The sequence below is a fragment of the Winogradskyella sp. UBA3174 genome (assembly GCF_002364335.1).
Lineage (GTDB): Bacteria > Bacteroidota > Bacteroidia > Flavobacteriales > Flavobacteriaceae > Winogradskyella.
Map to the genome: position 1 here is coordinate 61811 of NZ_DEXW01000060.1, position 43789 is coordinate 105599.

Below are 43789 nucleotides of genomic sequence, written 5' to 3' on the forward strand. Positions count from 1 at the left end.
TTTCCGTTACCTTCATAATAGCGGTCTCTAATATCACTTTGACTTGCAAATTCTGCCCAAATCACTTCACCAAAATGGTCACCATCGTAATGACTAAAAGAACCACCAAAAACCATGTCTATAGTATTATCCTTATAATTGGCACTGGCATTAAATACGTAAAAATCATTATCTAACCAACGACGACGTACTAAATCAGTTGTATTTACTGTTTCACCATTGACCGTTAATTCTTCAAAACCATAAGTAGAGAAATCATCATCTTCTCGAAACTGCTCAAAATAACCACGACCATAAGTGTAATTTAAACCTATATTCGTCGACCAGTTATTATTATAACGCTGATTCCAGTGTAATTGGTAGTGATCTTGATTGTAGTTATCTACTTCGTTATCGTAGAATTGTGTAACGCCATTATCATCTGTGTATTCTCCCGATGTGTTAAAAGTTCTATCCGCTGCTAATTGGTCGGCATTAATACCATACCAAGCTTGGTAAGTCACTTCGCTTCCACCAAAAGTAATCGCTTTAATCAACGTATTATCATCGACATAAGAGCCTTGAAGAAAATACGATTTTAAATCTGCCGAAGCGCGATCAATATAACCATCGGAGGAAATATTAGACAGACGACCAGCAATTTCGAAGTGGTCGTTCATAAGACCTGTACTGAATTTTACGGTATGCTTCCTGGTATTAAAACTACCAAATGAATTAGAGATCTCTCCTGAGGCCTCTTTAGAAACTGCATCTGTTAGTATATTAATACTCGCACCAAAAGCACCAGAACCATTGGTCGATGTCCCAACGCCACGTTGTAATTGTAGACTTTCTACAGACGAGGCAAAATCCCCTAAGTTAACCCAAAACGTTCCTAAGGATTCCGCATCATTAAACGGAATGCCATTAATGGTAAGGTTTGTAGATTGTGCACTGACACCACGTATTCTAATCCCAGTATAACCGATACCTGCACCAGCATCTGATGTCGTAACTACCGAAGGTAAAAAGTTAAGCAACATCGGAATGTCTTGCCCTAAATTACGCTTTGCCAATTCTTCTTTTGTAATGTTGCTGTGGGTGATTGGTGATTTAGCATCTACACGAACTGCCTTTACTAAAACCTCATCTAGCTTTTCAACTTTTGTTGAATCTTGCTTTTTGTCTTGTCCATAAACTGAACAAATACTAATAAAAAAAATCAATAGTGTTAATCTCTGCCTACTTGTTTTTGAGAGATTTTTGAATAAAATTTTCATACGACTATAGTATTATAATCGAATAAAAAGAGGTAATTATTCTTGGTTAATAATTAGTTTTAAAAATTTACATAATGATACCTTTCGACTACGCTCAAGGTGACAGCAACGTAAATTTTAAATAATAGCGATTATCGCTTTCCTAAACAGCATTACCTGTTCTAGGTTCAATGGGTATGATCTCAGCCGATATTAGGCACCCCTTTAATGAGAACAGCACAAATGTATAATAGATTTCTGGATTATGAATTATGATTTTTATATTTTACACAGAAATTTTATAAAAAGAAACTTAGTTTAAAAATCTATTTCTCGTAAAGCCGTAAAGCGTGTTTCTGTACAACTCATCAATTCTTAGACTTTACGAACCTTAAATGAGTTTGAAATTTTAGAATTTACTCCAAAGTTGGTGGCTTTCTTTTTGCTTTCTTTTCTGAATTTATTCGTTTATTATTTAAGCGTTTCCGCTTTACAGATCGTGGTATTTTAGTAGGACGCCTTTTTTTCTGTTCTTTTAGGCCTTCTCCTATTAGATTGATAAATCGCTGAGTGACTATAGCCTTGTTTCTAAACTGACTTCTACTTTCATCACAAGTTATTACGACAACTCCATCTTTATTTAATCTATTATTAAAGAATTCAGATAGTTTTTCTTTTTGAACGTCATCAAATACGTTTGAATCTTCAAGATTAAAATACAATTCTGCTTTAGACGATACTTTATTAACGTGCTGCCCTCCGCTTCCAGAGCTTCGAACGTATTTATAGGTCAATTCAGATTTAAGTAAATGTACATCCACAATTACATTATTTGGTGAGGTGCTTTAAGCAAATCATTAACTGTCTTAACAGGATTAAATGTTATGATTGGTACTTCTACAAAAATCGTATTCCAAAAGGCCATACTACCATTCCATAGTCCTGGTAACTCTAAAGCTTTTAAATCTTTACCTACTTTAGTTTTCATTGTAATAAATGCTGTCTTATGGTCTACGTAATTTTCTAAATCAAACTTTTCACCTTTATAATTTTTAACTCCGCAAACCAAATCTACAGGGTTAAAGTGTGTGGCATTTTTGAGAATATCCTTTTGTATTTTGTCCTTTAAATTTATTTGAGCAGATTCAACTATTTGAAGGGATTGATTCCAACTTTGATCTTTTACCCAAAATGGCCCTCCACCTGGTTCTCCTTCATTTTTAACCATACCACAAACACGGATTGGTCTATTAAGCTTTTCTCTTAAATATTCTTTTTTATACTTATCTGAATATTTTTCGAACTCCATTGAAATCTTTACACTCAATTCTCGTGTTAAAAATTCGCCGATCGTAGTGAGTTCATCTTCAGAAATATCATCCTTATCGAGTTCATTAAGAAAATAGAATGTTTTTTCCTGTAATTTTAAAAGCATACCAGCTAAAGCCTTCTTATACTTAGCAACTTCTTCTTTATATTGTTTTACAACAACGTTATCTATATTCTTAACAAAAATGATATCTGCATCTAAAGCATTTAAATTCTTTAATAATGCACCATGACCAGAAGGTCTAAATAATAATGACCCATCATCTTCTCTAAACGGTTTGTTCTTTAAAGTTACCGCAATTGTATCTGTAGATTCGTGCTGATAGGAAAATGAAATATCGAATGATACACCTGTATTTTTTTCTACACACTCCTCGATACGCTTAAATTCTTTGTCAAACTTGTCTTTAAAACGCTCAGAAATTGTAAAGTGTAATTTGGCATTATTATTATCCGAAGCGTATAATGCTGCTTCATACAAATGTTCTTCAAAGGCCGTTGAAGTACAATCATTTTTATATTCATGAAAGGGCAATAGTCCTTTCGGTGAATTTCCAAAATTTAGCTGATTTTCGTCTAACATAGTGCTAACAAAATGCCAAGCCTTAGCACTAACAGATAATTTTTCATACTCAATATCATTAGCTCTAAGAGCTTCAATAACTTTTTTATAAAATGGAAATTTTTCTAAACCAACCAAAAACAATGACATGTCTTTGAGTTTATTTTTATTAATATATGAATTTACAGATTCCTTCTTTGGTTTATAATCCTTTAAAAATTTAAATAAAAACTTAAACATTCGCGTTGCTGCACCAGAAGCCGGAACAAACTTTAACAGTTTTAGATTATCTTTATGTTTATCAAAATAAGACACTAAACCTTCAGTTAATGTATCATCCAAAGTTATGATACCATCTTTGACTGTAGCTGCTTCAGCGATATTTGAAAAAGGAATTCCTGTTTTAAATAGTGAGATTTGATACTCAACGGCTTTAACCGTTAATCCTTTAGATTCTATTTGTTTTATATCTTTTTTTGTAAAACTCATGTCTTCTTTTGTAATAAATTATCAATATGCTCAATAGCCAATTTAAGACGTTCTTGTTTATTACCTTTTAACAAAATATAAGGTTTTTTATAAGTTTCTAGTGCTGTTTCAAAAGCCTTAAACATACGTTCTCGTTCATGTGGCTTATCTCTTAAATCGTCAGCTTCCCATGGGGTGTCAATATAAGTTAAAAAATAAAGGTCGTAAGAATTTTCTAGAGCATATGCTTCTAAAATCGGGTCACATGTTCCTGAATAATAAGCTTCACTGTATATTTTAGTTTCAAGTAAGTCTGTGTCACAAATCAAAACTGAGTTTGTTTTTTTAGCCAACTTATTCTCTAAATCCATTTGTCCTTTTGCAATTGGGAGTAAATCTTTTGGCTCACATGTTTTTCGTTCATTATTCCATTTATCTTGCAGATATTCGCGTGCATATTCTCGCACCCAAACAGAATTGTAATGCCTAGCTAACTGCCGAGATAAGGTTGTCTTACCTGTAGATTCGGGTCCAAACAGAACTACTTTTATGCAGTTTGAGGGTTGTTGTTTAAGTGCTTCTTCCATGCTAAATAACCAAAAATGGCAATAAATGTAAATCCTAAATATTGAAAACTTGTGAATGTAAATCCTTTATACAAATATAACGGTACAGATATAATATCTCCAATAATCCAAAATATCCAATTTTCTATTTTACGCTTAGCCATGAGCCACATACCTACAAAAAAGATAGCTGTTGTAATGGTGTCTACATAAGCCACCCAATTTGTCCATTTATCAAAAGCATTATAGACAACAAAGACAAATAAAAGCGTCGCAAAAAATATAACTACACTTATCTTTTTCTCTTTTAAGTTGGTTCTAGATATTGGTGTGGCGTGTGTATCATCTAATTTACGCGTCCATATGTACCAGCCATAAACACTCATTATAAAATAATAGGCATTAATCATCATATCACCTAACAATTCCCATTTTAACAATAAATACACATAGATAACTGTACTTATCATCCCTGTTGGAAATACCAAAATTTTATTCTGTTTAGAAAACCAAACCGATAAGAAACCGAATATAACCGCAACGATTTCTAGAACAATATCTGCTGTTTGGTAGTCTGAATACTGCCCAAAGAGAAAATCAAAAATTTGGCTCATAATTGCTTCTGTCTGTCTTTACAATCTTCATTTGTAATACTGAAATATCTACAGCATCAAATGAACGTTTAATTTCTTGCGTTAAAAATGGCATTAATTTATCATAATCCCCATAAATCTGTGTGCTTAAAGGGTTTTCTAATACGGTAAAGTCTGAAGCCCTAAGCTGTTTAATAAAATTGATAACATGCTTTTCATAATCATCTAGCAATGGTGATAAAGTTAAATCTACTGATATGTTCATCTTAGTTGCCGCAAAAACGGTATTCTTTTTAATTAGTATTCTATTCATAAACTGCTGAGAAAAAATTCAGCATAACAATTCACTTACTCAAATTGTCAAAAAACGTTACATCCTGCTCAAAAGCTGTTCCAATAACCACTAAATCTGCTCCTGCCTTGTAAGCAGATTCTAGTTCGGTTTTACTTCTTATACCACCACCAACAATTAACGGAATTTCTAAACCTTGTTTTACTTTAGAAATAATTTCGGATTCTATAGGATGTGTTGCTCCACTTCCTGCTTCGAGATACATAAGTTTCATGCCTAGTAATTCACCTGCTTTTGAGGTGTCTATTATGTATTGAAGCTGATTTCTTTTTATTGGTTTAGTTTGGCTAACACGTTCCACAGACGTTTCCTTTCCATTTTCAATTAACATATAGCCTGTTGGAATCACTTCTAATTTTGAATCTTTTAATCTTGAAACAGCTTCGACATGTTTACCAATTAAATAGTCAGGATTTCGACCTGAAATTAATGAAAGGAACAAAATGCCATCTGCTTTATCTGTAATCTGAATAACATCTCCAGGGAATAAAATAACTGGTAAATCAGTATACTTTTTAATTTCAATAACTAAAGATTCAGTGCAGCCTTCGTCAACCTCACTACCTCCAACAAAAATATGCGTTGCAATGGATTGATTCACTTTAGGAATAAAACCTGAAACAGCTTGAAGCTTCATCTTATCTGGATCGATTAAAACTGCCAATAACTTTTTATTTTTTGCCAATGCAGAAACTATATTTTTATAAATGCTATTCATTACGGAACTACATAAGCACATGTAAACCCTTCAAACTCTAAAAAGGCGGTTTTGTATCTGTGTTTTCTGTCTTCACAATCTATCCACGCTACAGTTTCTTTATCTTTGAGCATAAACGGAATCACTAAAAAATGTTCTTTAAATAACATACCTGGCGTAGCAAATAATTTGTAAAGCGATTCTTTAATTCCCCAAATCACGGTTAATTTCCGAATGTAATCTTCAGCATTAGTATCTAAATACTCAAATTCGTACTCTACAAATTTCTTAGCTATAATTCCGATTTTATCACGTTGCATTTCAATATCAATACCAACATCTTTATCGCTAATAATGACTCCAGAAAATGTAAATGAATGTGTTATTGAAATATGCTTACCACCCTTTAAGTGTGGTTTTCCGTTTTCATCGTAAAATAAATCTTGGTCTGTGTAACCAAATTCTCTCAATAAATGACGGACACTTAAAAACCCGCGCTGATGTAACTCGCTTTTCATATCTAAAACACGCTCTAAACTTTCAGGTTTTAAATCTAAAGGTTTCAACAACACTGGGTAAGACTCTTCAATCTTCCAGATTTTAACAGTAGTTTGTGAGTTTACAATAATGGATTTATAGAGTGGCATTTAATATTCTGAATGTTATTGATTATCTTTGCGCTGCCTAAGGCATATAATGCATTTTGATTAGCGAATTTAACCATTTTAAGTGCTAAATCCCAAAGGTGTTTCATTTTATAAGAATTAAGAAAAATAAAAGTATGAGTACTAAAACCGTTACTTACGTACCTAATAAGGTAAAAGATATGTCGCTTGCGGCTTGGGGAAGAAAAGAAATTAATTTAGCTGAAGCAGAAATGCCAGGCTTAATGAGTTTACGTGAAGAGTATAAAAATGAGCAACCTCTTAAAGGAGCTCGTATTGCTGGTTGTTTACACATGACGATTCAGACTGCAGTTTTAATTGAAACGCTACAAGCACTTGGTGCTGAAGTAACTTGGAGTTCTTGTAACATCTTTTCTACTCAGGATCAGGCTGCAGCCGCAATTGCTGAAGCAGGAACTGCTGTTTATGCTTGGAAAGATATGACCGAAGAAGAATTTGACTGGTGTATTGAGCAAACCTTATTTTTCGGTGAAGACAGACAACCTCTAAACATGATTTTAGATGATGGTGGTGATTTAACTAATATGGTTTTAGACCGTTTCCCAGAATTATCTGAAGGTATTAAAGGATTGTCTGAAGAAACGACAACAGGAGTACACAGATTATACGAGCGTGTTAAAAATGGTACATTAACAATGCCGGCAATTAATGTTAACGACTCTGTAACTAAATCGAAATTTGATAACAAATACGGTTGTAAAGAATCTGCAGTCGATGCAATTCGTCGTGCAACAGATACAATGTTAGCTGGTAAACGAGTAACTGTTTGTGGTTATGGTGATGTTGGTAAAGGTACTGCTGCTTCTTTTAAAGGTGCAGGAAGTATTGTAACAGTAACTGAAATTGATCCTATTTGTGCTTTACAAGCTGCAATGGATGGTTTTGAAGTAAAAAAATTAGAAACTGTAATTGGTAATAGCGATATCGTAATTACTACAACAGGAAATAAAGATATTGTCAGAGCTGAGCATTTCGAAGCAATGAAAGACAAAGTTATTGTTGCTAATATTGGTCATTTTGATAACGAAATTCAAGTAGGTTGGTTAAACGAGAAACATGGTCATACAAAAGACACTATTAAGCCACAAGTAGATAAGTATACCATTGATGGTAAAGATATCATTCTTTTAGCTGAAGGCCGTTTAGTAAACTTAGGTTGTGCAACCGGTCACCCAAGTTTTGTTATGAGTAACTCTTTTACAAACCAAACTTTAGCACAGATTGAACTTTGGAAAAACAGTGCGGCATATAAAAATGACGTATATATGCTACCGAAAATATTAGATGAGAAAGTAGCAAAATTACACCTAGAAAAAATTGGTGTTGAACTTACAGAGCTCATAGATTACCAAGCAGATTATATTGGTGTAACAGTTGAAGGTCCTTATAAGCCTGAGCATTACAGGTACTAATAAATTCTTGCGAAGGCAAGAATCTATTAGTAGAAATTGAAAATATTAAATCCCAAGCACTTGTGTTTGGGATTTAATATTTTCAATTACCTTTCAATAAACAAATTTAAATGAAAGCCTCAAACATTACAGTTTTACAAAATTCACTAAACCAAATCGAAGATTACATTCAGCATAGTGAAGCTACAAATATTACTATTTCTAAAGTTAATGTTGCTTGGCATTTAGATCACAGTTTAAAAGTTTTTAATGCCGTTGTAAGCAACATGCAGAAATCTGACCCAAGTACTTATGAAAATAATTTTTCATTTATAGGTCGCATTATTTTCGCTCTAAAGTATATTCCACGTGGTAAAGCAAAAGCACCAAAACATGTAATGCCATCTGAGATTATTCTCGTAGAGGACATTAAAACACAATTAGCCGAAGCCAGACAACATATAAAAACAATACCAACGTTAGATAAAAATGCTTACTTTAAACATCCTATGTTTGGTAATGTCAACACATCTAGAGTTGTTCGTTTTTTGGATGCGCATACAACACATCATTTAAAAATTGTTAGGAGTATCTTGAAGTAGTTCTCGACACAAAACTCTAAAAAGAATTTCACTCGAACTGATAAATAGGTATAAGGAATTCTATCGAGAAGTCTTTATCTTTACATTATGCAACACCAATCTAAACTACCAAACGTCGGTACCACAATTTTCACAGTAATGAGTGCTTTAGCAAACGAGCACAAAGCGCTAAACTTATCTCAAGGCTTTCCTAATTATCCGAGTTCTCAAAAGCTAAATGATTTTGTGAGTAGAGCCATGAATAATGGTTACAACCAATACGCACCAATGGCTGGGAATTTAGATTTGCGACTAGCAATTTCTAATAAATATCAGTTATTGTATAAAAGCACCTATCATACTGAAAAAGAAATTACAGTGACTGCTGGTGCAACGCAAGCTATTTATACCATTATTTCAGCATTTATAAGACAAAATGACGAAGTCATAATCTTTAAACCTGCTTACGACTGCTATGAGCCTTCTGTTAAAGTAAATGGCGGAACCGTAATCCCTATTCAGTTATCTGCACCAGATTATAAAGTCGAATGGGAAGACGTTGCTTCAAAGATAACTCCTAAGACCAAAATGATTATCATTAATTCACCTCATAATCCTAGCGGAACAATTTGGTCTAAAGACGCTATGTTGCAACTTCAAAAAATAACTAAAGACACAAATATTATAGTGTTAAGTGATGAAGTTTATGAGCATATTGTGTTTGATGGAGAGCAACATCAAAGCGCGTGCTTATTTGAAGATTTAAAACAACGCAGTTTCATAACTGCTTCCTTTGGCAAAACATTTCATAACACAGGTTGGAAAATTGGCTATTGTTGTGCGCCAGAACATTTAATGTCTGAGTTTAGAAAAGTGCATCAGTTTAATGTCTTTTCGGTACATCATCCATCACAAAAAGGGATTGCCGATTATATGCAAGATGCTGAAACTTATCTGAGTTTAAATTCCTTCTTTCAACAAAAACGTGATTTATTTTTAAGCCTGATTTCAGAATCTCGATTTAAATTTAAACCATCGCAAGGCAGTTATTTTCAGGTTTTAGATTATACAGCTATTACAGATGAGTACGATGTCGATTTTGCAAAACGATTAACGAAAGAGTTTGGCATTGCCTCTATTCCACTTTCTGTTTTTAATAAAAAGGGGAAAGACGATAACGTCCTTAGATTTTGTTTTGCAAAGACTGATGAAACTTTAGTTAAAGCTGCAGAAATATTATGTAAAATTTAAGTTACTTTTTGCACATTTCTGTGTCAAATAATAGAACTAAAATTTATATAACATGAAATATTATATTGTTCTTTTATTCTTGAGTTTATCATTAACATCATTTGCTTAAAAAGTTGAAAAAGAAAAAACGTAAATTATAAACAAATGAGTAATTCCCTAACGGTTGCCTTAGTTCAAACACATTTAATTTGGGAAAACCCAATAGAAAACAGACGCTTATTAAACGATAAAATCAGTGCTATTTCTGTTGGTGTTGATCTTATTATTTTACCAGAAATGTTTACATCTGGCTTTACAATGAATGCTATTGCTGTTGCAGAAAGCATGAATGGCCCAACCTTAATTTGGCTAAAGAAGAAAGCAGCAGAAAAGCAAGCAGCAATAATCGGGAGTTTAGTTATTACAGAGGACGACAAATATTATAATCGCTTAGTTTGTGCAGAACCATCCGGTAAAATTACGCAATATGACAAACGCCATACCTTTACTTTAGTTGGTGAACATAAGGTATATACCGCAGGAACAAAAAAAGTAGTTTTTGATTATAAGGGCTGGAAAATTTGTCCGCTCATTTGTTACGACCTTCGTTTCCCTGTTTGGGCAAGAAACGTCGAAGATTACGACCTTTTACTTTATGTTGCCAATTGGCCAAAAGCACGCATTACTGCTTGGGATGTACTTTTAAAATCACGCGCTATAGAAAACATGAGTTATTGTATTGGCGTAAACAGAGTTGGTTTAGATGGTAACAATTACGAATATTCTGGACATTCGGCTGCTTATGATGTTTTAGGACACAGGATAGACACAATTACAGAAAATAAAGAAGCTACAGAAATTGTTGTTTTAGAAAAAGAATTTATAAAAAAGTACAGAGAGAAATTAAATTTTCTTAACGATAGAGATCTGTTTAATCTAGAAGAATAAACTCAACAATCTGATCAAAATTAGACCTTACTTCATCCATCTCTTTTGCATAACTAACCCGCTCTGGCTGTAGGCCAAGCAGATAATTACCAGTATCATATTTACCATTTGCATTAGCATCAAAAACAACTCTTAATCTGTATAGTTTTGGAACCACATCTGTAAAATCTACAATAGGTGATTCTGTTGCATACCGCTCGTAATCAACACCACCATTTTTATTAATTAACTGCACTAACATCGGAAATTTAGCATTTCGTATATTAACTCTAACATTACCATATTCAGACTTTCGCTTTGTTCTAAATCCAAAATTTAAAGTATCCTTATTTTCAGTATCATAAAAATCGGTGAATGCACCAGGGAAAATTTTAAATGTATACTGCTGTGATTCTTCTTTCTTAACAGGAAACTTATAACGATTTGAGATAGAATCATACTCAACTTTATAGGGTATTCGTAAAGTATCGCTATCGGTTAGTTTTATTTTAGACGTGTCAATTTTCTTTAAAGGAATATTTGCTTCTAGCGTAAAATCTTCATCAAAATTTATAGAGCCTGAAACCACTTTACTTAATACTAATGAATCTGGCTTTATCTTTCTGTAACGGTGTTTTAGTGTATCACTGTATGCTTTATTTGTAACAACAAACAGCGTTGAGTCTGCCTCTAAATTTGGCCTGTACCAATAATTTAAAGTGTCCTTATCTTGCACCTTTGTAATTCTAAAGTTATAATCTTCAGGTGTATCACCTAAGATCTTAATTCGCATATCTTTATAATCACCTTCATAAGGAAAGATAATTTTAGTTTCACTTTCTTGTTTTGGCTTTATAGCTTTAAAGTTTACGTCTTCGCTAAACATTTTTAAACTATATGTGGTGTCTTTAGGAACTGTTATAAAACCTTCATTAAAAGCAATTTTATCATTTTTCTGATTAAACAGATAATTACTATTTTTATCTTTTAGAGCCAATAATTTATAGGTTCCGGCTTTAATATTATCTATACTAAAGGTTGTAAGACTATCTAATGTATTCGTTATATACCTTGGCTTATCCTTATAAACAATAGAATCTGAATATGTAGAATCTACCTCATACAACATTACAGAAACAAAGGTGTCTGGGTTTTGTTTTAAGGCATCTACAACAATTCCTTTAACAGATAGTGAATCTATAGTAGTGCCTGTAGAAAATACATATCGGAAATAGGAAAATGGATTCTCCTCATTATTGTCAACTATACTTTGTCCAAAATTAAACGCGTAGGTTGTGTTGGCTTCTAAAGTATCTTTTATTCTTATGGAGACATATTTACTTGCACCACCAGCAGGATAAATAACTGGAGCCGTATCCATTGGAGGAGAGATAATAAGTTGCTTTCTTATATCTTTAATTTTAATGTACTCATTAAAAATAATAATTATTTCTTCACCCTGAAAATTTGTCGAAAAATTCTCTGGAGTAGATTTTTCTATAAAAGGAGGTTCAATATCAATTTCTCCTCCAGAAGGTGTACCACGATTTGCACAACCTACTAGCGCGATTATGAAAATAAAAATACTTAAAGTTCGTATTGGAGATAAACGCATTTACTAAAAAATAATTTAACACAAAGAAACAATATAATTAACTATACGCAAAGCAAACGTATAAATCAATCGGCTATTGCCATAGTAGCAAAACTTAACTTAATATTATTAATCTTTAATAATTCTGTGGCACAGTTTTCTGCAGTGGCACCTGTTGTAATAATATCATCAACTAATAAAATATGTTTGCCTTTTAAGGATTCATTTTCTGCAATACTAAATAATGCTCCATCGTCATTCCATCTTTTTAAACGCCCTTTAAACACTTGCGTCTTCGTTGCTTTGTCTTTTACTAAAACGGTATCTATATAATCTGCATTTATTGAGTCTGCAATTTCTTTTCCAAACTTAGCAACTTGATTATAACCGCGTTTGCGAAGTCTAGACTTATAAAGCGGAACAGGAATAACAACATCTATAGATTTATAAGCCTTTATAGTACTTAATTCTGCCCCTAGCCATTTGCCAAAAAATTCACCAATATGTTCATGGCCTCTATATTTTAAATTGTGAAGTAACTCTTGTACAATTCCTTTTTTAGAAAAATGCAATAATGCTGTTGCATGTTCTAATTTAACACGTCCGTAAACCACATTTTTGACTGCTTCAGAATCATCAAAATGAAAATTAGTCACAGGCAGCTGATGTCTACAAAATGTGCATAAAATCAGTTCATTGTCAATCAACATATTACTGCATGCTTCACAAATCTTGGGAAAGAATAGATTCAACAAATTTTTTACCATTTAATCGAATAAAATAAGTTTAAAGATAGATTACCTCTAATTTCGTTACAAATTAAGAAATTAATTATGATAGTTAACCCTCAATTATTTAACTATAGATTAATTATAAGTTCATTGTTAATTGTATTAACTGTTTTAGGAATTTTTAGTTTTACTAATTATAAGTCCATTAAATCCTATGAGGAATTCTTAAAACAAGAAAAGTTTTTGATAGAAAAAGAGCTATCAGAAATGTTAACCAGTTACGACGATCTAAGCGAAGATTATAATCTTATAGCATCAGATTTGCAATTAGCAAAGTTAGAAACTAAAACAGTTTTAGATTCTCTAAGATTATTAAATAGTGATTTATCAATTATCACCAAGTTTAAAGATCAACTTATAATTTTAAAATCTAAGAGTAAGATTCTTCTTAGCGCAATAGATTCTCTGAATTTGGCAAATGCTAAGCTGAAAAAAGAAAAACGCTATGCACTCAATACAATAGAAAAAAAATCTCTAGCCATTGGTGCTTTAGAAGAAACCAATGATAGCTTAAACAAAACTATTGATAATGCTTCAATTTTAAAAATAAGTGGTGTTACAGCAGAAGCTTTTAAGATTAATAACAATAAAAGAAAAGCAACAACGCGAGCTAGAAAAGCTAATGCAATTGATGTTTGTATCGCTTTAGCTGAAAATCCTTTAACCGAAAAAGGAGATAAAGAGCTTTATATTCAAATTGTAAGTCCTAATAATAATATCATTTCAGATAAAGGAGAAATTTTCTTCGGAAATAGCTCTCTCATTTATAGCAAGAAAGAAGTCGTAAATTTTGACAACAATAATCTTAATATTTGTATAACTGTTGCTACTTACAAGGATGATAGACCACTTGCTAAAGGGCGTTATTTTATCACCGTTTTTCATAAAAATAGAAAACTGGGTAGTACCAGCATAGAATTAAAATAAACCTTTCCGTATAATTTTTTAAAAACCGCCCTGTTAATCAGAGCGGTTTTTTATTTTTGCATCATGGCAAATGACGATAAATTTAAAAAGGTAATCTCTCACGCAAAGGAGTATGGTTACGTGTTTCAGAGTAGTGAAATCTATGATGGCTTAAGTGCTGTTTATGATTACGCACAAAATGGAGCTGAACTAAAGAAAAACATACGTGACTATTGGTGGAAAGCCATGGTACAAATGCACGAAAATATTGTGGGTATAGATACTGCAATTTTTATGCATCCAACAACATGGAAAGCTTCTGGGCACGTAGATGCATTTAGCGATCCTTTAATTGATAATAAGGATTCTAAAAAGCGCTACAGAGCAGATGTTTTAGTCGAAGACTATTGCTTAAAAATTGAAGGTAAAATAAATAAAGAAGTTGCTAAAGCACAAAAACGCTTTGGTGACAGCTTTAATAAAGCCGAATTTGTTTCTACCAACGGACGCGTCCTTGGTTACCAAGAGAAAATAGACACTATTTTGAAGCGTTTAGGTCAATCTTTAGAAAAAGAAGATTTAGCTGATGTTAAAGCTTTAATTGAAGAACTTGAAATTGCAGACCCTTTAACAGGAAGTCGTAATTGGACAGACGTGAAGCAATTTAACCTTATGTTTGGCACTAAACTAGGTGCTTCTGCAGAATCTGCAATGGATTTATATTTAAGACCAGAAACAGCACAAGGTATATTCGTAAATTTCTTAAACGTTCAAAAGACTGGACGTATGAAGATTCCTTTTGGTATTGCGCAAACTGGTAAAGCGTTTAGAAATGAGATTGTCGCTAGACAATTTATTTTTAGAATGCGTGAGTTTGAACAAATGGAAATGCAATTTTTCATTAAACCAGGCACACAGAAAGAATGGTTTGAGTATTGGAAAGAGGCACGAATGAAATGGCACAATTCTCTAGGCTTAGGTAAAGACAATTACCGTTTTCACGATCATGAAAAATTAGCACATTATGCAGATGCTGCAACAGATATTGAGTTTAATTTCCCATTCGGGTTTAAAGAATTAGAAGGGATTCACTCGCGTACAGATTTCGATCTTAAGCAACATCAGGAATTTTCTGGTAAAAAACTACAGTATTTTGATCATGAAGAGAATGCTAGCTATACCCCTTATGTTTTAGAAACATCGATTGGTTTAGACCGTATGTTTTTGGCTGTATTCTCGAATTCTTTAGTTGAAGAAGAATTAGAAAACAATACAACACGCACCGTTTTAAAATTACCAGCTGTTTTAGCACCAACCAAAGCAGCCGTATTCCCACTTGTTAAAAAAGATGGTTTACCAGAAGTTGCAAAAGAAATTATAGAAGACTTAAAATGGGATTTTAATGTCTTTTATGACGAAAAAGATGCTGTTGGAAAACGCTACAGAAGACAAGATGCTAACGGTACTCCATTTTGCATTACCGTAGATCATGAAACATTAGAAAATAATACTGTTACCATTAGGCATAGAGACACAATGGAACAAAAACGTGTTAAAATTGAAGATTTAAAAGCAATTATTAAGGCTGAAGTTGATGTAAAGCATTGGTTAATGCGCATGCAATAATCAAATCTCTGAGCAATCAGAAATATTAGTAATAACAAAACGCCCAAACATTAAGTTTGGGCGTTTTGTTATTTAAAAAGCTGATTTAGAATCTATAACCTATATAGAAATCGCCTTTTATTATTACGTCAGAGTCCGCATTTCCTAATAAATTTCGACCAGCCCCAAATTTAATCTCAAAAACAAAACCAGAAGTATTTATCCATTTTTTACCTAATGAAAGACCAACTGATATATCAAAAACGTCTTCGTTATTATCTTCTCCAAAAAAAGAGTCTTCAATGTTAAAATCACTAGTGAAAAATGAGGTAAAACCCTCTACGAAAAAGCCTTTTGCGCCATAATCTTCATTTGTTTGAAAATACATTCTGTAGTATGGTGTTAAAGAGTATTTTTCAAACCAATCATTTCCAGAATCAAAATTAACTAAGACATAAGCACCAAACCCTTGGTTGCTGTCTAAAATATATTCATACGAGCCTTCAAAAATTCCGCCAGATAGAAGCTTAACAGCTCCAAGTCTTACCTCATGCTTTCTATCAAATATCCCTTTGGTTTCTTCATCGTTATCCTCTTGTGCATTGATAACAAATGTTATATTTAAAAGTATAACGGCTAAAATTAATTTTTTCATATTGGTTTTTTCTGATTGATTAATAGTTTCTACAAATAATTATAACATGTAGATGTAATATAAACCAAAAGGTTGCGTAAGAATTAACATAATTTTTAAAAATAAGCTTTCAACTGAACCGTCCCTGTATGAATGGTTTTAGAGGTTTCTGTCTTTCTTCCAAAATAATTGAGATTTAGATCTAAAAATTTTGTTAATTTTTTTTGTGCCAACAAACTCCAAGTAAAGTTTTTTCCTGGTTGTAAACCTTCTAAAATCTGAAAAGCCACAGGACTATTTGTGTCACCTTCAAACTGATTCTGAAAAAAGTTGAATTCGCCTGTCAATGCAATTTTTTGTGCTTTGTTATACGTAAAAGATATACCATAATTACTCTGTGACAACGACTCTAAACTTGCTATAGTATTATCCTTTGTCGTATATTGATAAAAGACATCAAACTGCGCATTTTCATTAAAAATATAAGACAGTTTAGGTAGAAACCTCACCTCGTCAATATTATAGTTACGGTTGGTGAAATTTTCACTAATACTTTCGTCATTCCCAAAACTTATTAACGCATTAGCTAACCAATTTGTAGCAAATTTATGATTAAAATTAAATTGATGACTTCTTAATTTATTTTCCTGAAAACCAATAGATAATAGGTTACGACTTGTGTTGGTTAAAAACGTATATGATGTTGTATACCGTTGCTTCCCTCTATTATAAAACAAAACATTTCGTACGCTATTGTTTAAGGCTAACTGATTTTCTTCATCATCTTTAAATGGGTTTAAGTTAAAATTATTGCCTTCGCGTCTTATTTTTCTATCAATTAAATATGAAGATTGATTATAAAAATGAGAGAAAAACTTTTTAGTCTTATTTTTAGAAGTGCTCCATTGTTGTGGATTAAAAGTTAACGTTTGACTCAAACGATTCTGATGCGTTCTCACAAAAACCTGATTAGGCAATAAGACGCGTATATAACTTCCTTGATCTGCAAACTGAGCTATTTCAAACTCATTAAGCTCTTGTATACCGTTTTCGTTATAATCTATCCATGTATATGTGCCTTGACCTGCTTCGACTTCTACGTAAGTAAAATCTTGTTGTGGCAAGGTCCCAGAATTAGTTTCAAAACTTGTATTCCAAATAATAAGATTATTGAATAGTTTCTGATTATAATTTAAACGGCTATTTAAACTTTGCTCGTTTTGAGTTGTTTCATCTTCGGCTTTTAAATCTCTGTAATTCACAAATAATTGCAGGTTTGTGCCTTTATTTTGGACCAATCGCGATTTTAAATAATAGGTATTAGAACTGTTAACGCGTTCTATCCGATTACTACGTAAACTATCATTAAAACGTTTTATATAACCGACTTCTGCAAATACTTTTGTACTATCGCCAATACCAACAAAAGCTTCATAAGCTATAAATTTTTGACTTAACAGTGTTAAAGAATCTGTAGCAATAACAACTTGCTCGTTATCTTCTATAGCAAATTTAGTACCTGCCCATTTATTACCTTTTCCATAAACTACCCGATTAAAAGATCTTAAGAATTTAGAACGGTTTATAGTACTTTCACTATTTAAAAAACTAGAATTTGAAAACACACTAAAATCACCTAGGCGTAAATTCGCTGTAATATTATGTCTGTTTCCATTAAAGTTTTCAGCATAATCTAAATATTCGAAATTATAAGAAGCGGTTCCTTTTTTTGAATGTGATAATTGCAAGCCAGAAGTCAATAATAGTTGATTTCCAAAGTTTAAATTCCCTTGATTGTTTTCTGTGTTATCTAAGTTCCAATCTCTATTAAATTCTGCTCGATATAAACGCTGAATAGTTCTAAAATCTTTTTGGATAAAATCAGTATCTAACAATGCGGATAAATTCCAAAGGCTATCAGATTTTATTAATTTTTGATTAATTCTTAGTTTACCAGCAAAGCCATCGTTATCATCATCATCTATGGCTGAAAATAAATTAGCATCATTTTTACTACCAGCCAACTCAAAAAATACATCTGTTTTGTCACTAGGTCTGTAAGTTCCGTTAAGCACGGCAACCTGTAAACGTTCTGGCGCAACCAATTGCACCAAAGGTTCGTAATCACCTTGAGGGATACCAGCGATTGGTGCTATATATTCAAAAATATTATTAATAGCGTTTGTATTACTAAGTATATAGTTTCCTTGGTTAACTCCAACTAGCGTGAATCTAACACTAAACAATTCATCATCAGGATTGCTTGAAAATACAAAGATTTCTTCAGCACCAATAAACTCTTTTCTGTATAATATTCTGTTTTCAGAAAACGACTCTAACGTTGCTGATGGAGCCACCATTAAACTTAAATCATCACCAGCATCTGCTAAAATCTGCGTTTGCTCAGTAGATAAATTTTGTTGTAAAGGTTGGTTTTTTGCATCACTCTCAGAGTATATAGAAACGTTTAAACTTAGTTTTTCAGTACTATAATTTGCACCACCAAATACTGTGAATCGTGAATAATTACGTTCGCTAAATTGATAATCTACTGTAATTCGCATTTCGGAAGTAATAGGAAATGTTGAATTAAAAATGATCTCACCAGCATTATAATCTATAATATAATCTCGGTTCTCACCGCGCTCTAAAGGCACGCCATTTACGTAAACCGTTTCACTGCCCGAAACAACAAGTACAAACAATTCGTTATTTGGACCGATTAATTTATAAGGCCCTTGGTTTCCTTCTTGTGCTGTAAACTGTGTTGTTGTAAACTGTCCTCTCACTAAAGCACCAGAGGCAAAAACTGTAGTTTCATCGCTCAAATTAGCATTAACTAACAAGCCTTGTACTCGTTTGGTGAAATTTGCGAAGTAGCTTTTGGTATTAACTAAATCTATATCTCCTGCTCTAATATTCCAACTGTCGCTAAACAACTCAATAAATACTTGATCAAATTCGTCTAATCGTTGCGAGTAACCACTTTCTTGCAAAGGGATATTGGCGTCTTGTATTGAGGCTCTTAATGAAACTTTATCGCTCAACTTACCAGAAATCTGTAAATCTAATTCACTATTTAAAACCGAGTTTTGATTATTACCAATTGTAACTCCTCTAGATATACTTCCAGATGTTGTTAACCCATCAAAGGGTGTAAATGCATTTTGTTTATTAGAATTCTCTAATCTATATAATTGCTGACCTCTAAGAGCATTTTCAACTATCACTCTATCATCTAACTGTTTGTATATTTTGGTGAAAAATTCTGGATATCGTAAATATTCAATATCTACAGAATCAATTTCTATTGAGTTTTTAAATCTCAAAATGGCTGTCTTAAAATCTATGCTGTAAAGACTAGAATCTAGGACTTTATTCATTTTAGTTTTAACGATAAACTTAGAAGGATTTATACTTACCGAGTCAATCTGTATGGAGTCTTTAACAGCTATACGCTTCTTTCTAGAGTTACTAGAGTTTTCTTGGGAAAACCCAAAAAAAGAACTTATAATTAAAAGAAAAAATAAAGCGTGTTTCATGTGTTAATACTTACTGTTTTTAAATTGTCACATGCTGTTCGCTATTAAACATATTTAGACAGCTCGATTCATGTAGAATAATAACTTCTTAAAGCAAGAAATATTTTATCGTTAAAAGCAGTATAAAATTATAGTGTAAAAGTACAGTATTATTTAATTTAGCTAATAATTAGAAATCAACACTATGAAAATTATTTCTTACAACGTTAACGGTATTAGAGCAGCCATAAACAAGGGCTTTATCGCGTGGTTAAAAGCTACAGACCCAGACGTTATTTGTCTTCAAGAAATTAAGGCTATGGAAGAGCAACTAGATCTAAATTTATTTAACGAAGCTGGTTATCATTACAACTATTGGTTTAGTGCTCAAAAAAAAGGCTATAGCGGAGTTGCTATTTTGTGTAAAACAAAACCAAATCATATAGAATTCGGTACAGGAATTGAATCTATGGACTTCGAAGGTAGAAATATTAGAGTAGATTATGATGCTATTTCTGTAATGAGCATGTATTTGCCATCTGGTACCAATAGTGCTAGATTAGAGCACAAATTTGAATACATGGACTTAATTCACGAGTATTTAAATAATCTACAGAAAGAAAAGCCGAATTTGGTCGTTGTTGGTGATTATAACATCTGTCATGAAGCCATAGATATCCATAACCCAAAAATGAAAGGTGTTTCAGGGTTTTTACCTGAAGAACGTGAGTGGTTAAGCAACTTTATAGATAGCGGTTTTATAGATAGTTTTAGACACTTACATCCAGAACGTCAAGAATATTCCTGGTGGAGTTATAGAGCAAATTCTAGAGCAAATAACAAAGGTTGGCGTTTAGATTATGCCATGGTAAGCCAACCATTACAAGAAAAACTAAAACGGAGCGTTATACTCACTGAAGCTGTACATAGCGATCATTGTCCGATTTTAGTAGAACTCGATGTTTAGTTGCAATAGGCAATCAAAGCAATAATAATAGTATATAATTAAATTAATTATGATAAAAAAAATTTCCTTATTAGTACTCACACTTTCGCTTTTAACCTCGTGTGTCTCAAAAAAAATATACACAGATCTAGAGGGTAAATATGCCAATCTAAAAAAAGAGAATCGTGGTTTATCAGATGATGTTGCATCCCTTTCTAAAGACAATACGAAGCTGAATAATGATTTAGATAAGTTGCAAACTTCATATGACAAAGCAGTAAGGGACGTATCTCAATTAAGTACTAACTATAATGCGGTAAAAACCAATCTCGATAACCTGAGAGCATCTTACAAAGCATTAGAAGAAAACAGTTCTGCTTCAATTGCTGCGAATTCTAAGAAAAATAGAGAACTTTTAGCACAACTTGAAGCAAAAGAACAAGCTTTAACAGCAGAAAATAAGCGCTTAGGAGAATTAAGAGATGAACTTGATAACCGTTCTAAACGTGTTGCCGAATTAGAAAATGTTATTGCAGCTAAAGACGCTAATATGCGAGCATTAAAAGATGCTATTTCTAAAGCATTAACCAATTTTGAAGGCAAAGGTCTAACGGTTGAACAACGTAATGGCAAGGTTTACATTTCTATGGAAAATAAACTTTTATTTCAGTCTGGGAGTTGGTCTGTTGGATCAGAAGGTCGTAAAGCCGTTCAGCAATTAGGTAGCGTATTAGCGGAAAATCCTGAAATTGCAATTCTTATTGAAGGTCATACTGACAATGTTCCCTATAAAGGTAATGCGCAACTCAGCGGAAATTGGGACTTGTCTACCAAACGTTCTACTGCTATTGTAAATATTCTTAGAGAAAATAGTGCTATAAATCCTGAAAATTTAACTGCTGCAGGTCGTGGTGAGTTTGCACCAATAGGATCTAATGACACCTCAGAAGGAAAAGCAAAAAATAGACGTATTGAAGTTATTTTAACACCTAAATTAGATGAGATTTCTAAATTATTAAATGAAATTTAAGAAACTTAAGACGACTGAGGAATCTGAACATACTTTTAGACCTTACAGGTTTTAGAAACCTGTGAGGTCTTCTTACTTTTACATATTAATTATTATCACTTCGAGCATTATCGAGAAGTCTTAAACATTTGTTTAACCATAAAAGAGATTCCTGCCTTCGCAGGCAATGTTATGAAATACACTACACTACCACACACCGATATAAAAGTTAGTAAAATATGCCTTGGCACCATGACTTGGGGAAACCAAAACACGCAAGACGAAGGTTTTGCTCAGATGGATTTAGCATTAGACAAAGGGGTTAACTTTTTTGATGTTGCAGAATTATATCCTGTACCTGCAACTGCCGAAACTTATGCAGAGACAGAGCGTATTATTGGCAATTGGTTTACTAAAACTGGTCATAGAGACAAGGTCGTTTTAGCAACAAAAATTGCTGGTCCTGGTGATTATACAGCACATATTAGAACTACTGGTTTTAGTAAAGAAGCACTACACGAAGCGGTAAACCATAGTCTTAAACGACTACAAACCGATTATATAGATTTATACCAGCTACATTGGCCAGAACGCCAAACAAATACGTTTGGAGTACGAGATTATAAGCATAACCCAAATGATAAATGGGACGATAATTTTAATGAAGTACTCCACAACTTAGATACTATTGTAAAATCTGGCAAAATAAGACAGATTGGTATTTCTAATGAAAAAGCTTGGGGAACCATGCGTTATTTAGAAGAATCTAGAGTTCACAATTTACCAAGAGCTTTAACCATACAAAATGCATATTCATTATTAAACCGAGTTTTTGAAGGTGATATGGCAGAAGTTGCCATAAGAGAAAACATAGGTTTACTTGCCTATTCGCCCATGGCATTTGGTGTGTTGTCTGGTAAATATATAAAAGGAACTGCAGCAGATAATGCACGACTAAAATTATTCCCAAGATTTGCAAGATATAGTGGCGAACAAGCCACGGAAGCGACAAAACGTTATCTTAAAATTGCAGAAGACAATGACATGACTTTAGCACAGATGTCTTTGGCCTTTGTAACAGACCGCCCTTTTATGACGAGTAATATTATTGGTGCTACAAGTTTAAAGCAGTTAGAAGAAAATATTGATAGTGTTAATATTACATTATCAGATGATGTACTGAAAGGTATAGATGCTGTGCATGCTGAGATTCCTAATCCTGCGCCTTAATACATTAGCATACTTAGCTTTTAACAATAACTTATTTGAATTTCCTTAATTAATAATTACGGGAAAACCGTAATATAAAACTGTATCTAGTCCAAACTTTAACACTCTATCATTTTTGTAATGGAATTTAAATTTATAATTTTAAACATTCCCTCCTAAGAATACTTAATAGCGATTTAACTAATACTATTGATTAAACCGTTATATAAATTATGAAAAACAAATTTTTAATTGCACTCCTATGTTTAGGATTGTTAACCACTTATTTTGCTTGCACCAAAGACGATAGTTTTGTTAAAGAAGAACAAACAAACAAACACCTCTGAGCAACAAATCGCACCAACCATTAAAACAGTGTCTTACGATAATGTTAGTGATGTTTTTAATAGATTAAAAAGCCAATATAAATTAGATGGGTTGTTACTATCTAAGGCAGAAAATAACCTACTTGGTAAATCTACTATTGATACTTTGGGTGTTACTATTTACACAGATGAGATTAAAGAAGTAACTTTAGGTAATTATACATCTTACACTATGCGCATGGCTTTTCCGTCTACCGATAGTACTAAATTTTATAACATTACTGTTGAAGATAAAAATGGTGAGTCTGGTATGTTTGTTACCAAATATACGCCAACACAAGATTGGTTAGATGATAAAAGCAAAGCCTATAAAGGTGATATACAAACCAAAAGGGTTGTTGAGGAGATAACACAAGAATTTGCGCATGATGGTGGCGGAGGTATTGGAGGAGCAGGTTCAAATTCATATAGTGAACCAACGTCAACATCTAATGGGAGTATATATTATCCTCAAGATTGTACTGGATACGTCTATGTTAGTATTGTTGAAGTCGCTATTCGATGTCAGTGTGCTTCACCTGGTCATTTACCAAACCAATGTGTAGGTGAGTGCGACAATGAAGGTTATTACGATTATATTCCAATGTATTATTGTGTTGAGTCAAATGAGAGTATTGACAATCCAGATGGGTCGTCAGGATCTAATAATAACAATAATAATCCTGGCGGTAATGGTAATATTCCCAATGACACTAGTAGTCCAAATGATGATGACCCTTCCGTTTCTACTTTTATACCACCAGGCGGTGAGTGCGACTTACCACCATCACTTTTAGAATATGATATAGATGGAATTTGTGGACTAAGCCCTTATGAAATCTGTTTGATGAATGATTATAATGATGAGATTTGTGATTGTATTGCTATTGGAAATAATCATTATGATTGCCTTTTTGAATATGAAATTGAACAGTTATATAGTGACATGGATAAGTTATGTCAAAGTAATACAATAGGCGCTTTTTTTAATATAAATTCTGAAATTACTAATAAAATAACAAATGCTTTCTTTGGTAATGATAATTACAACTTAAGACTTTTTGATGTAGATTTTCCTAACACATTAGATGGCATAGCTCTGACTGTACCTCTTACAGATATGATACTAGGTGAAAATACAATTATAGATATAAGATTTGACAACTTTTATTTAGAAAATACCACCAACTTATCTATGGCTTTAACAACTGCTCACGAACTTATTCATGTTAACTTTATTTACCTTTATTTACCTTTATATAAAAGGTGAGTTATTAACAACCTATCCTAGCTATACTGAAATGAATGTTGCTTTTGAGAATTTTGAAAACAATTCTACTGAACTAACAATGGAAATTTTACAAAGTGAAATGCACGATGTTTATAATGATTTCATAGAAGATATGACTAATTCAATTTATTTATTTGCACAGGCTAATAATATTAGTGGGGCAACAGAACAATACTGCAGAAAATTTGTTATTGGTCACCATCAAAATACTAAATCATTTCAAGATTTAACTCCAGAACAACAAACAGAATATTCAACAATAGCAGAAAATGAACAAAATGGAAATACAGACGCTAAAGGCAGTAAGTGTGAAGAATAGTACATTTATAATTTTACTTTTAATGGTAGTCTTAACATATTCTTGTAAAGATATAATTAGTAATAATAGAGAAGGAGATTTATTAAAGGTTATTGTCAATGATATAAAAACTAAATCGAGTGATAAAATATTCTATTTAGATAAAAATAATTCTAACGAACTTGTTCTTGATAGATTTGATAAATATATAAAGTTTAACGATATTCAATCAGATTCTATAGTTAATATAGTTTTTTCAAAAAATGAATATGAGAATTACAAAAAACAAACTTCAACTTACAGTAATTGGAATACTGAAATTGAATATATAAATGATAACAGTATAGAATGGAGAAATGATACAATCAATAAATTTATACATATATCAAAACCTATATATTCTATAAACAAAAAATATGCTTTAGTATATTTTCTATATGAAGGTGAAAAAGAAATTTACTTTATGCCAAAAATTAATGTCTATTATAAACGAAAATATTCTTGGGAAAAAGTGTTTATATTACCTTCTAGGCAATTTAAAAAATAACCTGTTTAAAAACAAAAAGCCCCTTTCAAAAATGAAAGGGGCTTTTTTTAATAGATATTATTTGATTTTGTTACCATCTTTATCGAAAAAATGGTATTCAAGATATGTGTAAGCATCTCTAGGTAAAACTTTTACCCATTTTTTGTGTTCAAAAAACCATTTTGAACGTGGTGATGGAAACCCTTTGGTTAAAAAGGCTGCTATAAAAGGATGTGTATTTAATGTTATCTTTTTATAGTCTTTTTTGAAGATTCGGTCTATTTCTTGATTAATGCGTTCCACCACTTTAATTGGTGCTTCGATTTCATCTCCAAGAACATTAGGATTATCTTCTTTTGTTTTTATATTGCGTTCTGGCCTAACGCGTTGTCTGGTTATTTGCACTAAACCAAACTTACTCGGCGGCAATATTTTGTGTTTTGCTTTGTCGTCTTTCATCTCATCTCTAAGATAATTGTAAAGCTTTTTTCTATTTTCAGCGCGTCCCATATCTATGAAATCAATAACAATAATGCCTCCCATATCACGTAAACGCAATTGTCTGGCAATTTCTTGAGCTGATATCATATTAACTTCTAAAGCCGTATCTTCTTGGTTTTTCTCTTTATTAGAGCGATTACCACTATTTACATCTACAACATGAAGTGCTTCGGTATGTTCTATAACCAAATAAGCTCCTCGTGCCATAGACACTGTACGACCAAATGATGTTTTAATTTGGCGTTCTATGCCAAATTTTTCGAAAATAGGACCATTTTTATAGTGCTTTACTATAGACTCCTTGTTTGGTGCAATTTGTTGCACATAATCTTTTACTTGTATGTACATTTCTTCATCATCCACTACAATACCAGAGAATGAATCATTAAAAATATCCCTTAAAATAGAGGATGCTTTATTCATTTCTCCCAATACTTTAGTTGGGTGGTGTGCTTTGTACAATTTTTTACACATTGCTGTCCATCGACCCAGCAAATTCTGTAAATCACTATCTAGCTCGGCAACTTTCTTGCCTTCTGCTACAGTACGAATAATAACACCAAATCCTTTAGGTGTGATACTTTTAACTAGTCTTTTTAAACGGTCTTTTTCTTCTTGCGATTCAATTTTTTGAGAAATTGAAATACGATTAGAAAAAGGTACCAAAACTATGTATCTACCAGCAATAGACAATTCTGAACTGATGCGTGGTCCTTTTGTCGAAATAGGCTCTTTTACTACTTGTACTAAAATAGATTGATTAGATTTTATCGCATTTGCAATTTTGCCATGCTTATCTAAATCTTTTTCTAAAGGAAAGTCTTTGAGATTGTAATCTCTTAATTTCCCTGTGCTTACACGCTTAATGAATTTTATAAGTGAAGGTAATTGAGGACCAAGATCATGATAGTGTAAAAAACCATCTTTCTCATACCCTACGTTAACAAACGCAGCGTTTAGTCCTGGCATAACTTTACGTATTTTGGCAATAAATATATCACCAACCGCAAAGTCATTATCATCTTCATCTTTGTGTAATTCAATAAGTTTTCCATCTTTTAATAAGGCAAAATCAACAATATCTGAACTCGATCTTACGATTAATTCTTTGTTCATGATGTTAATTTATATCTAGCTCTTCATTGAGTTAGATGGATTTTACTAAATTATTTGACACAGGATGTAGTATCCAACAAATCTAGGAGTACTCTATTAAATACACCTGACTCTATATCAAAGAACGTTGTTATAAAACTGAAAAAAGTAGCTTTAAAAACTACTTTTAACAATTTATTTTTTCTTGTGACGATTAGCGCGTCTACGTTTCTTACGCTTGTGCGTCGCTACCTTGTGTCTTTTTCTTTTCTTACCACTTGGCATAATAAATAATTCTTTTTAATTAATATTTTGTTTAAATGCTTTTAGTTTACTTCAACATTAGTTTTTACTCCTTCTAAAAATACTTTAGCTGGTTTAAAAGCTGGTATGTTGTGTGCTGGTATTTTTATTGTAGTATTTTTTGAAATATTACGACCAGTTTTTTCTGCTCTTGTTTTAATAATGAAACTTCCAAAACCTCTTAAATATACGTTATCTCCGCTCTCTAAAGATGTTTTTACTTCTTCCATAAAGGTTTCAACTGTAGCTTGTACATCACCTTTTTCAATACCTAATTTATCTGATATTTTTGCTACCAAATCAGCTTTTGTCATTGTTATTAGTTTTAGGGGTTACTATTAATTCTAAGGGATGCAAATATAGGTAATTTAATTTCAATATTTCTAGCGTAATTAATTAAAATTTAAGATGATAAAGATTTAATTTTGTCTAAACTTTTAAAAAAGTTAATGGATTTCTCAAAAGAACTAATCACTTGGTATTCAGATAATAAACGAGACCTGCCTTGGAGGCGAACCAAGAATCCATATTATATATGGCTTTCTGAAATTATTTTACAGCAAACTCAAGTTAAACAAGGTTTACCGTATTACGAGGCTTTTATCACTACCTATCCCAAAATCCAAGATTTAGCTGATGCTAATGAAGAATCTGTTTTAAAACTATGGCAAGGCTTAGGTTATTACTCTAGAGCTCGTAACCTACATGGTACTGCAAAGCATGTTATGTCTGAGCTTAATGGTGTTTTTCCTAATAACTATAAGGATTTAATTAAGTTAAAAGGTGTTGGAGATTATACAGCTAGTGCTATTGCTTCTATTGCTTTTGGTGAAGTTGCAGCTGTTGTAGATGGTAATGTTTACCGTGTATTATCCCGTTACTTTGGTATTGACACACCTATAAATTCTACTAAAGGCATAAAGGAGTTTAAAGAATTGGCTACTTCTTTAATTGATACTAAAGCGCCTGCAACTTTCAATCAAGCGATAATGGAATTTGGAGCTACGCAATGTAAACCTAAGAATCCCTACTGCATTGTATGCCCACTTAATAAGAGTTGCAAATCACTTCAAAACAACTTAGTTACCCAACTGCCTGTAAAATTGAAGAAAACAAAGGTTACTACTAAGTATTTCAACTTTCTAGTTTGTGTAGATAGCCATAAAAATATACTTTTTGAAAAGCGGACTAGTAAAGGTATTTGGCAAAATTTATATCAATTCCCTTTGGTTGAATCTTCTAAAAGTTTAGCTATAGACGAGTTTCATCTTTTAGATTTAGATGCTACTATTTTAAAAGACAATAAATTTGAGTATTCACTTTATAAAGAAACGGATAAAGTTCATAAACTATCGCATCAGCACCTGCATACTAAATTCTGGATCATACAGATTGATAAGTTACCCAAAGAAGCTATTCAAATAGAAAATATTAAAAACTATCCTACACCAGTGTTAATGAGTGATTTTATTAACGAATTTAATTTTGGAAATTTATAGGAATCACATTTTTTTATTACTTTTAAAGTAGTGATTATAAAACTGTAACTTTACAGATTAAAATAAGATTATTATGTCAGGAACATTAAATAAAGTAATGCTAATTGGGCACTTGGGAGATGAAGTTAAAATGCATTATTTTGATGATAAGAACTGTGTTGGTAGATTCCCTTTAGCAACCAACGAAACTTACACAAGTAAACAAACTAACGAGAAAGTTTCTAATACAGAATGGCATAATATTGTTGTTAGAAATAAAGCTGCTGAAATATGTGAAAAATACCTCACAAAAGGTGATAAAGTATATATAGAAGGCCGTATTAAAACTAGAAAATGGACTGATGATAAAGGTATGGAGCGCTATTCTACAGAAATTCAATGTACAGATTTTACGTTCTTAACCAATAAAAATGATCAACAACCAGCACCACAATCACAAACACCAAATACTACTTCTCAACCACAGCAGGCTATACAGAATAATGCAGAGCCAGATGGGAATGATGATTTACCATTCTAAATAATTAAATCTAACATAATATTGGACCCAGAACCCACGGTTTTAGCTTTAAATTTATTAGTAGTCAACACGTCTTTCATAACAAGTATTGTACTCCTTATTATACTACTTGTCTGTTCCGGCTTAATTTCTGGTGCTGAAGTCGCATTATTCTCTTTAACTAAATCTGATATTGACGAAGGAATAGAAAATAAATCTATAGCGCTTCAAATCATAGCTAAGCTTTTAGCACGACCTAAAAAATTATTAGCTACCATATTAATTGCAAATAATTTTATAAATATTGCAGTTGTGTTGTTATTTGCTTTCATAGGTGAAACTATTTTTGATGGTGTTTCTAATGCTCTACTCCGATTTCTATTAGAGGTCGTATCTGCAACTTTCTTAATATTACTCTTTGGAGAAATTATACCCAAAATTTACGCTAGTAGAAATAGCGTAAAGTTTTCGTCTTTAATGTCAAGACCTTTAAAGGTTTTAGACTTTTTACTTTCTCCCTTAAGCTTACCAATGCGTTTTGTTACCATTAAAATTCATAGTACTTTCGGTAAGCAACGTTCTAATCTTAGTGTAGATCAGCTATCTCAAGCCTTGAAACTCACCAATAATGAAGACACTACTCAAGAAGAACAAAAACTACTACAAGGTATCGTTTCATTTGGAAATACAGACACCAAACAAGTTATGCGACCTAGAATGGATTTGTTTGCGATAAATATTGATACGCCTTTTGAAAAAATTATAGCAGAAATTATACATAACGGTTATTCTAGAATACCTGTATACGAAGACAATATAGATGCTATTAAAGGGGTCTTATACGTTAAAGATTTATTACCACACCTAAATAAAAAGACGTTTAACTGGACAACGCTTTTGCGCGAACCTTTCTTTGTACCAGAAAATAAGAAATTAGATGATTTAATGGTAGAATTTCAGACTAGGAAAGTGCATTTAGCTGTTGTTGTTGATGAATATGGTGGTACATCTGGATTAGTCTCTTTAGAAGACATCATCGAAGAAATTGTTGGAGATATTAGTGACGAATATGATGATGATGATTTAGTATATACTAAAATTGATGATTGTAATTATAGTTTTGAAGGAAAAACACCTTTAAAAGATATTTATAAAATTGTTGGCATAGATGAAGATGTTGAAGATTTTGAAACTAGAAAAGGTGAGGCTGAAACACTTGCAGGCTTTGTTTTAGAGATTTCAGGAGGTTTTCCTCGAATAGGAAGTAAAATACATTTCAAAAATTACGTTTTTACTGTAGAGGCTTTGGAACGCAAACGCCTTAAACAAATTAGATTGACACTTTTAGGCAAAACAAAAGAATGAAAAAAGTAATACTACCTATATTTTGTGCGATAATGCTAAGTTGTAATGACGAGACATTACCCAAACCAAAAGCATATTTGCGCTTAGAGTATCCTACGGCTACGTACAATAAAACAAACACTCCGCTTCCTTTCTCTTTTGAAAAGAACGACTTATCAAAACAGATATCATCTATTAAATTATCTGGCACTAGTAAAGGTATAGATATAAATTATCCCTCATTAAAAGCAACTATATATCTCACTTATAAAGAAGTTAAAAATGGTAATTTAGATAGTCTTTTACGTGATTCTCAGAACTTAACGCAAAAGCATAATGTAAAGGCAGATGAAATAGCTAGCAACTTCTTTGAAAACCCAAAAGAAAAGGTATTTGGTATGTTTTATGAAGTTGGAGGGAACGCAGCCTCACAATCTCAGTTCTACGTTACAGACAGCATCAATCACTTTCTTAGTGGTTCTTTGTACTTTTATGTGAAACCAAATTATGATTCTATCTATCCTGCTTCAGAGTATCTTAAAAAGGATATTAAAAAGATTATGGAAACTGTAAGTTGGCAATAAAAACGGATTTATTAAACATAAAAAGAGCAGCCAATTGGCTGCTCTTTTTATATATAAAATCTAAGTTAGATTAGAAGTTGTAACGTAAACTTGCGTTAAACGTTCTTCCAAGACCTAAGTATGTACCAAATGCATTTGTTTGGCTAATATAAGCTGAGTTAAATACGTTATAAACGTTAGCTCTAAACGTTAATGGATTATCACCTAAAGTAAATTTATAAGTTAAACCTGCATCAGCTAAAGTGTAAGCTGACAATCTTTTAGATTCAAAATTTTGCCCAGCAAAAGCAGCATCAATAGCTTCTTCAACATCTACAAACTCATAAAGGTCTGTATATAGGTTGTAATCCATATCTATACTTAAACCTTCACAAATATCAGCTCTAAAACCAACACCAAATGATGTTTGTGGAGCATTACCAACTTTAACATCTGTTAAGTTTAATGTTCCGTTCTCTACTATAAATTCACCTGTATCATCATTCTGAAGATTAAATGGAGTCTCATTATCGTACTTCCAATTTCCAATAGAACCATATCCTTTTAAACTCCAGGCTCTAGAGTCTGGGCGGTACTCAACGTCAAATTCTACACCAGTGTGTATTTGTGTTACATCATTAAATCTATAGATACCAAATTCATCTAATGGAAGGTTAGTTCCAAAACTTAAGAATCTATTTCCCCATTGTGTATGGTACACATCTACATTTACTTTAAGATTATTGTTTTTGAAACGGTAACCGGCTTCAAGACCAGTAACTTCTTCGTTTTCAACCTCTGGTTCTACCAATGCGTTTGAATAACGAATGTTAGCAAAAACATTATCTAAGAATGGCTGACGAGAAAAGAAACCTGCATTTGCAAAGATAGTATGGTTATCATTTAATTCATATCCAACACCACCTTTTGCTTGATATCCTATTTTATTTAATTTATCAGATTTACCTAAACCATCACCAACACCTGATAAACGTCCTTCTCTCTGATAAGATTGTGTAGATACAGCCCCTTGAACAAATAATGAAAGACCATCCTTAGCGTATTCTGCTTGACCAAAACCACCTAAATAGTTAATGTTTTCAGAGTAATCTCTGTCATATCTTTGACCTTCATCAGCATAATCAAATAATGCAGACCATGGATTAGCTTCAAAAGTTTCGCTGATTACGTAATCATCAGGACGATCTGTCCTAAAGTTATCTTCATAACCATTAAGACCAAATGTTTCGTTTAATTGTCTAAAGTGATCACCTCTGTATAAACGCATATCGAAACCTACATTAAAATCCCAATTTTCATTAGCTTCATAACTTAAGCTAGAAAGTATACCGTACCAGTTATGATTATTTACAGAAGATCTTCTTAAATAAGAATCACCAAAATTACCATTTCCATTAGCATCTGCAGAAGCGATATTATTAATTTCTATAGCATCGAAATTAATTTCTTGAGCGTCTAAAGCGAATTCGTCTCCTGTGATATCTTCATTTCTTACACGACCTCTACCTAAGTTACCTGTTCCACCTCCACGTCCCCATGATGCGTATAGTACTGTAGATAAATCTAATTTGTCACTAATCTCAAAATCCCAGTTTAAATTCATTACTGGTTTGTGATAATAGTTACGTCTTTCTGTAAAACGCTCACCTTCATAAAAACCAGTGTTAGCATTAGCTTTCTCACCGTACGTTTCATAAAACTCAACGTCTTGTGAAAAGTTTTGATCGTGCCATTGTGGCGCACCAGTTAATAAGAAGTTAAATGAATTTTTTTCGTTTGGCTTATAACCTACAGCAAACATATAGTTTTGTCCTTGTCCTGCTGTACCTATAGCATACTTTCTGTGTGCTTGCCAGTGATCAACTAATACTGAAAAAGCCCAACCTTTATCACTCAAACCTGAATCATAACTAATCGTACTTTTTGCATAACTATCGTTACCTGCTAAAAATCTTACGAAACCTCCCTTTTGTTTTTCTGTAGTTTTAGATACAATATTTACTGTACCACCTACAGAAGAAATAGCAAGTTTAGAAGACCCTAAACCTCTTTGTATTTGAACTGCATTTGCAACGTCTGACATACCTGACCAGTTAGACCAGTACATTCTTCCGTCTTCCATACCATTAATTGGCTGTCCGTTTAATAAATAAGCTGTGTTAGTTTGGTCAAAACCTCTTAAGAAAATTTGACTATCACCAAAACCACCTGCTTGGTTAGAAACATACACAGAAGGCGTATTCTTCATTGCTTCACCAAACTCAACGTTACCAGAAGCCTTAAGCTGAATATCTCTACCACTAATTGTAGATACTGCAACTGGAGTCTTTCTGCTTGAAGCTAAATCAATAATACCAGAACCTACAATTACGATTTCTTCTAGTGAATTGTCTAAATCTAAAACAACAGTACCTAAATCAGTAGTACCATTAAACTTTAATTCTTTCGTAGAAAAACCTACATAAGAAATAACTATAACACCTGAGTTAGACGTTGAAGTAATTGAGAAATTACCATCCATGTCAGTTGTTACGCCATTAGTTGTTCCCTTTACTAAAATACTAGCACCAGGAAGTGACGCTCTTAACTCTGCATCTATTACTTTACCTGTAACAGTTGTTTGAGAAAATGCAACTGTAGTGAATAACATCAATACAGCTACAAATAAAAATTGGTTAAATTTTTTCATATAAAATATTAATTAATTGATTTTATTAATTAGCGCAAAATTACACATAACTAAGGTTCTAACATTATGTAAATGTTAAGAATTTTAACATATCAAAGTTAATTATATATTCTATAAGTTTTATTTATGCGTTCTTAAATTTTCAGAAACTTTTTAACAATTATTAACAATTATTCTTATAAAACGAAAGTAAATTGTTAGTGGAGGAGTCATGATTTGTAGATTTTTCACTTTCATTTAGCTCTTTTAAGATAGATTTAGCTAATTGTTTCCCTAATTCTACCCCAAATTGATCATAACTATAGATGTTCCAAATAATACCTTGAACAAATATTTTATGTTCATACATGGCTATAAGTTTTCCTAAACTTTCTGGGGATAACTTTTTTATTAAAAATGAAGTTGTAGGCTTATTTCCTTCAAAAACCTTGAAAGGAGATAATGTTTCTATTTCAGATTGAGAGATTGTTTGTTCCTTTAATTCAGATAAAACTTCTTCTTTAGTTTTACCATTCATTAAAGCTTCTGTTTGCGCAAAATAGTTGGACATTAACTTATCGTGATGGTCTTTATTACCATACAAAGGCTTAGTAAAACCGATAAAATCTGCTGGTATTAATTTTGTGCCTTGGTGTATTAATTGAAAGAAGGCATGTTGTGAATTTGTACCTGGCTCTCCCCAAATTATAGTTCCGGTTTGGTAGTTTACGGGCTTGCCAGATCTATCTACACTTTTACCATTACTCTCCATAATACCTTGCTGAAGATAGGTTGCAAACTGATTTAAATATTGTGTGTAAGGTATTATTGCTTCACTTTCCGATTCAAAGAAATTATTATACCAAACAGTTAATAATGCCGAGATAACAGGAATATTTTCTTCAAAGTCTGCTGTTCTAAAATGCTCATCCATTTTATGAGCTCCTTCTAGCAGTTTATTAAAATTATCATAGCCCAAAGCTAAACTTACTGATAAACCAACTGCGCTCCATAAAGAGAAGCGACCACCAACCCAATCTTTCATTGGGAAAATATTTTCTTCATCTATACCAAAGCCTTTTACACTATCTATATTAGTTGAGACTGCTACAAAGTGTTTAGAAACTGCTTGTTTTGGCTGAGATTTTAAAAACCAAGCTCTTATAGAATTAGCATTAGAGAGCGTTTCTTGTGTTGTAAAGGTTTTAGAAACTATAACGAATAGCGTTGTTTCGGGATTTAAATTTTTTATAATTTCGTTATAATGATCACCATCTACATTACTAACAAAGTGTGTATTTAAATGATTTTTATAATACTGAAGTGAATCTACAACCATTGCTGGTCCTAAATCTGATCCTCCGATACCAATATTTACAATATCTGTAATTGTCTTACCCGAAAATCCTTTGTGATTTCCACTAACAATAGACTCCGTAAAGCTTTTAATTTTTTCTTTTACCTCATGTATATCAGGGATTACATCCACTCCTTCTACAAAAACCTTACTGCTTTTTGGTGCTCTTAAAGCAGTATGTGCAACCGCTCTACCTTCCGTTTCATTAATAATTTCACCTTCAAAATACTTAGATATAGCATCTTTTAAATCAACTTCATTAGCTAATTCAGTAAGTAAACTTATGGTTTCTTTTGTAATTCTGTTTTTAGAAAAATCTACATAAAAGTCATCCCATTTAACGGTAAGATCCTTTGCTCTTTCTGAATCTGAGCTAAACATATCTTTGAGGTGCTTAGATTTTAATGTTTCGAAATGAGATTGTATTTTACTCCAAGATTTTGTAGTTGTAGGGTTGGTTACTTTTAAAGCCATATTTTAGTTATGAGATTGGTCCTTCGGTTATTGTATTTTCTGGAACTAATGGTTCTACTTCTAAAAAGAAAATATTATCTAAACGCTGTCTAACCGGTTTTATATGGTCTAAATATTTAATTTTAAGACTGTCTGAAATTGGTTTTGCTTCAGGTAATTTTTCTCTAAATGGATCTACTTGCTTTCCATTTTTCCAAAAGCGGTAACAGACATGATTTCCTGCAGAACTTCCTGTATTACCTACATACCCAATAACGTCTCCTTGCTTTACAAATTCACCAACCTTAGCTTTTCGTCTAGACATATGTAAGTATTGAGTTTCATAAGTCGCATTGTGTCTGATTTTTACAAATTTACCATTACCTCTACCATAACCAGATTTTGTAACTGTACCATTTGCAGTAGCCATTATTGGTGTACCATTTGCAGCAGCAAAGTCAGTACCTTTATGTGCTTTAACTCGATAACCATAATGTGCAATTCTACGTTTAAGATTATATCTTGAAGAAATTCTACTAAACTGAACAGGTGCTTTTAAAAATGCACGTCTTAAATTTTTTGCATCTTCATTAAAATAATCTATAATACCTTTAATAGAATCTGTTTCAAATTGAAACGCATAAAGTGAATCTCTATTATGCTCAAAATAGGCAGCTTTTACGTTGTGAACTCCTGCATAAATTGTATCGTCTATATACTTATCTGTGTAAATTACTTTAAAACGGTCTCCTTTTTGTAGTCGTCTAAAATCAATAGTCCAAGCATAGATTTCATCTGCCATTTTATTGGCTAATTTCTGACTTAGACCTTTGTCTTCCAATGTTTCAGAAATACTACTTTCTATAACACCAGTTGCTGTTTTTTCAACATACGTTATCGGTTTTCTACTTGTATATGCCTTGATGGAGTCCTTAAAATTAATTACGACATATTCTTCTTGATTTGGCTGATAAATAAATGTGTCTGGTTTTTGGATGCTATCATTAAGACTCTCTTTAGAGAAAAGTAAGGTATAGGGCTTACCTAATTGAAGATTTGTTATATCAAATGAATCTTTTGCTTTTTCTACAATTTGAAAAATCTTTGAATAACCAATATTATTCCGTTCTAGAATTTCGCCAAAGCTATCCCCTTTTTGGATCGTGTCTCTTTTAACAATATGCTTTTTTAAATCGAAGCCAAATTCTATAATCTTGTCTTCTTCAACTATTTCGGCTAGTTCTTTTTCGTATTCTTTTTCTGCTGAATTATCCTCTTTACAAGTATAAATACTGATTGCAATTATCGCTATTGCTACTAATCGTTTTAACTGCATTAATTTTAGCTAATTAAATATTATTTCCCCAATTTTTTAATTCTTCTTCTGTCCATAAATCTGGAAAGAAAATACGCTTTTGATATTTTGGATGCATGTACTTTTTCCAATCACTTCCACCTGTTGCTTCTCCGTCACCAGTTCCGCTTTCTATATAATGCTTTGCTGCATTGTAGTGTGCCATTACCCAAGTTACATTAACCGTATAATCGTAATGACGCATGGCTTTTACCAAGCTTTCATCTTTTTGATCTTCTGCAGGTAACTCCTGAAAACGCGTCCAAAGATTTTTGGTATTATATGTTTCCATAAACCTCAAGAACTCATCCTTGTATCTTTTTTCAAAATTAACTAAAAGTGTAGATTTTTTACCAGTTTTATGATCTTTTCCCGCAGCTTGCCAATATAAATGTTCAAAAGCATGCGTAAACGGAGTATTTCTATCAATATCTTTTCTAAATCTATAGTCAATTAAGTTAATTAGCTCTGTTGAAGAAAATTCTATAAATCGGTATTGCGCACTTTGGAAACCACTTGCTGGAGTTAGCGTATACCTAAACTTCATGTATTGTTCTATGTCCATACCTTCTCTCATAATATTGAAAGAAGTCGTAAGCATATCAAAATAACGACTAATACGCATTATTCTACCTTCAAAAAAAGCAACATCTAAGTTTTCTTTTTCTGCTACTTGAGAAATCTCCCAAAGTATCATTTTAAAGATGAGCTCGTTGATTTGATGATAGGCAATAAATACCATCTCGTCTGGAAGCGTTGTGCGCTGTATCTGAAGATTTAGTAACGCATCGGTTTGTATATAATCCCAATATGTAATTGGCTTGCTGTATAGCAAGCCGTATAAATGGTCATCTGTCTTTTGGTCTATTTTTGTATACTTCTCTTGAAGTGCCTCTACAATCTCGTCGTAGTTTGATTGGTCTGACATAAATTAATCTTTGAATATTATTGGAAAGGAATGTTTAAGTCCTTTAAACTCAATTAGATCCGCCCTTAAAGATCCAACAGCAAGGCTTGCCTTTATCCTTAAAGGAATCTTGTTTTTATCTGCACTAACCCATAAGGTTAAACTTTCTTCTTCTTTAAATACACGACCAGCCATTACATAAGGTCTAAACTTTAAAGTTTTAACTTCTACATCAGATCCGTTAATATCTACTTTAATTACCTCTCTGCCTAAATACTTAAGTTTAAAACCATAGTTTTCTTCATCAAAAAACATATTTGTTTGTATTTCGTCTCCTGGCTTTAAATTTTCAGTATTTATACTATTTCTTAAATGGTAATACATAGAAACCATATCTTGAACATCTTGTTCTGTGGTGATTGTTTTTACTTCTTTACGTTTTTTATTATTGACAACAGCTTTATTTTCTTTTTGATCAAAATTTATCTCGATATCCTTTGTGTGCCCACCTTCATCAATCTTTCTAATAAATTTATAAGGCGCACCAGATTCTTTATCAAAGTAACTTTCATAGCGATCTTTTACTTTGAAAAGAGCTTTTATTAAACCAGTTGTGCGGCCTTTACCTATAACATGATAGACTTCTTTTCCTTCTAAAGTAGATTCATTAACAGACAGTGTTGCATAACCGGCTGTGAGAAAGTTACTATAACTCATCTTAAATTTAAACCACTCACCTTCTTGGAAAGCAGATTCTTTCTCAACATTAGCTGTTTGGAAGCCTACAAAGAATAATAGTACAGTAAATAAATATTTCATAATCTCTTGTTTGTAAATGTAAATAAAGTAACGCGTTTATTGTGTTACTATTATCTTAAATACAATTACTGTTCCAAATGTATTAAAACATTGAAATACAATCCAAAAACCTTGGTTGATTTAATTGATTTCTGGGTTAACAGTCTTATTACTACAACGTTCCTCGTTTAGCTTGCTCGCGTTCAATAGATTCAAATAAGGCTTTAAAGTTCCCTGCACCAAAACCTTGTGCTCCCATACGCTGAATAATTTCAAAGAATAAAGTTGGTCTATCTTCGACAGGTTTTGTAAATATTTGAAGCAAATACCCTTCTTCATCAGCATCTACCATAATAGACAACTTTTGAAGCTCATTAATGTCTTCTTTCATCATATCCATGTGTACTCCTAATCGATTTGGAATATCATCATAATAGGCTTGTGGTGGAGGTGGTAAAAATTCTACACCTCGAGCTTTTAATTGAGCAACTGTTTTTATAACATCATCTGTTGCTACAGCAATATGTTGCACTCCAGAATCTTCGTAAAAATCTAAATACTCTTCAATCTGAGATTTTTTAGCTGCTTTGGCAGGTTCGTTTATTGGGAATTTGATGCGACCATTCCCATTGCTCATTACTTTACTCATTAAAGCTGAATATTCGGTATGAATTTGCTTATCATCAAAAGACAAAAAGTTAACAAAGCCCATAACGTCTTCGTACCATTTCACCCAAGTGTTCATTTGTCCCCAACCGACATTACCAACCATGTGATCTATGTATTTTAAACCAACTGGTTCAGGATTGTAATCACTTTCCCAAGCTTCAAATCCTGGCATAAATACTCCGTTGTAGTTTTTACGTTCTACAAACATGTGTACTGTTTCGCCGTAAGTGTAGATTCCTGCTCTAACAACTTCACCAAATTCGTCTTTTTCGACTACAGGTTCCATATAAGATTTAGCACCTCGTTTTGTAGTTTCTTCGTAAGACTTACGAGCATCTTCTACCCAAAGGGCAATTACCTTTACTCCATCACCATGTTTTACAATATGATCATTAATAGGCGACTTGCTATTTAACGGAGTTGTTAAAACCAATCTAATTTTATCTTGCTTTAGCACATAACTGACAGAATCTCTAGAACCCGTTTCTAATCCTTTATACGCATACGACTGAAAACCAAATGCTGTTTTATAAAAGTGCGCTGATTGTTTTGCATTACCGACGTAAAACTCAACATAATCCGTCCCCAAAAGTGGAAGAAAATCCTTAGCTCCTTCAAATATTTTTTCTAAACCGTAGTTTACATTTTTTACTTCTTTTGCCATAATATTTTAATTTTATAAACTATCGCTTTCTTTAGTTATTTTAATTAATTCCGTCCCATACTATGTTATGGAATCATTTTCTAATTCAATAATGTAATCATCATCTTCCCAAGTAGTCGTTGTGTCAATCTCTTCTTCGTAATAATCGTTATCAGTTTTATTACTGTTAGATTGACCTTCCTGAATTGCTGATGACATTAAACCAAAAAAAGCCAGTATTGCCACACCATAAATTAGGTAATAGGTCAACATTATTAATGATACTATAGCACTTATAGGAACTGCTATAATATTTAAAATTCTACCTGTATTTACATTTTTATAACTCTGCTCTAAATACAGCTCTTGGTTTTCTCTATAAAGCGCTATACTTTTATTAGCCTTAAGTAAACCAACAATACTCATAGCTAATGCAACTAGAGCAAATAGACCACAACAAAATCCTACTAAAGTAATTGACAAGGCTATAATACCTAAAGTCATTGCACCAGAATCTGCTGGTAATCTTTTTTGTTGCATTCGCATCCTAACCTTACCTAAGCGAAGGAATTTTATTAATTAATGTTCTAACCAAGACTTAAAATAATCTTCGTCAGCAATATTCATAGCCTCTTCCGTAACTTTTAAAGGCTTGAATGTATCTACCATTACTGCTAATTCATCCGTTTTCACTTTACCGATACTGCGCTCCATAGCTCCTGGATGTGGACCATGAGGAATACCTGCAGGATGCAACGAAATATGACCAGCATCTACATCGTTTCTGCTCATAAAATCACCATCTACGTAATACAACACCTCATCACTATCTATATTACTGTGATTGTATGGTGCTGGCACACTTAAGGGATGGTAATCGTATAAACGTGGCACAAAACTACAAATCACAAATGCGTCAGTTTCAAAAGTTTGATGCACTGGTGGTGGCTGATGTATACGACCTGTAATTGGTTCAAAATCGTGAATTGAAAATGCATATGGATAATTATAACCATCGTAACCGACAACATCAAAAGGATGTGAGGCATAAACCATATCAAAGATTTCGTCTTGCTTTTTTATTTTAATTAAAAACTCACCAGATTCGTTGTACGTTTCTAATTCTTGTGGTTGGCGCAAGTCGCGCTCACAAAATGGCGAATGCTCTAATAATTGTCCGAAATAATTACGGTAGCGTTTTGGTGTGTAAATTGGTCGTCTAGACTCTACAATAAATAGTCGGTTATCTTCGGTATCAAAATCGAGTTTGTAAATGATACCTCTTGGCACTAAAAGATAATCACCATATTTAAAATCTAAATTTCCGAGATGTGTTCTTAACTTTCCTGTGCCTTTATGTATGAAGATTAATTCATCGGCATCTGTATTCTTATAAAAATAGTCTTCAGTCGATTTTTTTGGTGCTGCTAATATGATATTACAATCACTATTGGTCAGTACAATTTTTCGACTTTCTAAATAGTCGTTCTCTGGCTTTACTTTAAAACCGTGAAAACGATACGATTTCATATTATTTTCCTTGGCTACTTTTGGTGCAACACTGTATTGCTTTTTAATTTCTTTAACCTGCGTTGGTCGTTGCTCGTGGTAACTGTTGGTAGACATACCGTCAAAACCTATAGTGCCAAATAATTGCTCGTAATAAAAGTCACCGTTTGGCTTCTTAAATTGTGTATGACGTTTTGGTGGAATTTCTCCTAGTTTATGATAAAATGGCATTTTTTGAAATGTTTAAAAGTTGATTTATTTACCTATTTAATTGTAAAAAGCTAACTGAGTTTAAAGGTACAAAAAATGCAGAGTTATTCTGGGTTCCTTTTTATAAGGGAATGAAGATAAAGTTTTATGTTTTGCCAAAATGGTTTCATAATATCAAAGTTGATGATTTTTTATTTTAAAACCAAAAGCCAAGATTAAAAACATGTTGTTTTTAAAAAAAACCATGAAACTCCAAACCCAAAAATGTTAAAGTTTATCGTTTGTTAATCAGATAATTACGGGGAAACCGTAATTGAAAAAAATTTGGATAATTCTCACATTTTTTTTGGTTACTTCTGTTTTTTTTTTATAAATTTATTCTGTTGAACGTATAATTTTGGGTCATTTAGAAGTCACTCAGAAAAATGCGGACAGCAAAAATGTTTAAACACCTAGCTTGTGCAAGCTTTTTTATTTTATCCCTTAAGATTAAAATTAACAGCACAAAAAAGACTTCTAAAAAAATGACTTCTATTTCCTAATTTTTAGGGAGAAATCAGTTATTAATCAACCTGTCTTAAAAAATGTGATGGGTTTAAAATCTTAAATTATGAAGAATAAAGTATTTAGCCTTATGGCTGTGGTAATGTTTGCAACTAGTTTAATGAGTGTTGCACCTGATGATGATTGTTTAGATTAGGCTTGGTCACAAGCAGATAAGCTAAATAAACTGTCGGGTAATCAATGGAGTGGTTGGGATTTATGGGATGTTACCAACGCTCTTTATGAAGATTGTATAGGAGAATAAAATTTCTAAATGAAACAGGTCTATTTATAGACCTGTTTATTAAATCAATTAAGTTATGAAAAAGTTAATTTTAATAATTTTTTGTCTAATCATTTCACCAAATCTTTTTTCTCAATCATACACTGTTAACTTTGTTAAAAGTATGAAAGTAAATGTAGTGGAGGACTCCACTAATACTGATGAAGAAATTGAATATTTAAACTTCGTTAAGCAGATTAATAAAAATCTCGAAAATATTAATTATAAGCTTCTTTTAAATGAAAACGAATCTATATTTAAAGTTGAAAAAGCGATGAAAATTGACGAAAACGACAGGCAAATCAAATTAGCAACAAGATTAGGAGGAGGAAGAGGTGAGTATTATACTAATTTTATTTCTAAAAAAATTCTACAAAAAGCTGATGGCTTTGGTCAGTTATTCTTAATTAGTAGTAATCTTAAAGATTTTAAGTGGAAAATTACAAAAGAAAAAAAAATAATTAATGGAAAACAAACATATAAAGCTATTTTAATGAATGAGAATGTTGAAAACAAAACATATGCTTGGTTTTGTCCTGATATTCCTTCAACTACTGGGCCTTTGGGCTATGGAAATTTACCAGGTTTAATTCTTGAATTACACCTTAAAAACGGTTTTGCATTCTATGCGAATAGAATAGTTATATCTTCAGATGTCATTGAAATTACACCTCCTGCTAAAGGAAATAAAGTTACACGTGAAGAGTTCGAAAAAATTGAAGAAGAGGCCATGAATAATATAAAAAAAGGCTAATGCATTGAAGAAATTCAGTAATAAACAAGACTTTTTATTTCACAATGCTATATATTTCGTGTTCTTATTTAACGGTCTATTTGCTCAAAATATAAAAGTCTCAGGCAAAATCAACGACACCCTACATAACCCATTACCATACGCCAAAATTCTAGCCATACCAAAAGCAGATGACCAAGACGTAAAATTCGCCATCACAGAAAAAGATGGCAGCTACAAACTAGGTTTAATTAAAAAACCAAACCTACGAATTTACGGTTAGCTATTTAGGCTACAAACCATAACATCCACATACCAAGACCTCGTCAAAAACTTTGTCCAAAAAGAAAACCCAAATCAATTAGACGAGGTCATTATAAAATACACACCACCAATTAGCGTAAAAAAAGATACCATAACCTACGATGTCATCAAGTTTGTCACTGGCGAAGAACGCAAACTCCGAGATGCTCTAAAAAAATTACCAGGAGTCGAAGTGGATCGCGAAGGCAACGTTATGGT

40 protein-coding genes are annotated in these 43789 nt (G+C 32.4%); 18 read left to right on the plus strand and 22 right to left on the minus strand.

Annotated elements, in window-relative coordinates; translation table 11 throughout:
• From B2U95_RS11025 to B2U95_RS11060, 8 genes are all read right to left on the minus strand, one after another.
• Positions 1 to 1259, minus strand: a 1259-nt coding sequence (locus B2U95_RS11025; protein WP_296316320.1) for a TonB-dependent receptor plug domain-containing protein, incomplete at its 3' end; no start/stop codon positions are given.
• Between the two features lie 395 nt (positions 1260 to 1654).
• Positions 1655 to 2059, minus strand: a complete 405-nt coding sequence (gene arfB, locus B2U95_RS11030) for an alternative ribosome rescue aminoacyl-tRNA hydrolase ArfB (protein WP_296316323.1) — start codon at positions 2057 to 2059, stop codon at positions 1655 to 1657.
• Positions 2060 to 2061: 2 nt separating this feature from the next.
• On the minus strand, positions 2062 to 3618 hold the full coding sequence (locus tag B2U95_RS11035; protein WP_296316325.1) for a DUF4301 family protein: 1557 nt from the start codon (positions 3616 to 3618) through the stop codon (positions 2062 to 2064).
• On the minus strand, positions 3615 to 4184 hold the full coding sequence (locus B2U95_RS11040) for an ATP-binding protein (protein ID WP_296316326.1): 570 nt from the start codon (positions 4182 to 4184) through the stop codon (positions 3615 to 3617). The genes B2U95_RS11035 and B2U95_RS11040 overlap by 4 nt, the downstream gene beginning before the upstream one ends.
• A complete protein-coding gene (pnuC, locus tag B2U95_RS11045) occupies positions 4145 to 4777 on the minus strand; it encodes a nicotinamide riboside transporter PnuC (protein ID WP_296316329.1) in 633 nt (210 codons plus the stop codon). The genes B2U95_RS11040 and pnuC overlap by 40 nt, the downstream gene beginning before the upstream one ends.
• Complete coding sequence (locus tag B2U95_RS11050) at positions 4761 to 5021, minus strand: hypothetical protein (RefSeq protein ID WP_296316435.1); 261 nt, start codon at positions 5019 to 5021, stop codon at positions 4761 to 4763. The genes pnuC and B2U95_RS11050 overlap by 17 nt, the downstream gene beginning before the upstream one ends.
• A gap of 79 nt (positions 5022 to 5100) precedes the next feature.
• Positions 5101 to 5826, minus strand: a complete 726-nt coding sequence (locus B2U95_RS11055; RefSeq protein WP_296316331.1) for a geranylgeranylglyceryl/heptaprenylglyceryl phosphate synthase — start codon at positions 5824 to 5826, stop codon at positions 5101 to 5103.
• A complete protein-coding gene (locus B2U95_RS11060; protein WP_296316334.1) occupies positions 5826 to 6452 on the minus strand; it encodes a 4'-phosphopantetheinyl transferase family protein in 627 nt (208 codons plus the stop codon). Before B2U95_RS11060 ends, B2U95_RS11055 begins: the two co-directional genes overlap by 1 nt.
• A 134-nt stretch (positions 6453 to 6586) precedes the next feature.
• Here B2U95_RS11060 and ahcY point away from each other — a divergent pair, with 134 nt between their 5' ends.
• From ahcY to B2U95_RS11080, 4 genes are all read left to right on the plus strand, one after another.
• Entirely contained in the window at positions 6587 to 7903 is a 1317-nt protein-coding gene (gene ahcY / locus B2U95_RS11065; protein ID WP_296316337.1) for an adenosylhomocysteinase, read from the plus strand.
• A 110-nt stretch (positions 7904 to 8013) separates the two neighbouring features.
• Positions 8014 to 8484, plus strand: coding sequence for a DUF1569 domain-containing protein (locus B2U95_RS11070; protein WP_296316340.1), 471 nt, complete (start codon positions 8014 to 8016; stop codon positions 8482 to 8484).
• Positions 8485 to 8571: 87 nt separating this feature from the next.
• On the plus strand, positions 8572 to 9714 hold the full coding sequence (locus B2U95_RS11075; protein ID WP_296316342.1) for a methionine aminotransferase: 1143 nt from the start codon (positions 8572 to 8574) through the stop codon (positions 9712 to 9714).
• A gap of 144 nt (positions 9715 to 9858) precedes the next feature.
• Positions 9859 to 10641 (plus strand): amidohydrolase, encoded by a 783-nt coding sequence (locus B2U95_RS11080; RefSeq protein WP_296316345.1) that lies wholly within the window; start codon positions 9859 to 9861, stop codon positions 10639 to 10641.
• Here B2U95_RS11080 and B2U95_RS11085 read toward each other — a convergent pair.
• Both B2U95_RS11085 and B2U95_RS11090 read right to left on the minus strand, forming a co-directional pair.
• Entirely contained in the window at positions 10625 to 12235 is a 1611-nt protein-coding gene (locus B2U95_RS11085; RefSeq protein ID WP_296316348.1) for an Ig-like domain-containing protein, read from the minus strand. The genes B2U95_RS11080 and B2U95_RS11085 overlap by 17 nt on opposite strands.
• 65 nt (positions 12236 to 12300) lie before the next feature.
• Positions 12301 to 12870, minus strand: coding sequence for a ComF family protein (locus B2U95_RS11090; RefSeq protein ID WP_339614022.1), 570 nt, complete (start codon positions 12868 to 12870; stop codon positions 12301 to 12303).
• A 177-nt stretch (positions 12871 to 13047) separates the two neighbouring features.
• On the opposite strand from B2U95_RS11090, the gene B2U95_RS11095 reads away from it, so the two are divergent.
• Both B2U95_RS11095 and B2U95_RS11100 read left to right on the plus strand, forming a co-directional pair.
• Positions 13048 to 13932, plus strand: a complete 885-nt coding sequence (locus B2U95_RS11095) for a hypothetical protein (protein ID WP_296316353.1) — start codon at positions 13048 to 13050, stop codon at positions 13930 to 13932.
• A gap of 63 nt (positions 13933 to 13995) precedes the next feature.
• Complete coding sequence (locus B2U95_RS11100; protein ID WP_296316356.1) at positions 13996 to 15537, plus strand: glycine--tRNA ligase; 1542 nt, start codon at positions 13996 to 13998, stop codon at positions 15535 to 15537.
• 85 nt (positions 15538 to 15622) lie between these two features.
• Here the strand turns inward: B2U95_RS11100 and B2U95_RS11105 are convergent, their stop codons facing one another.
• On the minus strand, positions 15623 to 16171 hold the full coding sequence (locus tag B2U95_RS11105) for a hypothetical protein (protein WP_296316357.1): 549 nt from the start codon (positions 16169 to 16171) through the stop codon (positions 15623 to 15625).
• 95 nt (positions 16172 to 16266) lie between these two features.
• Entirely contained in the window at positions 16267 to 19692 is a 3426-nt protein-coding gene (locus tag B2U95_RS11110) for a hypothetical protein (protein WP_296316361.1), read from the minus strand.
• 184 nt (positions 19693 to 19876) lie between these two features.
• Here B2U95_RS11110 and B2U95_RS11115 point away from each other — a divergent pair, with 184 nt between their 5' ends.
• The 6 genes from B2U95_RS11115 (at position 19877) to B2U95_RS11140 (ending at position 25336) form a co-directional block, all read left to right on the plus strand.
• Positions 19877 to 20638 (plus strand): exodeoxyribonuclease III, encoded by a 762-nt coding sequence (locus B2U95_RS11115; protein WP_296316364.1) that lies wholly within the window; start codon positions 19877 to 19879, stop codon positions 20636 to 20638.
• Between the two features lie 49 nt (positions 20639 to 20687).
• Positions 20688 to 21647 carry an OmpA/MotB family protein gene (locus tag B2U95_RS11120; protein WP_296316368.1) on the plus strand — a complete coding sequence of 320 codons (960 nt, stop codon included), beginning with the start codon at positions 20688 to 20690 and terminating at the stop codon, positions 21645 to 21647.
• Positions 21648 to 21818: 171 nt separating this feature from the next.
• Positions 21819 to 22856 (plus strand): aldo/keto reductase, encoded by a 1038-nt coding sequence (locus tag B2U95_RS11125; RefSeq protein WP_296316370.1) that lies wholly within the window; start codon positions 21819 to 21821, stop codon positions 22854 to 22856.
• A gap of 291 nt (positions 22857 to 23147) precedes the next feature.
• A complete protein-coding gene (locus B2U95_RS11130; RefSeq protein ID WP_296316374.1) occupies positions 23148 to 24470 on the plus strand; it encodes a hypothetical protein in 1323 nt (440 codons plus the stop codon).
• Positions 24427 to 24810 carry a hypothetical protein gene (locus tag B2U95_RS11135; protein WP_296316377.1) on the plus strand — a complete coding sequence of 128 codons (384 nt, stop codon included), beginning with the start codon at positions 24427 to 24429 and terminating at the stop codon, positions 24808 to 24810. The genes B2U95_RS11130 and B2U95_RS11135 overlap by 44 nt, the downstream gene beginning before the upstream one ends.
• Positions 24770 to 25336 carry a hypothetical protein gene (locus B2U95_RS11140; protein ID WP_296316381.1) on the plus strand — a complete coding sequence of 189 codons (567 nt, stop codon included), beginning with the start codon at positions 24770 to 24772 and terminating at the stop codon, positions 25334 to 25336. The genes B2U95_RS11135 and B2U95_RS11140 overlap by 41 nt, the downstream gene beginning before the upstream one ends.
• Positions 25337 to 25393: 57 nt before the next feature.
• Here the strand turns inward: B2U95_RS11140 and B2U95_RS11145 are convergent, their stop codons facing one another.
• Positions 25394 to 26932, minus strand: a complete 1539-nt coding sequence (locus tag B2U95_RS11145) for a ribonuclease E/G (RefSeq protein WP_296316384.1) — start codon at positions 26930 to 26932, stop codon at positions 25394 to 25396.
• A gap of 305 nt (positions 26933 to 27237) precedes the next feature.
• Complete coding sequence (locus B2U95_RS11150) at positions 27238 to 27528, minus strand: HU family DNA-binding protein (protein ID WP_110474016.1); 291 nt, start codon at positions 27526 to 27528, stop codon at positions 27238 to 27240.
• Positions 27529 to 27663: 135 nt separating this feature from the next.
• Here B2U95_RS11150 and mutY point away from each other — a divergent pair, with 135 nt between their 5' ends.
• The 4 genes from mutY (at position 27664) to gldD (ending at position 31140) form a co-directional block, all read left to right on the plus strand.
• Positions 27664 to 28713 (plus strand): A/G-specific adenine glycosylase, encoded by a 1050-nt coding sequence (gene mutY, locus B2U95_RS11155; RefSeq protein ID WP_296316390.1) that lies wholly within the window; start codon positions 27664 to 27666, stop codon positions 28711 to 28713.
• A gap of 73 nt (positions 28714 to 28786) precedes the next feature.
• Positions 28787 to 29233, plus strand: coding sequence for a single-stranded DNA-binding protein (locus tag B2U95_RS11160; protein ID WP_296316393.1), 447 nt, complete (start codon positions 28787 to 28789; stop codon positions 29231 to 29233).
• A 21-nt stretch (positions 29234 to 29254) separates the two neighbouring features.
• Complete coding sequence (locus B2U95_RS11165) at positions 29255 to 30577, plus strand: gliding motility-associated protein GldE (protein ID WP_296316401.1); 1323 nt, start codon at positions 29255 to 29257, stop codon at positions 30575 to 30577.
• Positions 30574 to 31140 carry a gliding motility lipoprotein GldD gene (gene gldD, locus B2U95_RS11170; RefSeq protein WP_296316404.1) on the plus strand — a complete coding sequence of 189 codons (567 nt, stop codon included), beginning with the start codon at positions 30574 to 30576 and terminating at the stop codon, positions 31138 to 31140. The genes B2U95_RS11165 and gldD overlap by 4 nt, the downstream gene beginning before the upstream one ends.
• Positions 31141 to 31210: 70 nt before the next feature.
• Here the strand turns inward: gldD and B2U95_RS11175 are convergent, their stop codons facing one another.
• From B2U95_RS11175 to B2U95_RS11210, 8 genes are all read right to left on the minus strand, one after another.
• Positions 31211 to 33829, minus strand: a complete 2619-nt coding sequence (locus B2U95_RS11175) for a TonB-dependent receptor (RefSeq protein ID WP_296316407.1) — start codon at positions 33827 to 33829, stop codon at positions 31211 to 31213.
• Positions 33830 to 33992: 163 nt separating this feature from the next.
• Positions 33993 to 35639 (minus strand): glucose-6-phosphate isomerase, encoded by a 1647-nt coding sequence (gene pgi, locus B2U95_RS11180; protein ID WP_296316410.1) that lies wholly within the window; start codon positions 35637 to 35639, stop codon positions 33993 to 33995.
• A 7-nt stretch (positions 35640 to 35646) separates the two neighbouring features.
• On the minus strand, positions 35647 to 36954 hold the full coding sequence (locus B2U95_RS11185; protein ID WP_296316412.1) for a M23 family metallopeptidase: 1308 nt from the start codon (positions 36952 to 36954) through the stop codon (positions 35647 to 35649).
• Positions 36955 to 36967: 13 nt separating this feature from the next.
• Positions 36968 to 37900, minus strand: a complete 933-nt coding sequence (locus B2U95_RS11190; RefSeq protein ID WP_296316414.1) for a tryptophan 2,3-dioxygenase family protein — start codon at positions 37898 to 37900, stop codon at positions 36968 to 36970.
• A 3-nt stretch (positions 37901 to 37903) separates the two neighbouring features.
• The gene (locus tag B2U95_RS11195; RefSeq protein WP_296316417.1) at positions 37904 to 38698 is read right to left on the minus strand and encodes a DUF3108 domain-containing protein; all 795 of its coding nucleotides are present in this window, start codon (positions 38696 to 38698) and stop codon (positions 37904 to 37906) included.
• Between the two features lie 151 nt (positions 38699 to 38849).
• Positions 38850 to 40010, minus strand: coding sequence for a 4-hydroxyphenylpyruvate dioxygenase (gene hppD, locus B2U95_RS11200; protein WP_296316419.1), 1161 nt, complete (start codon positions 40008 to 40010; stop codon positions 38850 to 38852).
• A 60-nt stretch (positions 40011 to 40070) separates the two neighbouring features.
• On the minus strand, positions 40071 to 40529 hold the full coding sequence (locus B2U95_RS11205) for a hypothetical protein (RefSeq protein WP_296316420.1): 459 nt from the start codon (positions 40527 to 40529) through the stop codon (positions 40071 to 40073).
• A gap of 39 nt (positions 40530 to 40568) precedes the next feature.
• The gene (locus B2U95_RS11210; RefSeq protein ID WP_296316423.1) at positions 40569 to 41729 is read right to left on the minus strand and encodes a homogentisate 1,2-dioxygenase; all 1161 of its coding nucleotides are present in this window, start codon (positions 41727 to 41729) and stop codon (positions 40569 to 40571) included.
• 842 nt (positions 41730 to 42571) lie between these two features.
• On the opposite strand from B2U95_RS11210, the gene B2U95_RS11215 reads away from it, so the two are divergent.
• The gene (locus tag B2U95_RS11215; protein WP_296316428.1) at positions 42572 to 43288 is read left to right on the plus strand and encodes a GLPGLI family protein; all 717 of its coding nucleotides are present in this window, start codon (positions 42572 to 42574) and stop codon (positions 43286 to 43288) included.
• Between the two features lie 4 nt (positions 43289 to 43292).
• Positions 43293 to 43550, plus strand: a complete 258-nt coding sequence (locus tag B2U95_RS11220; protein WP_296316430.1) for a hypothetical protein — start codon at positions 43293 to 43295, stop codon at positions 43548 to 43550.
• Positions 43551 to 43789: the final 239 nt, after the last annotated feature.

Bases quoted from the DNA above. Each gene is read 5' to 3' on its own strand.
- B2U95_RS11115 (WP_296316364.1), top strand. From the start codon at position 19,877: ATGAAAATTATTTCTTACAACGTTAACGGTATTAGAGCAGCCATAAAC.
- mutY (WP_296316390.1), top strand. From the start codon at position 27,664: ATGGATTTCTCAAAAGAACTAATCACTTGGTATTCAGATAATAAACGA.
- B2U95_RS11035 (WP_296316325.1), bottom strand. From the start codon at position 3,618: ATGAGTTTTACAAAAAAAGATATAAAACAAATAGAATCTAAAGGATTA.
- ahcY (WP_296316337.1), top strand. From the start codon at position 6,587: ATGAGTACTAAAACCGTTACTTACGTACCTAATAAGGTAAAAGATATG.
- B2U95_RS11125 (WP_296316370.1), top strand. From the start codon at position 21,819: ATGAAATACACTACACTACCACACACCGATATAAAAGTTAGTAAAATA.
- B2U95_RS11080 (WP_296316345.1), top strand. From the start codon at position 9,859: ATGAGTAATTCCCTAACGGTTGCCTTAGTTCAAACACATTTAATTTGG.
- B2U95_RS11210 (WP_296316423.1), bottom strand. From the start codon at position 41,729: ATGCCATTTTATCATAAACTAGGAGAAATTCCACCAAAACGTCATACA.
- B2U95_RS11120 (WP_296316368.1), top strand. From the start codon at position 20,688: ATGATAAAAAAAATTTCCTTATTAGTACTCACACTTTCGCTTTTAACC.
- B2U95_RS11205 (WP_296316420.1), bottom strand. From the start codon at position 40,529: ATGCAACAAAAAAGATTACCAGCAGATTCTGGTGCAATGACTTTAGGT.
- B2U95_RS11195 (WP_296316417.1), bottom strand. From the start codon at position 38,698: ATGAAATATTTATTTACTGTACTATTATTCTTTGTAGGCTTCCAAACA.
- B2U95_RS11150 (WP_110474016.1), bottom strand. From the start codon at position 27,528: ATGACAAAAGCTGATTTGGTAGCAAAAATATCAGATAAATTAGGTATT.
- pgi (WP_296316410.1), bottom strand. From the start codon at position 35,639: ATGGCTTTAAAAGTAACCAACCCTACAACTACAAAATCTTGGAGTAAA.
- B2U95_RS11060 (WP_296316334.1), bottom strand. From the start codon at position 6,452: ATGCCACTCTATAAATCCATTATTGTAAACTCACAAACTACTGTTAAA.
- B2U95_RS11160 (WP_296316393.1), top strand. From the start codon at position 28,787: ATGTCAGGAACATTAAATAAAGTAATGCTAATTGGGCACTTGGGAGAT.
- B2U95_RS11105 (WP_296316357.1), bottom strand. From the start codon at position 16,171: ATGAAAAAATTAATTTTAGCCGTTATACTTTTAAATATAACATTTGTT.
- B2U95_RS11085 (WP_296316348.1), bottom strand. From the start codon at position 12,235: ATGCGTTTATCTCCAATACGAACTTTAAGTATTTTTATTTTCATAATC.
- hppD (WP_296316419.1), bottom strand. From the start codon at position 40,010: ATGGCAAAAGAAGTAAAAAATGTAAACTACGGTTTAGAAAAAATATTT.
- gldD (WP_296316404.1), top strand. From the start codon at position 30,574: ATGAAAAAAGTAATACTACCTATATTTTGTGCGATAATGCTAAGTTGT.
- B2U95_RS11185 (WP_296316412.1), bottom strand. From the start codon at position 36,954: ATGCAGTTAAAACGATTAGTAGCAATAGCGATAATTGCAATCAGTATT.
- B2U95_RS11055 (WP_296316331.1), bottom strand. From the start codon at position 5,826: ATGAATAGCATTTATAAAAATATAGTTTCTGCATTGGCAAAAAATAAA.
- B2U95_RS11135 (WP_296316377.1), top strand. From the start codon at position 24,427: ATGTTAACTTTATTTACCTTTATTTACCTTTATATAAAAGGTGAGTTA.
- B2U95_RS11110 (WP_296316361.1), bottom strand. From the start codon at position 19,692: ATGAAACACGCTTTATTTTTTCTTTTAATTATAAGTTCTTTTTTTGGG.
- B2U95_RS11190 (WP_296316414.1), bottom strand. From the start codon at position 37,900: ATGTCAGACCAATCAAACTACGACGAGATTGTAGAGGCACTTCAAGAG.
- B2U95_RS11075 (WP_296316342.1), top strand. From the start codon at position 8,572: ATGCAACACCAATCTAAACTACCAAACGTCGGTACCACAATTTTCACA.
- B2U95_RS11215 (WP_296316428.1), top strand. From the start codon at position 42,572: ATGAAAAAGTTAATTTTAATAATTTTTTGTCTAATCATTTCACCAAAT.
- B2U95_RS11050 (WP_296316435.1), bottom strand. From the start codon at position 5,021: ATGAACATATCAGTAGATTTAACTTTATCACCATTGCTAGATGATTAT.
- B2U95_RS11100 (WP_296316356.1), top strand. From the start codon at position 13,996: ATGGCAAATGACGATAAATTTAAAAAGGTAATCTCTCACGCAAAGGAG.
- B2U95_RS11070 (WP_296316340.1), top strand. From the start codon at position 8,014: ATGAAAGCCTCAAACATTACAGTTTTACAAAATTCACTAAACCAAATC.
- B2U95_RS11145 (WP_296316384.1), bottom strand. From the start codon at position 26,932: ATGAACAAAGAATTAATCGTAAGATCGAGTTCAGATATTGTTGATTTT.
- B2U95_RS11140 (WP_296316381.1), top strand. From the start codon at position 24,770: ATGGAAATACAGACGCTAAAGGCAGTAAGTGTGAAGAATAGTACATTT.
- B2U95_RS11175 (WP_296316407.1), bottom strand. From the start codon at position 33,829: ATGAAAAAATTTAACCAATTTTTATTTGTAGCTGTATTGATGTTATTC.
- B2U95_RS11095 (WP_296316353.1), top strand. From the start codon at position 13,048: ATGATAGTTAACCCTCAATTATTTAACTATAGATTAATTATAAGTTCA.
- B2U95_RS11040 (WP_296316326.1), bottom strand. From the start codon at position 4,184: ATGGAAGAAGCACTTAAACAACAACCCTCAAACTGCATAAAAGTAGTT.
- pnuC (WP_296316329.1), bottom strand. From the start codon at position 4,777: ATGAGCCAAATTTTTGATTTTCTCTTTGGGCAGTATTCAGACTACCAA.